At 63.4% G+C, this 56878-nt stretch carries 52 protein-coding genes (2 of these 52 only partly in view); 33 read left to right on the forward strand and 19 right to left on the reverse strand.

The window, feature by feature from the left end; all coding sequences use genetic code 11:
* Together A3AU_RS0109330 and A3AU_RS0109335 are read right to left on the reverse strand one after the other, a co-directional pair.
* Positions 1 to 468, reverse strand: the start of a protein-coding gene (locus tag A3AU_RS0109330; RefSeq protein WP_027052560.1) for a phytoene desaturase family protein. The gene continues 1104 nt to the left of window position 1, outside the view; 468 of the gene's 1572 nt are visible here — the first part of the coding sequence; its start codon is at positions 466 to 468; its stop codon lies off the left edge, out of view.
* Positions 469 to 750: 282 nt separating this feature from the next.
* A complete protein-coding gene (locus tag A3AU_RS0109335; protein WP_027052561.1) occupies positions 751 to 1542 on the reverse strand; it encodes a cyclase family protein in 792 nt (263 codons plus the stop codon).
* A 119-nt stretch (positions 1543 to 1661) separates the two neighbouring features.
* Between A3AU_RS0109335 and A3AU_RS0109340 the strand changes: the two genes are divergently transcribed.
* The 13 genes from A3AU_RS0109340 to A3AU_RS0109400 all read left to right on the forward strand — a co-directional run bounded on the left by A3AU_RS0109340 (position 1662) and on the right by A3AU_RS0109400 (position 15638).
* Positions 1662 to 3236: a phytoene desaturase family protein gene (locus A3AU_RS0109340; RefSeq protein WP_027052562.1), complete on the forward strand. Its 1575-nt coding sequence runs from the start codon at positions 1662 to 1664 to the stop codon at positions 3234 to 3236.
* Positions 3237 to 3343: 107 nt separating this feature from the next.
* Positions 3344 to 4873: an ABC transporter substrate-binding protein gene (locus tag A3AU_RS0109345; RefSeq protein WP_027052563.1), complete on the forward strand. Its 1530-nt coding sequence runs from the start codon at positions 3344 to 3346 to the stop codon at positions 4871 to 4873.
* A 90-nt stretch (positions 4874 to 4963) separates the two neighbouring features.
* A complete protein-coding gene (locus tag A3AU_RS0109350) occupies positions 4964 to 5971 on the forward strand; it encodes an ABC transporter permease (protein ID WP_027052564.1) in 1008 nt (335 codons plus the stop codon).
* Positions 5964 to 6806: an ABC transporter permease gene (locus A3AU_RS0109355; protein ID WP_027052565.1), complete on the forward strand. Its 843-nt coding sequence runs from the start codon at positions 5964 to 5966 to the stop codon at positions 6804 to 6806. Before A3AU_RS0109350 ends, A3AU_RS0109355 begins: the two co-directional genes overlap by 8 nt.
* Entirely contained in the window at positions 6803 to 7681 is an 879-nt protein-coding gene (locus A3AU_RS0109360) for an ABC transporter ATP-binding protein (protein ID WP_027052566.1), read from the forward strand. Before A3AU_RS0109355 ends, A3AU_RS0109360 begins: the two co-directional genes overlap by 4 nt.
* Positions 7674 to 8510 (forward strand): ATP-binding cassette domain-containing protein, encoded by an 837-nt coding sequence (locus tag A3AU_RS0109365; protein WP_027052567.1) that lies wholly within the window; start codon positions 7674 to 7676, stop codon positions 8508 to 8510. The genes A3AU_RS0109360 and A3AU_RS0109365 overlap by 8 nt, the downstream gene beginning before the upstream one ends.
* Before the next feature lie 78 nt (positions 8511 to 8588).
* Positions 8589 to 9188 (forward strand): VOC family protein, encoded by a 600-nt coding sequence (locus A3AU_RS0109370; protein WP_027052568.1) that lies wholly within the window; start codon positions 8589 to 8591, stop codon positions 9186 to 9188.
* 265 nt (positions 9189 to 9453) lie between these two features.
* Complete coding sequence (locus A3AU_RS0109375) at positions 9454 to 11748, forward strand: bifunctional salicylyl-CoA 5-hydroxylase/oxidoreductase (protein ID WP_027052569.1); 2295 nt, start codon at positions 9454 to 9456, stop codon at positions 11746 to 11748.
* Complete coding sequence (locus A3AU_RS0109380) at positions 11745 to 12518, forward strand: SDR family NAD(P)-dependent oxidoreductase (RefSeq protein ID WP_027052570.1); 774 nt, start codon at positions 11745 to 11747, stop codon at positions 12516 to 12518. The genes A3AU_RS0109375 and A3AU_RS0109380 overlap by 4 nt, the downstream gene beginning before the upstream one ends.
* Positions 12512 to 12982, forward strand: a complete 471-nt coding sequence (locus tag A3AU_RS0109385; RefSeq protein WP_027052571.1) for a MarR family winged helix-turn-helix transcriptional regulator — start codon at positions 12512 to 12514, stop codon at positions 12980 to 12982. The genes A3AU_RS0109380 and A3AU_RS0109385 overlap by 7 nt, the downstream gene beginning before the upstream one ends.
* Complete coding sequence (locus tag A3AU_RS0109390; protein ID WP_027052572.1) at positions 12979 to 13791, forward strand: enoyl-CoA hydratase family protein; 813 nt, start codon at positions 12979 to 12981, stop codon at positions 13789 to 13791. The genes A3AU_RS0109385 and A3AU_RS0109390 overlap by 4 nt, the downstream gene beginning before the upstream one ends.
* Before the next feature lie 237 nt (positions 13792 to 14028).
* Positions 14029 to 15177 carry an acyl-CoA dehydrogenase family protein gene (locus tag A3AU_RS0109395; RefSeq protein WP_027052573.1) on the forward strand — a complete coding sequence of 383 codons (1149 nt, stop codon included), beginning with the start codon at positions 14029 to 14031 and terminating at the stop codon, positions 15175 to 15177.
* Positions 15178 to 15242: 65 nt separating this feature from the next.
* Entirely contained in the window at positions 15243 to 15638 is a 396-nt protein-coding gene (locus A3AU_RS0109400; protein ID WP_027052574.1) for a RidA family protein, read from the forward strand.
* Between the two features lie 10 nt (positions 15639 to 15648).
* On the opposite strand, the gene A3AU_RS0109405 is transcribed toward A3AU_RS0109400, so the two are convergent.
* A complete protein-coding gene (locus tag A3AU_RS0109405; protein ID WP_027052575.1) occupies positions 15649 to 16740 on the reverse strand; it encodes an LLM class flavin-dependent oxidoreductase in 1092 nt (363 codons plus the stop codon).
* A 121-nt stretch (positions 16741 to 16861) separates the two neighbouring features.
* Here A3AU_RS0109405 and A3AU_RS0109410 point away from each other — a divergent pair, with 121 nt between their 5' ends.
* From A3AU_RS0109410 to A3AU_RS0109425, 4 genes are all read left to right on the forward strand, one after another.
* Complete coding sequence (locus A3AU_RS0109410) at positions 16862 to 17623, forward strand: HpcH/HpaI aldolase family protein (protein ID WP_027052576.1); 762 nt, start codon at positions 16862 to 16864, stop codon at positions 17621 to 17623.
* Between the two features lie 403 nt (positions 17624 to 18026).
* The gene (locus A3AU_RS0109415) at positions 18027 to 18824 is read left to right on the forward strand and encodes an ABC transporter substrate-binding protein (protein WP_027052577.1); all 798 of its coding nucleotides are present in this window, start codon (positions 18027 to 18029) and stop codon (positions 18822 to 18824) included.
* Positions 18825 to 18986: 162 nt separating this feature from the next.
* Positions 18987 to 19661: an amino acid ABC transporter permease gene (locus tag A3AU_RS0109420; protein ID WP_027052578.1), complete on the forward strand. Its 675-nt coding sequence runs from the start codon at positions 18987 to 18989 to the stop codon at positions 19659 to 19661.
* A 46-nt stretch (positions 19662 to 19707) separates the two neighbouring features.
* Entirely contained in the window at positions 19708 to 20997 is a 1290-nt protein-coding gene (locus tag A3AU_RS0109425) for a cysteine desulfurase-like protein (RefSeq protein WP_027052579.1), read from the forward strand.
* 36 nt (positions 20998 to 21033) lie between these two features.
* Here A3AU_RS0109425 and A3AU_RS0109430 read toward each other — a convergent pair whose 3' ends face one another.
* Genes A3AU_RS0109430 through A3AU_RS0109450 form a run of 5 tightly spaced genes read right to left on the reverse strand, consistent with a single transcriptional unit; the run spans position 21034 to position 26286 of the window.
* The gene (locus tag A3AU_RS0109430; protein ID WP_027052580.1) at positions 21034 to 21861 is read right to left on the reverse strand and encodes a dipeptide ABC transporter ATP-binding protein; all 828 of its coding nucleotides are present in this window, start codon (positions 21859 to 21861) and stop codon (positions 21034 to 21036) included.
* Positions 21858 to 22724 carry an ABC transporter ATP-binding protein gene (locus tag A3AU_RS01000000135220; RefSeq protein ID WP_081709482.1) on the reverse strand — a complete coding sequence of 289 codons (867 nt, stop codon included), beginning with the start codon at positions 22722 to 22724 and terminating at the stop codon, positions 21858 to 21860. The genes A3AU_RS0109430 and A3AU_RS01000000135220 overlap by 4 nt, the downstream gene beginning before the upstream one ends.
* Complete coding sequence (locus tag A3AU_RS0109440; RefSeq protein WP_027052581.1) at positions 22724 to 23635, reverse strand: ABC transporter permease subunit; 912 nt, start codon at positions 23633 to 23635, stop codon at positions 22724 to 22726. The genes A3AU_RS01000000135220 and A3AU_RS0109440 overlap by 1 nt, the downstream gene beginning before the upstream one ends.
* Positions 23635 to 24642: an ABC transporter permease subunit gene (locus tag A3AU_RS0109445; protein ID WP_027052582.1), complete on the reverse strand. Its 1008-nt coding sequence runs from the start codon at positions 24640 to 24642 to the stop codon at positions 23635 to 23637. The genes A3AU_RS0109440 and A3AU_RS0109445 overlap by 1 nt, the downstream gene beginning before the upstream one ends.
* Before the next feature lie 45 nt (positions 24643 to 24687).
* Positions 24688 to 26286: an ABC transporter substrate-binding protein gene (locus tag A3AU_RS0109450; RefSeq protein ID WP_027052583.1), complete on the reverse strand. Its 1599-nt coding sequence runs from the start codon at positions 26284 to 26286 to the stop codon at positions 24688 to 24690.
* A 497-nt stretch (positions 26287 to 26783) separates the two neighbouring features.
* Between A3AU_RS0109450 and A3AU_RS0109455 the strand changes: the two genes are divergently transcribed.
* Together A3AU_RS0109455 and A3AU_RS01000000135225 are read left to right on the forward strand one after the other, a co-directional pair.
* Positions 26784 to 28826 carry a long-chain fatty acid--CoA ligase gene (locus tag A3AU_RS0109455; RefSeq protein WP_027052584.1) on the forward strand — a complete coding sequence of 681 codons (2043 nt, stop codon included), beginning with the start codon at positions 26784 to 26786 and terminating at the stop codon, positions 28824 to 28826.
* Positions 28827 to 28882: 56 nt separating this feature from the next.
* On the forward strand, positions 28883 to 29572 hold the full coding sequence (locus A3AU_RS01000000135225; RefSeq protein ID WP_032917138.1) for a class I SAM-dependent methyltransferase: 690 nt from the start codon (positions 28883 to 28885) through the stop codon (positions 29570 to 29572).
* Here the strand turns inward: A3AU_RS01000000135225 and A3AU_RS0109465 are convergent.
* Positions 29569 to 30291, reverse strand: a complete 723-nt coding sequence (locus A3AU_RS0109465; protein WP_027052585.1) for an HAD family hydrolase — start codon at positions 30289 to 30291, stop codon at positions 29569 to 29571. The two genes, A3AU_RS01000000135225 and A3AU_RS0109465, sit on opposite strands and share 4 nt — an antisense overlap.
* A 5-nt stretch (positions 30292 to 30296) precedes the next feature.
* A complete protein-coding gene (gene pgi / locus A3AU_RS0109470) occupies positions 30297 to 31940 on the reverse strand; it encodes a glucose-6-phosphate isomerase (protein ID WP_027052586.1) in 1644 nt (547 codons plus the stop codon).
* 300 nt (positions 31941 to 32240) lie between these two features.
* Here pgi and pdxR point away from each other — a divergent pair, with 300 nt between their 5' ends.
* Both pdxR and A3AU_RS0109480 read left to right on the forward strand, forming a co-directional pair.
* Positions 32241 to 33734, forward strand: a complete 1494-nt coding sequence (pdxR, locus tag A3AU_RS0109475) for a MocR-like pyridoxine biosynthesis transcription factor PdxR (protein WP_027052587.1) — start codon at positions 32241 to 32243, stop codon at positions 33732 to 33734.
* A gap of 191 nt (positions 33735 to 33925) precedes the next feature.
* Positions 33926 to 35515, forward strand: coding sequence for a trimethylamine methyltransferase family protein (locus tag A3AU_RS0109480; RefSeq protein ID WP_027052588.1), 1590 nt, complete (start codon positions 33926 to 33928; stop codon positions 35513 to 35515).
* Between the two features lie 12 nt (positions 35516 to 35527).
* On the opposite strand, the gene A3AU_RS0109485 is transcribed toward A3AU_RS0109480, so the two are convergent.
* The 4 genes from A3AU_RS0109485 to A3AU_RS0109500 form a co-directional block, all read right to left on the reverse strand.
* Positions 35528 to 35926: a hypothetical protein gene (locus A3AU_RS0109485; protein WP_027052589.1), complete on the reverse strand. Its 399-nt coding sequence runs from the start codon at positions 35924 to 35926 to the stop codon at positions 35528 to 35530.
* Between the two features lie 65 nt (positions 35927 to 35991).
* The gene (gene chrA, locus A3AU_RS0109490) at positions 35992 to 37383 is read right to left on the reverse strand and encodes a chromate efflux transporter (RefSeq protein WP_027052590.1); all 1392 of its coding nucleotides are present in this window, start codon (positions 37381 to 37383) and stop codon (positions 35992 to 35994) included.
* On the reverse strand, positions 37380 to 38198 hold the full coding sequence (locus A3AU_RS0109495; protein WP_027052591.1) for a chromate resistance protein ChrB domain-containing protein: 819 nt from the start codon (positions 38196 to 38198) through the stop codon (positions 37380 to 37382). The genes chrA and A3AU_RS0109495 overlap by 4 nt, the downstream gene beginning before the upstream one ends.
* A gap of 231 nt (positions 38199 to 38429) precedes the next feature.
* Complete coding sequence (locus A3AU_RS0109500; protein ID WP_027052592.1) at positions 38430 to 40235, reverse strand: IlvD/Edd family dehydratase; 1806 nt, start codon at positions 40233 to 40235, stop codon at positions 38430 to 38432.
* A 149-nt stretch (positions 40236 to 40384) separates the two neighbouring features.
* Here A3AU_RS0109500 and A3AU_RS0109505 point away from each other — a divergent pair, with 149 nt between their 5' ends.
* Positions 40385 to 40834 carry an SRPBCC family protein gene (locus A3AU_RS0109505; protein ID WP_027052593.1) on the forward strand — a complete coding sequence of 150 codons (450 nt, stop codon included), beginning with the start codon at positions 40385 to 40387 and terminating at the stop codon, positions 40832 to 40834.
* A gap of 9 nt (positions 40835 to 40843) precedes the next feature.
* Here A3AU_RS0109505 and A3AU_RS0109510 read toward each other — a convergent pair whose 3' ends face one another.
* Entirely contained in the window at positions 40844 to 42013 is a 1170-nt protein-coding gene (locus tag A3AU_RS0109510) for an Mrp/NBP35 family ATP-binding protein (RefSeq protein ID WP_244277738.1), read from the reverse strand.
* 177 nt (positions 42014 to 42190) lie between these two features.
* Between A3AU_RS0109510 and A3AU_RS0109515 the strand changes: the two genes are divergently transcribed.
* A complete protein-coding gene (locus A3AU_RS0109515) occupies positions 42191 to 42568 on the forward strand; it encodes a VOC family protein (protein WP_027052595.1) in 378 nt (125 codons plus the stop codon).
* A gap of 39 nt (positions 42569 to 42607) precedes the next feature.
* On the opposite strand, the gene A3AU_RS0109520 is transcribed toward A3AU_RS0109515, so the two are convergent.
* Together A3AU_RS0109520 and A3AU_RS0109525 are read right to left on the reverse strand one after the other, a co-directional pair.
* On the reverse strand, positions 42608 to 43612 hold the full coding sequence (locus A3AU_RS0109520) for an inorganic phosphate transporter (protein ID WP_027052596.1): 1005 nt from the start codon (positions 43610 to 43612) through the stop codon (positions 42608 to 42610).
* A 3-nt stretch (positions 43613 to 43615) separates the two neighbouring features.
* The gene (locus A3AU_RS0109525) at positions 43616 to 44257 is read right to left on the reverse strand and encodes a DUF47 domain-containing protein (protein WP_027052597.1); all 642 of its coding nucleotides are present in this window, start codon (positions 44255 to 44257) and stop codon (positions 43616 to 43618) included.
* A 169-nt stretch (positions 44258 to 44426) separates the two neighbouring features.
* On the opposite strand from A3AU_RS0109525, the gene A3AU_RS0109530 reads away from it, so the two are divergent.
* The 10 genes from A3AU_RS0109530 to A3AU_RS0109575 all read left to right on the forward strand — a co-directional run bounded on the left by A3AU_RS0109530 (position 44427) and on the right by A3AU_RS0109575 (position 54657).
* Positions 44427 to 45326 (forward strand): LysR family transcriptional regulator, encoded by a 900-nt coding sequence (locus A3AU_RS0109530; protein ID WP_027052598.1) that lies wholly within the window; start codon positions 44427 to 44429, stop codon positions 45324 to 45326.
* Positions 45327 to 45460: 134 nt separating this feature from the next.
* Positions 45461 to 45940, forward strand: a complete 480-nt coding sequence (locus A3AU_RS0109535; protein ID WP_027052599.1) for a formate dehydrogenase subunit gamma — start codon at positions 45461 to 45463, stop codon at positions 45938 to 45940.
* Entirely contained in the window at positions 45937 to 47493 is a 1557-nt protein-coding gene (locus tag A3AU_RS0109540; protein ID WP_027052600.1) for a formate dehydrogenase beta subunit, read from the forward strand. The genes A3AU_RS0109535 and A3AU_RS0109540 overlap by 4 nt, the downstream gene beginning before the upstream one ends.
* Before the next feature lie 10 nt (positions 47494 to 47503).
* Positions 47504 to 50416: a formate dehydrogenase subunit alpha gene (fdhF, locus tag A3AU_RS0109545; RefSeq protein WP_027052601.1), complete on the forward strand. Its 2913-nt coding sequence runs from the start codon at positions 47504 to 47506 to the stop codon at positions 50414 to 50416.
* Positions 50417 to 50418: 2 nt separating this feature from the next.
* On the forward strand, positions 50419 to 51249 hold the full coding sequence (gene fdhD / locus A3AU_RS0109550) for a formate dehydrogenase accessory sulfurtransferase FdhD (RefSeq protein ID WP_027052602.1): 831 nt from the start codon (positions 50419 to 50421) through the stop codon (positions 51247 to 51249).
* A complete protein-coding gene (locus tag A3AU_RS0109555; protein WP_027052603.1) occupies positions 51239 to 51550 on the forward strand; it encodes a formate dehydrogenase subunit delta in 312 nt (103 codons plus the stop codon). The genes fdhD and A3AU_RS0109555 overlap by 11 nt, the downstream gene beginning before the upstream one ends.
* A gap of 112 nt (positions 51551 to 51662) precedes the next feature.
* Positions 51663 to 53216 (forward strand): alpha/beta fold hydrolase, encoded by a 1554-nt coding sequence (locus A3AU_RS0109560; protein ID WP_027052604.1) that lies wholly within the window; start codon positions 51663 to 51665, stop codon positions 53214 to 53216.
* Between the two features lie 109 nt (positions 53217 to 53325).
* On the forward strand, positions 53326 to 53805 hold the full coding sequence (locus A3AU_RS0109565) for a carboxymuconolactone decarboxylase family protein (protein ID WP_027052605.1): 480 nt from the start codon (positions 53326 to 53328) through the stop codon (positions 53803 to 53805).
* 85 nt (positions 53806 to 53890) lie between these two features.
* Complete coding sequence (locus tag A3AU_RS0109570) at positions 53891 to 54253, forward strand: nuclear transport factor 2 family protein (RefSeq protein ID WP_027052606.1); 363 nt, start codon at positions 53891 to 53893, stop codon at positions 54251 to 54253.
* A gap of 89 nt (positions 54254 to 54342) precedes the next feature.
* Positions 54343 to 54657 carry a hypothetical protein gene (locus tag A3AU_RS0109575; protein ID WP_027052607.1) on the forward strand — a complete coding sequence of 105 codons (315 nt, stop codon included), beginning with the start codon at positions 54343 to 54345 and terminating at the stop codon, positions 54655 to 54657.
* A gap of 202 nt (positions 54658 to 54859) precedes the next feature.
* On the opposite strand, the gene A3AU_RS0109580 is transcribed toward A3AU_RS0109575, so the two are convergent.
* Positions 54860 to 56287 carry a gamma-aminobutyraldehyde dehydrogenase gene (locus A3AU_RS0109580; RefSeq protein WP_027052608.1) on the reverse strand — a complete coding sequence of 476 codons (1428 nt, stop codon included), beginning with the start codon at positions 56285 to 56287 and terminating at the stop codon, positions 54860 to 54862.
* A 100-nt stretch (positions 56288 to 56387) separates the two neighbouring features.
* Positions 56388 to 56878, reverse strand: partial view of an ABC transporter permease gene (locus A3AU_RS0109585; protein ID WP_027052609.1) — the 3' portion only. 325 nt of this gene lie beyond the right edge of the window; only the last 491 of its 816 coding nucleotides appear in the window; its start codon lies beyond the right edge, outside the window; it ends in the stop codon at positions 56388 to 56390.

Consider the following 56878-nt stretch of genomic DNA (forward strand, 5'->3'; position numbering starts at 1 on the left):
CAAAAGCTTGGCCGTCGGATAAGACCACAGCGCGCCACCGAGCAGGCCGAACAGCAGGCCTGCATTGCGCTCGATGCCGCCGACATCGTCCGCGTGCCGATCGCCGTCACCCGCCGCTATCCTGTTGAGCGCGGCGATGTTGGCTGCGCGGTCGGTGCTTAGCGTGGCATGGCTGCCGTCCGGCCGCAGCACACCGGTCGGCGTTGCCGTATGGCAAAACTCCAGCCCGTGCCGGGCAAGGTCGCCGCCCAGCGCGGCAAAGGCCGGCGAGGTGATGAACAGCACGAAGGTCGTCGCCATCACATCGTGGATGAAGCCGGGCGCGGTGATCTCCTCGGTGCGCATGCAGCCGCCGATGCGGTCGTTGCGCTCGAGAACGAGCACCCGCGCCCCTTTGCCGCCAAGCATCGCCGCGCAGACCAGCGCGTTGATGCCGCTGCCGACAATGATGTGATCGGGGGCTTTCATTGTGGGCTTCCTGTGGGCAGCGGGTAGGCTTGCGAAGTCAGGGCCCTACGGCGCCCCCCTCTGTCCTGCCGGACATCTCCCCCCCAAGGGGGGAGATTGGCTGTCATCTCGGCTTTCGCCAATTTTCTACGCTGCAAGAAAGGAGCCGTCGCTGAAGCTGCCGATCTCCCCCCAAGTGAGGGAGATGCCCTGCAGGGCCGAGGGGGGCGCCGTAGAGCGCCAGCGCTGCCAACCTGCCTTCCAACCGCCTCATCTGCGCGCATGATCTTCTCCCGAAGATCCTTACTTGCCCACCACCAGCGCCAGCGCGCGGATCGGGCTGCCGGTGCCGTGCTCGATCTTGAGCGGTGCGGCGATCAGGATCGCGCCCTTCGGCGGCAGTTGGTCGAGATTGCAGAGGCTGGCGAGACCGTAGCGGTTGGCCTTGTGCATCAGCGTGTGCGCCGGGAATGGCGGCTCCATCCCTCCTGCTTTGCCGGCATCCGTGCCGATCGTCTCCGAACCCCAGCCCTTGATGTCCTTGCTGATCAGGAACTGGATGGCTTCGGCCGTTGGGCCAGGCGTGTGCGGGCCGGTCTCGTTGGCGTTGAGGAATTCGGCTTCCGAACCATTGCGCTTGTACCAGTCGGTGCGCATCACCACCCATTCGCCGGCATTAATAGCGCCATGCTTGGCTTCCCACGCCTTGATGTGGTCGACGGTAAGCAGGAAGTCGGGATCTGCTGCGGCTTCCTTGGAGCAGTCGATAACGTTGACCGGGCCGACGAAGTTCTGTGCCGGAATGGTGTCGGTGGCGCCGTCCGGATAGTCCTTGCCGCTGATCCAGTGCTGAGGCGCATCGAAATGCGTGCCCGAATGCTCGCCAAGCTTCAGCCAGTTCCACGCCCACCAGGGACCGTTCTTGTCGTAACGGGAGATGTTATGAATCTCGACCTTCGGCGTGTCGACGGCGAGTTCCGGCGGCAGCTTGATCAGCGGTGTGTCGGGCCCAAGCGGAGCCGACAGATCGACCACCTTGATGGCGCCCGAGAGCAGCTGGCCGGCGACCTCGCCGAGGAGTTTTTGGGTGTCCATGGTCTGAAGTTCCCTCTTTCTAGTGATGATCAAGGCTCGTCTCGGCCCTTAATATCCTACTAGACGAAAACATATGCATCTGCAATTATCTTTAAGCATAAAGGAAATGGGAACGGGGCGTGAGCGAGTTCGACGCCATCTTTGTCGGGGCGGGCCACAACAGTCTGGCATGCGCCGCGCATCTGGCGCTCAAAGGCTGGAAAACCGGCATTTTCGAGCGCAATGCAACAATCGGCGGCGCGGTGCAGACCCGCGAATTCACCCTCCCAGGCTTCCGTCACGATTTCGGCGCGATGAATCTGAGCCTGTTTGCCGGCTCGGCCTTCCACCGGAAATATGCAAATGAATTGAAAGCACAGGGGCTGGAGTTCGCGCCGGTGGCCGACTGTTTTGCCAGCGCCTTCCCGGACGGACGCTGGTTCGGGGTCAGCAACGACCTGGAAAAGACGGCGAGCCGCATGGCCGCCTTCTCCCCCGCCGATGCCGCGACATGGCGCCGGCTGGTTGCCGCCTTTCCAGCTGAAGCCGAGCATCTGTTCCGCCTGCTGGGCTCGCCGATGAGTGCCCGCGCGCTTGCCGGCACCGCATGGAACCTGTGGCGCAGGAAGGGCATGTCCGGCGCGCTCGACACCGGCCGGCTGTTGCTGTCATCGCCTCGCGCCTGGCTGGAGGAGACTTTCGAGTCCGCGCATGTCCGGGCGACGCTCGCCACGTGGGGCATGCATCTCGATTTCGCGCCTGACATCGCGGGCGGTGCCGTGTTCCCCTATCTGGAATCGATGGCCAACCAGAGCTTCGGCATGGTGCTGGGCAAGGGCGGCGCCGACACCATCATCAGCGCGCTGGCTGGCATGGTCACATCAGCAGGAGGCAAGATCGCCACCGGGGCCGAAGTGGCCGAAATCACGGTGTCAGGCGGCCGGGCAACCGGCGTGCGGCTTGCTTCCGGGGACTTCCACGTCGCCAGCAAGGCCGTCATCGCCGGCGTTGCGCCGAGCGCGCTGGCCGGCAAGCTGCTGCCCAGTGGTTCCGGCAACGCCGACTTCGACACGGCGATGCGGAAATTCCGCCATGCACCGGGCACGATGATGATCCACCTGGCGCTCGACGACCTGCCGGACTGGCGGGCCGGGGCCGAGTTGCGGCAGTTCGCCTATGTGCATCTGTCGCCCTCGCTCGACGCCATGTCGCGTACCTATCAGCAGGCCATGGCAGGTCTGCTTCCGGACGAGCCGGTGCTGGTCGTCGGCCAGCCGACCGCGGTCGATCCGTCGCGCGCGCCGCAGGGCAAGCATGTGCTGTGGGTGCAGGTCCGCATGCTGCCGGCCGAAATCCTGGGGGATGCCGCAGGCAAGATCACGCCCGCGCATTGGGATCAGGTCAAGGAGGCCTACGCCGAGCGCGTGCTCGACATCATCGAGACCTATGCCCCCGGGTTGCGCGCGAAGATCCTTGGCCGGGCGGTGTTCTCGCCCCACGATCTCGAGCGCGAGAACCCGAACCTGGTCGGCGGCGACCAGGTCTGCGGCAGCCATCATCTGGCGCAGAACTTCTTGTTCCGTCCGGCACGAGGCTATGCCGGCTGGAACACGCCGGTCGCCAATTTGCATCTGACGGGCGCCGCGACATGGCCGGGCGCCGGCACCGGGGCGGCCTCGGGCTTCATGCTCGCGCAACAGCTTGGCGGGAGGTAGGAGCCGAAGATTTGACAGGGCGACGAGAGGCAAGGCGCTGCTGCCCACGAAGCCCGGACCAAAGACCTGACGAAGCGCGAAGACAATAACCAACAAGGGGAACGACCATGACAATCAACAGACGCGAATTGCTCGGATACAGTGCCGCGGCACTCGGCGTGGCGGCCGTTGGCCTGCCTGATATAGCCAAGGCCGCCGCCGGCGAACTGACCATCGCCTACAATGTCAACCTGCCGTCCTGGGATCCGACCACGGGACCTTCCGCCGTCAACCCGACGATCCAGGGTCTCTATCAATCCGTCTTCGACCAGTTCATACCGCAGAAGCCGGACCTGTCCTTCGCACCGGGCCTGCTCACGGAATGGGGCTGGAACGACGACCGCACCAAAGTGATGATGACGGTGCGCGAGGGCGTGAAATGGCACGACGGCTCGCCCTTCACGCCCGAGGACGTCGTCTGGTCGCTGCAGCGGGCCGGCGACGAAAAGACCGGCAACCCGATCCAGTTCGTGTGGAAGAACGTCAACAACTTCAAGATCGACGGCAACAAGATCACCGGCGACGTGGTGCAGTTCGACCCGGTCTATTTCAAATGGATGTCTTTCCTGACCGGCTACATCCTGCCCAAGGCCTATTACGAGAAAGTCGGCGCCGAAGGCTTCGAGAAGGCGCCGATCGGCACCGGTCCGTACATGGTGGAAAAATTCGAGCGCAATGCCTTCCTGCGGCTGAAGGCCAACCCGAACTATTGGGGCGGCAAGCCGGCCTTCGAGAATGTGACGATCAAGTTCGTCACCGATGCCGCCAGCCGCGTTGCCGAAATCGAGTCCGGTTCTTCGCAGGTGACGCTGGAAATTCCGTACGAGGAGTATGACCGGCTGATCGCCAAGGACGGACTGGCCGGCTCGTGCAAGAACGTCTCCGACATCGGCATGATCTTCTTCAACAACAAGGACGCCATGCTGGACAAGAATGTCCGCCAGGCAGCCGTCATGTCGGTCGACAAGGCGCTTCTGGTCAAGCGGCTGCTGCGCGGCTACGGCCAGCCGATCGACACGCTGGAGACGCCGGAATACGCGGCCTTCGATCCATCGATCAAGGTCGAGCACAATCCGGAGAAGGCCAAGGAGTTGCTCAAGGCCTCCGGCTATTCGCCGGAGAAGCCGGCCAAGATCACCATCCAGACCACCAAGGGCTTCAAGCCCAAGGACTATGAGATGGTGCAGGCGATCGTCGGCATGTGGCGCAAGGTCGGCATCGAGGCGACGATCGAGGTCTACGAGATCGCCAAGCACTATGAACTGCGCGCCGCCCACAAGCTGGCGCCCGCGGCGTTCTACAACTGGGGCAACGCCATCGGCGATCCGACCACCTCGACCGGTTTCGCCATGTTCGGCCCGTCGCCGCACTCGTCGTGGAAGACCGACGACCTCGATGCGAAGATCGGTCCGCTGTGGGGCGAGAAGGACGAGGCCAAGCGCATCGCCGGCTGGAAAGCGGTCGACAAGTACATTGCCGAGCAGGCCTATGTGCTGCCGCTGCTGCAGTTCGCGCAACCGATCGTGCATGCCAAGGGCGTCAACGTGGTGCAGCACATTTCCGGCGCGCTGCTGCCGGCCCTGATGACCCCGGCCTGATATCGGCCTGGAATTGCCGCGCGCCGTAGCCAATGACGGCGCGCATTTTCCATCGGGCATACGAGCCCCCGGGCTCCCGCAAAGATTTACATGCTCCTGCAACGATTCCTGATCCGTCTGCTGACGATGCTGATCACGCTGTTCGGCGTGGCCGTCGTCGTCTTCGTCGTGATCCGCGTCGCGCCCGGCGATCCGATCGCCATGATGCTGCCGCCGGGCGCCACGGATGACGACATCGCCCGCCTGCGCGCGCTCTACGGGCTAGACAAGACCATCGTGCAGCAATTCTTCATCTGGCTGTCCGGCGTTGTCAGGGGCGATTTCGGTACCTCGATCTCGCTCAGGCAGGACGTGCTCGGCCTCGTCTTCAACCGGCTGCCGGCGACGCTGGAACTGGCCATCGTGGCCCTCATCATGGCGGTTCTGCTCGGCGGCACGACGGCGATCCTCGGCGCGCGCGAGCGCGGCACGGCGGTCGAGGCCGGCATCGATATCGCCAGCGGTGCGGCGCTGTCCATTCCCGACTTCCTGTGGGGCTTGGTCCTGATCCTGCTGTTCGGCGTGCTGGTGCCGATCTTCGACATTTCCGGCCGGGTGTCGCCGCAGCTCGATTTGCCCTTCGTCACCCAGTTCTATTTCTTCGAAAGCCTGCTTCGGCTGCGCTTCGACCTGACCTGGGACCTGCTGAAGCACATGCTGATGCCGGCCGTGGCGCTGGCGCTGCCCCTGGCGGCGATCATCGCGCAACTGTTGAAACAGTCGCTCAAGGAAGTGCTCGACCTCGACTATGTCGTGCTGGCGCGGGTGAAGGGTTTTTCGGAGACGCAGGTCATCCTGCGCGAAGCGCTGAAGAACGCCGCCTTGCCGACACTGACGCTGGTCGGCGTGCAATTCACCTTCCTCATCGGCGGCACCGTCATCGTCGAGCGGCTGTTTTCCTATGAAGGCCTCGGCAACATGGCGATCGATGCGGTCATCAACCGCGACCTGCCGCTTATCCAGGGCATCGTGCTGGTCTTCGCGCTGCTGTTCGTGCTGATCAACCTTGCCGTCGACATGATGTATGCGCTGCTCAATCCGAGGCTGCGCCATGGATAAGGCCTCGAGGCGTGGGCTGAGCCCAAGGTTGTGGCTCGCCGGCGGCTGGCTGCTGCTGGCGCTGCTGGCGGCGATCTTCGCGCCGCTGGTCGCGCCTCAGGATCCGCTGGCGCAGGATCTGATGCTGGAGCGGCTGCCGCCCTTCTGGCTCAACGGCGCCGAGCCCGGTTATTGGCTGGGCACCGACAGTCTCGGCCGCGACCTGCTCTCGCGGCTGATCTTCGGCGGCCGCATCGCCTTCATGGTCGCCTTTGCGGCAGCCATCGCCGCCTGTCTTGTCGGCTCGACGCTCGGGCTTATCGCGGGCTATTTCGGCGGTTGGGCCGACCGCATCATCTCGCGCATCGTCGACATCTGGATGGCGTTTCCGCCGGTGCTGTTCGCCATCCTGCTGGTGGCCGTACTCGGCACGGGGCTCAGTTCCGTCATCCTTGCGATCGCCATCATCGACTGGACGCGCTTCTGCCGGGTGATCCGCGCGGAAGCGATGGGTCAGTCGCGCATGGACTATGTCGAGAATGCGCGCATCGCCGGCTATGGCCGCATCGGCATCATGCTGCGTGAAGTATTGCCCAACGTGGTGCCATCGATCGTGGCGCTGCTGTCGCTGGAGATGGGCATTGCCGTCATCGTCGAGGCGATCCTGTCCTTCGTCAATCTGTCGATCTCGACCGACGATCCGACCTGGGGCGGCCTCATCGCCGAAGGAAGGCTTTCGATCCATCAGGCCTGGTGGGTGCTGGTGTTCCCGCTCATCACGCTGATCCTCACCGTGCTGTCGTTCAGCCAGTTCGGCGAAGCGCTGAAGACGCGTTTCGATCCGGTGCTGCGATGAACGCCTGTCTCGAAATAAACAATCTTAGCGCCGTGCTGCCGAACGGCCAGCGCGTGCTGCGCTCGGTCTCGCTTTCCGTCCAGCCCGGCGAGGTCCGCGCGCTGGTCGGCGAGAGCGGCGCCGGCAAGACGATGATCGGCAAGGCGGTGCTCGGCGTGCTGCCGTCGAGCGTGCGCATCGTCGAAGGCGATATGAAGCTCGAGGGCGAAGACCTCGGCAAGCTGCAGCCGAAGGCACGGCGCACGCTGATCGGTGCGCGTACGGCGCTCATCCCGCAAGACCCGCTGACCGCGCTCAATCCGTCACGCCGCATCGGTCCGCAAATGACCGACCGGCTTGTGCGTATTCTCGGCTGGGGCGGCGAGAAGGCCGACACCCGCATCCGGCAATTGCTGGACGAGGTGCAGATCCGCGATCCGGACCGTGTGCTGAAAAGCTATCCGCATGAACTCTCCGGCGGCATGCGCCAGCGCGTGCTGATCGCCGCCGCCTTCGCCGCCGAGCCACGCCTGATCGTCGCCGACGAGCCGACCACGGCGCTCGACGTCACCGTTCAGAAGCAGATCCTACGCCTCATCGCCGCGTTGCAGCGCGAGCACGGTACGGCGATCCTGTTCGTCACCCACGATCTCGGCGTCGTCGCCAAGATCAGCCAGAAGGTGTCGGTGCTTTATGCCGGCAAAGTGGTGGAGGAGGCCGACACAGTTGCTCTCTTCGCCGCGCCACAACACCCCTACACACGGGCGCTGATGGCGGCGACGCCGCGCTACACCGATCCGTTCGCCTCGCTGAAGCCGGTGGACGAGGCTGTGCTGGCAGGACTTGCCGCCGAAATCGCCGCAGCCGATCAGGCCTGGAGGCGGCCGCATGGTTGAGCCGCTGTTTTCCGTGCGCGGGCTGAAGGTGGCGTTGCCCGACATGACGCGCAAGCCGCTGATCGGCCGGGCGCCGCTGGCCGAGATTTTGAAAGGCCTGGATTTCGATCTGCCCAGGGGTTCGGTGACTGGCATCGTCGGCGAATCCGGGTCCGGTAAATCGACGCTGGGCCGAGCCTTGGTGCGGCTGCTGGAGCCCAGCGCCGGCAGCATCGCCTTCGACGGCCGAGATATTACCCATCTGCCGGAGGCGGGACTGCGGCCACTGCGCCGCGATCTGCAGATGATCTTCCAGGATCCGATGTCGTCGCTCAACCCGCGCCGCACCATTGGCAGCATCATCGCCGCGCCGCTTAAGCAGAACGGGCTTGGCGACAGGCTCAAGGAACGCATCGCCGAAGCGCTGCAGCGGGTCGGCCTGCCGCAGAGCTTCGCCAGCCGCTACCGCCACGAATTGTCGGGCGGCCAGCGTCAGCGCGTTGGCATTGCGCGCGCGCTGGCCCTGTCGCCGAAATTCGTGCTGGCCGACGAGATCGTTTCGGGTCTCGACGTGTCGACGCAGGCGCAGATCCTGACCCTGCTGGAGAAGCTCGCCGCGGAGATGGGCCTGACCGTCGCCTTCATCAGCCACGATCTTTCGGTCATCCGACGGCTGTGCAAGCAAGTGATCGTCATGCGCGAGGGCAGGATCGTCGAAGCCAGCGCCACCGACGCTTTGTTCGAAAATCCCGCAGAGGCTTACACGCGCGATCTCATCGTAGCCATTCCGCTGCCCGAGATCGATGCCGGCTGGCTGGATGTTCCTGCCGCCGCCAAGGCGCCGACATGAAATACATACGCACGCCGACAAGCGGACCTCGGACGTGTGACGGACAAGACCCAGGTCCCGCCAATGGAGAGGACTGACATGAAGACCATACTTCGAACTGCAGCGCTCGCCGCCGCTGTCCTTGGCAGCGCCGGATTGGCCTCGGCGGATTCGATCCCCGGCATGCGCGGCCATGATCATACCGGCATAACTGTCCCCGACATGAAGCAGGCGGTCGACTTCTTCACCGAGGTGGTCGGCTGCAAGAGGGCGATGTCGTTCGGGCCGTTCGCCGACGACAAGGGCACCTTCATGCAGGATCTCCTGGGCGTTGATCCCAAGGCTGTCATCGAGCAGATCACCATGGTGCGTTGCGGCTATGGATCGAACATCGAGCTGTTCAAATACACCGCGCCCGACCAGAAGGACCTGACGCCGAAGAACAGCGACATTGGCGGTTTTCACATTGCCTTCTATGTCGACGATGTCGCCGCGGCGAAAGCCTATCTCGACGGCAAGGGCGTCAAGACGAGGATGGGGCCGCTACCGGTCAAGGAAGGGCCTGCCGCGGGCCAGACCATTCTCTATTTCCAGGCGCCCTGGGGACTGCAACTGGAAGCGATCAGCTACCCCGACGGCATGGCCTATGAGAAGGGAGCCGAGACCGTCCTGTGGAGCCCGAAGAACCCGGACAAATGACTATAGCAGTCCGCCATTTCACGGAAACGGCGGACTGCTCTAGCTCTTTGTTATGACGCAATTCCCAAGGGGAAGCGCCATGCGTTTCTCCCGGGAAAACCGTTCACACTTTTCCTGGAATTGCTCTAGCGCGCGCTTGCGCGTCGGCACGCAAGCGCGCCACTCCAGTGTCCGCACAATGATTTCGATATAAAACTTTAAGCTTGAAATATCTTGCCGCCGGCGCGATACTCACAAAACAGCAAGCGAAGAGGAGATCGCACGGATGAAGGTTGCGGTTCTCGGCGGCGGACCAGCCGGCCTCTACTTTGCCATTTCGATGAAGCTGAGGGACGCCGCGCACGATGTGACGGTGTTCGAACGCAACCGCGCCGACGATACGTTCGGCTGGGGCGTGGTGCTTTCGGCCGAAACGCTCGATAACCTCGCGAAAAACGATCCGGTCAGCGCCGTATGGATCAAGAAGCATTTTGCCTATTGGGATGACATCGCCGTCATCCATGACGGCGTGCGCACGGTTTCTTCAGGGCATGGTTTCTGCGGCATCGGCCGCAAGCGTTTGCTGATCCTGCTGCAGCGCCGCGCCCGCGAACTCGGCGTCAAGCTGATGTTCGAGACCGACATCGCCGATCCCAAGCCTTATATGGAGACGCATGATCTGGTGGTTGCCGCCGACGGGCTGAATTCGCGGGCGCGCAACACCTTCGTCGATATCTTCAAGCCCGACATCGACACGCGCAAATGCAAGTTCGTCTGGCTCGGCACCAACCAGAAATTCGACGACGCCTTCACCTTCATCTTCGAGAAGACCGAGCATGGCTGGGTGTGGGCGCACGCCTACCAGTTCGACAGCGAGACCGCGACGTTTATCGTCGAGTGCAGCGAGCGGACATGGCAGGCTTTCGGCTTCGGCTCGATGTCGCAGCAGGAATCGATCGCCACCTGCGAGCGCATCTTCGCCAAGCATCTTGGCGGCCACGCGCTGATGACCAATGCCAACCACATCCGCGGCTCGGCCTGGATCAATTTTCCGCGCGTGCTGTGCGAGCGCTGGTCGTACAAGAACCTGGCGCTGATGGGCGACGCGGCGGCATCGGCGCATTTCTCGATCGGCTCAGGCACCAAACTCGCCCTGGAAAGTGCCGTCGCGCTGGCCGAGTACGTCGAAACCGAGCCGGACCTCGATGCCGCCTTCCGCAAATATGAGGATGCGCGCCGCACCGAGGTGTTGAAGCTGCAATCGGCGGCGCGCAATTCGCTGGAATGGTTCGAGGAGGTCGAGCGCTATCTCGGCCTCGATCCGGTGCAGTTCAACTATTCGCTGCTGACTCGCTCGCAGCGCATCAGCCACGAGAATCTGCGGCTGCGCGACGCCCAATGGCTTGAAAGCGCAGAAGAATGGTTTCAGCGCCAGGCCGGCGCCGGCGGCAACAGGCTGCGCCGGGCGCCGATGTTCGCGCCGTTCAAGTTGCGCGACCTCAGGCTCAACAATCGCGTCGTCGTCTCACCGATGGCGCAGTACAAGGCCGTCGACGGCTGTCCGACCGACTGGCACTTCACCCACTACGCCGAGCGGGCCAAGGGCGGCGCCGGCCTCGTCTATATCGAGATGACCTGCGTCAGTCCCGAAGGGCGAATCACGCCTGGCTGTCCCGGCTTCTACGCGCCCGAGCACGAGGTGGCGTGGAAGCGACTGGTCGGCTTCGTCCACGCCGAGACCGAGGCCAAGATCTGCGCGCAGATCGGCCATTCCGGCGCCAAGGGCTCGACCCGGCTCGGCTGGGAAGGCACCGACGTGCCGCTTGCCTCGGGCAACTGGCCTGTCATGGCGGCATCGGCCGTCGCATGGTCACCGCAGAATCAGGTGCCGAAGGCGATGGACCGCGCCGATATGGATCGGGTACGCGACCAGTTTGTCGCTTCGGCCGAGATGGCCGATCGCTGCGGCTTCGACATGCTGGAAATCCACGCGGCACACGGCTATCTGCTGTCGTCCTTCATCACCCCGGTCACCAACCAGCGCACGGACGACTATGGCGGTTCGCTTGAGAATCGCATGCGCTATCCCCTTGAAATCTTCCACGCGGTGCGTGCGGCCTGGCCGGCGCACAAACCGATCTCGGTGCGCATTTCGGCCAATGACTGGGTCGGCATCGAAGGCGTGACGCCCGCCGACGCGGTTGAGATCGCGCGGCTGCTGCATGAGGCGGGAGTCGATATATGCGACGTCTCGGCCGGCCAGACTTCGACATTGGCAAAGCCGGTCTATGGCCGAATGTTCCAGACGCCGTTTTCCGACCGCATCCGCAACGAGGTCGGCATGGCGACAATGGCGGTCGGCAACATCTACGAGCCGGACCATGTCAATTCGATCCTGATGGCCGGCCGCGCCGACCTGGTGGCGCTGGCGCGGCCGCATCTCGCCGACCCGTACTGGACGTTGCATGCGGCGGTGACACTTGGCGACCGCGGCGTCAAATGGCCGGATCCCTACCTGCCCGGACGCGACCAGCTCTACAGGCTTGCCGAGCGTGATGCCGCCGCGGGGCTGAAAGTATGACGGCCGCAACGGCGATCTCCGGCAAGCATGCGCTGGTCACCGGCGGCGGCTCCGGTGTCGGCCGGGCCATCGCGCTGGCGCTGGCTGGCGCTGGCGTCAATGTGACCATCTGCGGCCGACGCGAAGCGGGACTTGCCAAGGTGACCAGCGAAAGTGACCGCATCCATGGCATCGCCGCCGACGTCACCGATGAGGCGGCGATGGCGTCACTTTACGAAACAGCAGAGAAAGCGCGCGGAGCCTTCGACATCGTCGTCGCCAATGCCGGCAAGGCCGGCAGCTCGCCGGCGCACAAGACCGCGCTGGCCGATTGGCAGGAGACGCTCGACGTCAACCTGACCGGCGCCTTCCTGACGGTGAAGCCGGCGCTGGCCGGCATGGCTGCGCGGAAATCAGGGCGGATTGTCTTCATCGCCTCCACAGCCGGGTTGAAAGGCTACGCCTATGTCGCGCCTTACGTGGCGGCCAAGCATGGCGTCGTCGGGTTGATGCGGGCACTGGCGGCGGAGACGGCGAAGTCCGGGGTGACCGTCAATGCGGTGTGTCCGGGGTTTGTAGAAACCGACATGCTGGAAGAGTCCATCCAGCGCATTGTCGAGAAGACCGGGCGTTCGGCCGACGAGGCGCGGGCGAGCCTTGCCTCGACCAATCCGCAAGGCCGCTTCATCCAGCCACAGGAGGTCGCCGCCGCCGTGCTGTGGCTGTGCGGCGATGCGGCGGCATCGATCACCGGACAGGCAATTTCCATCTCAGGAGGCGAGACATGGTAGCCGGCCCCCTGCCCGTGCCGTCGGGACCCGGCAAGGACCGGCTGCGCCTGTGGATCAGGCTGCTGCGGGCCTCGCGCACGATCGAGGCCGAGTTGCGCGAGCGCTTGAAGAAGGAATTCGATACGACGCTGCCGCGCTTCGACGTGATGGCGGCGCTCTACCGCGCGCCGGAAGGCATGCTGATGAGCGACCTGTCGCGCTTCCTTTTGGTCTCCAACGGCAATGTCACCGGAATTGTCGACCGGCTGGTTTCGGAAGGGCTGGTGGCGCGTGCGCGCCGCAATGGCGACCGCCGCACGTCAATGGTGCGGCTCACCGACGAAGGTAGCAAATCCTTTGCCACCATCGCCGCCGCGCATGAGGGCTGGATCGGCGAATTGCTGGGCAAGGTCAGCGAGGAGGACGCGCGCCGGCTGACCGGCATGCTGACCTCATTCCGCAGCAACTGGGAGGGACGGGAATGACCGGGATGGCCGGCCGCAAGCCGAAGCATTTCCTCTGGGAGGTAGAGGGCAGGATCGCCAAGGTCCGGCTCGACCGGCCGGAGCGCAAGAACCCGCTGACCTTCGACAGCTACGCGGAACTGCGCGACACTTTCCGCGACCTCGTCTATGCCGATGATGTCGACGCGGTGGTGTTCCTCTCCAATGGCGGCAATTTCTGCTCGGGCGGCGATGTCCACGACATTATCGGCCCGCTGGTCAAGATGGACATGAAAGAGCTCCTGGCTTTCACCCGCATGACCGGCGATTTCGTCAAGGCGATGCTGAACTGCGGCAAGCCGATCATTGCAGCCGTCGACGGTGTCGCGGTCGGCGCCGGCGCCATCATCGCCATGAGCTCGGACATCCGCATCGCCACGCCGGAAGCCAAGACCGCCTTCCTGTTCACCCGCGTCGGCCTCGCCGGCTGCGACATGGGTGCCTGCGCGATCCTGCCGCGCATCATCGGCCAGGGCCGCGCCGCCGAACTGCTCTATACCGGCCGCACCATGACGGCCGCCGAGGGCGAGCGCTGGGGGTTCTACAACAGGCTGGTCGATGCTGCTTCGCTCGAAGCCGACGCGCTCGACATGGCGGCTCGCATCGTCTCCGGCCCGACCTTCGCCCACGGCATCACCAAGACGCAGCTCAACCAGGAATGGTCGATGGGCCTCGACCAGGCCATCGAGGCCGAAGCGCAGGCGCAAGCGATCTGCATGCAGACGCGCGATTTCGAGCGTGCCTACAAGGCGTTCGTGGCCAAGGAAAAGCCAGTGTTCGAGGGAAATTGAGGATGTTTTCTTCGATGAAAACAGACATGTCGGCGGGACAGCGCCCCCCTCTGTCCTGCCGGACATCTCCCCCACTAGGGGGGAGATTGGCAGCTTGGACGCCGGCGCCCCTCCTGAGACGGTGGCGATCGGCGAAGGCGCCGACGACATCCGATCTCCCCCCTCGTGGGGGAGATGTCCGGCAGGACAGAGGGGGGCGTCGTAGAGCGCTGCCTCCGAAGCACTGCGGAGACAAGCATGCCTGACCGTTCCTTCCTCTCCTGGCCGTTCTTAGAGGACCGTCATCGCGAACTGGCCGAGCGGCTGGAGGCATGGTGCGCGACAAATCTCCCCGTCGATCACCATGACGTCGATTCCGCCTGCCGCGCGCTCGTGCAAAAACTCGGCCGGGACGGTTGGCTGAAGCCGACAGCGGTGGATACCGACAATCCCGGCCCGCTCGATGTGCGCACTCTGTGCATCACCCGCGAGACGCTGGCGCGGCATGACGGGCTCGCCGATTTCGCCTTCGCCATGCAAGGGCTGGGCACGGGGGCCATCTCGCTATTCGGCACGCCGGAACAGCAACACTGGCTGGCTAGGACGCGGGCCGGCGAGACGATTTCCGCCTTTGCGCTCTCCGAACCTCGTTCGGGTTCGGACGTCGCCAATATGGAAATGACGGCGACCCGCGACGGCGATAGCTATGTGCTTTCCGGCGAGAAGACCTGGATCTCCAATGGTGGCATTGCCGATCTCTACATCGTCTTTGCCCGCACCGGCGCGGCGCCAGGCGCCAAGGGCCTTTCCGCCTTCATCGTGCCGGCCGAGACGAAGGGCCTCGGCATCGCGGAACGGCTTGAGGTGATCGCGCCGCACCCACTGGCGCGGCTGTCCTTCGACAATGTCCGCGTTCCGGCTGCCGCCTTGATAGGCAAGCCGGGCGACGGCTTCCGCATAGCCATGTCGGTGCTCGACGTGTTCCGCTCGACCGTCGGGGCGGCGGCGCTTGGCTTTGCCCGCCGCGCCCTGGACGAAAGCCTCAAAAGGGTGGCCGAGCGAAACCTGTTCGGCGCGCCGATGGGCGAGTTGCAGATGGTCCAGGGCCATATCGCCGACATGGCGCTCGACGTCGACGCCGCCGCCCTTTTGGTCTATCGCGCGGCATGGACCAAGGACATGGGTGCCGCCCGGGTAACACGCGAAGCGGCGATGGCCAAACTGTTTGCCACGGACAAGGCGCAGGAGGTGATCGACAAGGCGGTGCAACTGCACGGCGGCGACGGTGTGCGCAAGGGCCATATCGTCGAAAGCCTCTATCGCGAGATCCGCGCGCTGCGCATCTACGAGGGCGCTTCCGACGTGCAGAAAGTGGTCATCGCGCGGCAAATGATGGGCGCGGCCTGACGGCTAGACATTGACGAGCATTACGATTTCGAGAGTTGGTTTTCAGGAATACCGGGAGGCTAGACATGCACGAGATTCTGCAGCCGGAAGGCTGGGTCAAGCCGGTCGGCTACGCCAATGGCGTCGCGGCGCGTGGGCAGCTCATCTTCGTCGGCGGACAGGTCGGCTGGAACGGGCAATGCCAGTTCGAGACCGACGAGTTTGTCGGCCAGGTGCGGCAGACGCTGCAAAACATCGTCGCGGTGCTGACCGAGGCCGGCGCCGAGCCGAAGCACATCACCTCGATGACCTGGTATTTCACCGACAAAACCGAATATCTCGCCAACCTCAGGGGCATCGGCGAAGCCTATCGTGAGGTGATCGGCCGGCATTTTCCTGCGATGGCCGCCATGCAGGTGGTGGCGCTGGTCGAGGACCGCGCCAAGGTGGAGATTCAGGCGACGGCCGTCATTCCGGATTGATCTGTCGTCATTACCCGCGAAGGCCTGCCTGCCTCAGCAGCGGCAACACTTGATCGCAGAAATAGGGCAATTCCCTGGTGTAGTTGACGAAGGAGAGCGCGATGCCCTGGTAGCCATGCCCCGATATGGCGGCCATGTCGGCAGCGATCGTTTCCGGTGTGCCAATTAACGGATAGGTGCCGGCGCCGCCGGCGAAGCGCTGGCGGTAACGGTCATAGGCGTGCGGGTCGTGCGACTGCGAGAATTCCTTCTTGCCAGCCATATGGGCGTCGACCGCCTCGTGGTCGGCCATTTCGACGGCATACCTGTTGTAATAGGCCTGCGCCTCTTCCATCGTCGGGCGGCAGACAACGTGCGCCACCGTATAGACACCGACGTCGCGGCCGACCTTGTCGGCCCGTTCGCGGATGTCGGCGACATGCTTGCCGGCATCGTTCAGTTCGGAAAAGGTCGTGAACAGGTAATCGCATTTGGCGGCGGCGAAATCGCGGCCCGGGCCGCCGAAAGCGGCGTTCATGGTCACCGGGCGTGGAAGCTGCAGGCTCGCCGGCCGGCTGACGGCTTCCTTGAGGCGATAATAGGTGCCTTCGTAGTCCAGAGGCTCCGTCGACGCGTAAAGCTTCTCGAGAATCTCGATCCATTCCGCGGCCTGCTCATATCCCTTCTCGACCAGCGGCGTGCCGAACATACCGAATTCCTTCGGGTTCCAGCCACAGACGATGTTGAGGCCGGCGCGGCCCTTACTGATGTGATCGACCGTCGCCAGCGCCTTGGCGGCGTAGAGCGGATGCACCAGCGGCACGTGCACGGTCATGAACAGCCCGATCCGGTCAGTGGCGACGCCAAGCGCCGCTGCCCAGGTGAAGGTCTCGAACGACCATTCGCGAACCTTGTTGCGGCCGCCAAAACCGCGCCAGCGCGCGATCGGCAGCATGAACTCCAGCCCGGCGCGGTCGGCTATTTGCGCCGCCGTCAGATTGTCCTGCCAGCTCGCCGTCCAGCGCTCCGGCACATCGGTGATGGCAAGGCCGCCATCGGCATTGCTCGAGAAGACGCCGAGCTTCAGTTTGTTCGGGCCGTGCAGGGGATGCGCTTTGATCATCTCGGGAACTCGCGGCGGGAGGCCACACGCTAGGCCCGCGCCAGAATATTTCAAGCCTGAAATAGCTTCGCCTGGGTGTCGTTTGCGGATATGACTTTGGGCCAGACGAAAAGGGACCGGCATGAACGAATTCCGCCAGAAATGCATCGGCAAGGCAAACCTCGTCGGCTCCTTTGCCGCCATTCCCCATCCCGTCGCGGTCGAAGTGATGGCGCTGGCCGGCCTCGACTTCCTCTGCATCGACTGGGAGCATGCCCAGATCTCGCGCGACATGATCGAGACCATGGTGCGCGCGGCGGACGTCCATCGCGTGCCGGCGATGGTGCGCGTTCCCGGCCATGCGGCGGAAGCCATCCAGGCGGCACTCGACAGCGGAGCGCAAGGCGTGCTGGTGCCGCGCGTGTCAACCGCCGCGCAAGCCGCGACGGCCGTCAAAGCCTCGCGTTATCCGCCACTGGGCGAGCGCGGCGTCGGGCCTGGCCGGGCCGCCGGCTATGGCTATCGCATTCCCGAGTATCTTGCCGGCGCCAATGACAGAACCGTCGTCGCGGTCCAGGTCGAGACAGCCGAGGGGCTCGCCAACATTGACGCGATCGCGGCCGTCGATGGCGTCGACGTGATCTTCGTCGGCCCCGGCGACCTTTCGGTGTCGATCGACGCGATCGGACCGCAAGGCGTCGACAGGCTGAACGCGGCGATCAGGACGATCATCGGCGCGACGGTCGCGCATGGCAAAGCCGCCGGCATATTTTGCGCCAGCCCACAGACCGTCAGCCGCTGGGCAGCCATCGGCGCCAGTTTCTTCGTGCTGGCCAGCGACACGATGTTTCTGGGCGCCGGCGCCGCGGCCAACGCTGCAGCCGCACGCGACGAATTGGCATAGACGGGCGCGGCCTGGCAAAAAAGACGTATCGCCGGAGCAACAGACCCGCCAATCTTTTTAAGCTTAAAACTTTCGCCTTGAAAAGCGTCCCACTTTGGATAAGCATTCAAAAACGATAGTGACTGCCGTGCCGGCGGGGCTTGCCGTGCAGTCCATCGTAGTGCTTCGGGTGGGAGGGGTTCAGTCCTTGTCGTTCATGCTGCCCCAGTCGTCGTCCAGCGTGCGCCCTGCTCTCGATGGCGTGCGCGGCCAAATCCATGACCTGCATACAGGGACCTTCGCCAAGCGCGGATGGTCGCTGCCATGAATTGACGCCCCGCTGGGAGGTGGGGCGGCAAGAAACCGTGCGGGGACAGCCCCGTCCGATCAACAACCAGAGGGAACACCCCAGAGGGAACACCAAATGAAGCTCAACCGTCGCAACCTCATCCTTTTCGCCGCCGCCATCGGCATCGCCGCCGGCCCGGCCACGTCTCACGCCGCCGATGTGCTTAATGTCGGCGCCTATCCGACCAATCCGCCCTTCGAATACAAGAACGAGAGCGGCACCTTCGAGGGCTTTGAAGTCGACATCGTCAATGAGGCGGCCAAGCGCATCAGCATGACCACCGACATCGCCGACCTCGGCTTCCAGGCGCTGTTCGCGGCTACCACCTCGAAGCGTATCGACGTCGCCATCTCCTCGATCACCATCACCCCGGAGCGCCTGAAGTCGCAGTCCTTTACCCAGCCCTACTATGATTCCGACATGGGCATCGCCACCAAGACCGACAGCGCTATCAACGCCGAGGCCGACCTCAAGGGCAAGATCGTAGGCGTGTTGTCCGGCTCGACCGGCGAGACCTGGGTCAAGGCGCATCAGGAAGCCGACGGCTTCAGCGACGTGAAGGGCTATGATACCCAGCAGAACCTGCTGCTCGACCTCAGCGCCGGCCGCGTCGACGCCGCCGTCAGCGACATTCCGGGCATGGAATACTCCTTCACCAAGATGAAGGACCTGAAGGTCAAGCAGCGCATCAAGACGGGCGAGCAGTACGGCCTGATGATGACCAAGGACCATCCGCTGCTTGGCAAGCTCAACGACGCGCTGACCGCGATGAAGAAGGACGGCACACTGGCCGCGATCCACAAGAAGTGGTTCGGCAGCGACGCTCCGGCCGATTCCTCGACGGTCAAGGAAATGCCGCTGCCGAAGGCCTGAGCGGCAACTGAGAACAGGGGCGTGCCGGCTCAAAGGCCGGCACGCCTCGTTTTCACTGATGATCCTTCCCCGGAACCACAGGTCAGCGCGGCAAAACCGCTTTCGGTGTTTCCGGGCCCTGCTCCAGCGTCACGGGACGCAAAACGGTTCGGGAACGCTCCCATGTCGCTGATCGACACTTTCTTCAATCCCGATGTTATCATGTCCAGCCTGCCGGCGCTGCTGCGCGGTTTCCTGAACACGCTGCTGCTCGGCATCCTGAGCATCAGCATCGGCATTCCCATCGGTCTGGTGATCAGCCTGCTGCGGCTCTATGCGCCGAAGCCGGTACGCTGGCTGGCGGTCGGCTACACCGATATTTTTCGCGCGCTGCCGGTGCTGGTGGTGCTGATCCTGATCTACTACGCGCTGCCCTTCCTCGGCATACGCCTGTCGTCCTGGGCGTCCGCTGTGACGGCGTTCGCCTTCATCATGTCGGCCTATTCGGCGGAAGTGTTCCGCTCCGGCATCGAAAGCATTCCGCGCGGCCAGTTCGAGGCGTCGCAGGCGCTGGGCCTGCCGTTCCTTTTGACGTTGCGCAAGGTGGTGCTGCCGCAGGCGATCCGCGTGGTCATTCCGCCGATGACCAGCAATTGCGTGTCGATGTTCAAGGACACCTCGCTGGCCTCCACCGTGGCGCTGCCGGAACTCTTGAAGGAAGCGACCAACGCGCAGTCGCTCTACGCCAACCCGTCGCCGCTGATCGGCGCGGCGCTGGTCTATCTCATCTTCCTCTGGCCGATGGTGCGCCTCGTCAGCCTGCTTGAAGACCGCTTCAAGACCGAGAAGACGCGCTGACATTCCCAACCGATCCACCCGCCAAATTCTTCGCAGGAGCGTATCCGTGAACAAGCATCAAACCGGCAATGCGAACGCCGCAGCGTTCCCCGTCGACACCATCCGCGACATGTTTCCCGCCCTGCAGCGGGCCGGCGACTTCATTTTCATGGACAATGCCGCCGGCGCGCAGATCCCGCAGAGCGTGCTCGACGCGGTGACCAACCACCTTGTCTCGCACAATGTGCAGCGCGGCGGCCGCTATGGCCGCAGCGTCACCGTCGACCAGTCGGTCGCCGATGCGCGGACAAGCGTAGCACTGCTGATCAATGCCTATAGCCCGGCCGAAATCTGCTTCGGCATGAACGCCACCTCTTTCATCCGCCTCGTCAGCCTCGGCATTGGCCAGATGCTCGCCAGGGATTCAGAGGGAGAACGCGACGAGATCATCATCACCGACATGGACCATGACGCCAACATCGCTACCTGGCTGGCGCTGGAATCGGCCGGGGCGAAATTCAAATGGTGGCGCATGCGCGAGGACGGCAACCTGCATGTCGACGATTTGCGCCCGCTTGTCTCCGATCGCACCCGTCTCGTCGCCTGCACAGTGACCGCGCATTCGATCGGCTCGATCGTCGATGTCGCTTCGGTGGCTGAGATCGCGCACGCGGCCGGCGCGGAAGTGTTCCTCGATTGCGTGCACTTTGGGCCGCACGGGCTGATCGACGTCCAGGCCTGGGATTGCGACTACCTCGTCTGTTCCGGCTACAAGAACTTCTCGCCGCATATGGGCTTCCTGTGGGGCCGCTTCGACACGCTGAAGCGGCTGCCGACTTTTCGAGAGGATTTCATCCCCGACGAGCCGCCCTACAAGGTCGAGGCCGGCACCTTCATCTACGAGAATGTCTCCGGCATGGACGCCGCTGTGCAGTACCTGGAGCTGATCGGCCGCAATCTGGCGCCCTCCAACAACCGCTCGCGTCGCGAAAACATCGTGGCCGGCATGGGCGCCATTCGCGACTACGAGCTGCTTTTAGCACGCGAGATGATGAAGGTGCTGAAGGATTGCGGTGCGACGATCTACGGCGTCGCCGACGAGGCCCGCCTCAACGAGCGCGTGCCGACTTTCTGCTTCAACATCGGCAAACTGTCGCCGCAACGCATCGTCGAGGAAATGGCCGAGATGCAGATCGGCATCCGCGACGGCCACATGTACGCGCCACGGCTGATGAAACGCCTGAACCTGTCGATGGACAGCGGCGCCATCCGCGCCTCGCTCGTGCACTACAACACGGTCGAGGAAATCCACAAATTCGGAGAAGCGCTGCGCGCGATCATCGCCAAGCTGTCCTGATGGACGAAGGGTGCCTGACGGTTGCCGCTTGCAGCCTCAGGCGGCCGCCTTCTTCGCCAACCGCGCTTTGATCGAAGCGCCGTCGGCGCGCGGCGTCGCGGCGAACAGCGTCTTGGTGTAGCTGTGCTTGGGGTTTGAGAAGACCTCGTCGCGCGAGCCATATTCGACCGCCTCGCCGAAATACATCACCATCACATCGTCGGCGATGTAGCGCACCACGGACAGATCGTGGCTGATGAAGACATAGGTCAGCTGGAATTCGTCCTGCAGGTCGGCGAGCAGGTTGAGCACCTGCGCCTGCACCGACAGGTCGAGCGCGGACACCGGTTCGTCGAGCACCAACAGGCTCGGGTTCAGCATCAGCGCGCGGGCGATGGCGATGCGCTGGCGCTGGCCGCCCGAGAACATGTGCGGGTAGCGGTTGTAGTGCTCGGGTCCGAGGCCGACCTTCTTCAGCATCTTCATGGCGAGGTCGCGCCGTTCCTCGGCCGGCTTGTCGGTGTTGATGAGCAGCGGTTCGCCAAGTACGTCGCCGATCTTCTGGCGCGGATTGAGCGACCCGTATGGATTCTGGAAGACGATCTGCACCTTGCGGCGCATCTCCCTGGTCAAGCCGCCCCTGGCGATGTCGACCTTGTTGCCGTCGATGAACAGTTCGCCCGAAGTCGCTGGATCGATCAGCGTGATGATGCGGGCGAGCGTCGACTTGCCGCAGCCCGATTCGCCGACGATGGCCAGCGTCTTGCCCTTCTCGACGCTGAAGGAAACGCCCTTCACGGCATGCACGGTGCGCGCGCCGCGAAACAGCCCGCCACCGACATGGTAGTCGCGCTTGATGTCCTTGCCTTCGACGACCTTGGTCATGCGCTGGCTCCAGTCGTACTAACGTCCTGGGGCGCCGGCTCGAACAGCATGTCGGAGACGGTCGGCAGGCGGTTGCCCACCGCGTTGTCGGGTAGCGCCGAGAGCAGCGCGCGCGTATAGTTGCTCTTCGGGCTTTCGAACAGCGACAGCACGTCGGCCTCTTCCATCTTGCGGCCCTTGTACTGGACGATGACGCGGTCGGCGGTTTCCGCCACCACGCCCATATTGTGGGTGATCATGATCAGGCCCATGCCGTATTTGGCCTGCAGCGAGACCAGAAGATCAAGGATCTGCTTCTGGATGGTGACGTCCAATGCCGTCGTCGGCTCGTCGGCGATCAAGAGCTTCGGATTGCAGGCAATAGCGATGGCGATCATCACGCGCTGGCACTGGCCGCCCGACATCTGGTGCGGGAACGAGTTCAGCCGTTCCGCCGGTTCCGGAATGCCGACCTGCTTCAACAATTCGATGGCGCGCGCCCGGCGCTGGGTCTTGTCCATGCCCATATGGAAGCGCAGCACTTCCTCGATCTGGAAGCCAACCGTGAAGCACGGATTGAGGCTGGCCATCGGCTCCTGGAAGATCATCGACATGTCCTTGCCGACGATCTTGCGCCGCTCGGCAGGGCCCAGTTTCAGAAGATCGCGGCCGCCAAAGCTCATCCTGTCGGCGGTGACCTTGGCCGTCCACGGCAACAGGCCCATCACGGCCAGCATCGATACCGACTTGCCGGAGCCGGATTCGCCGACGATGGCGAGCACTTCGCGTTCGTCGACATGCAGCGAAACGCCATCGACGGCGCGGAAGGAACCGGATGCGGTCTGGAATTCCACGACGAGGTTCTGGATGTCGAGCAACGCCATCACGACCTCCTGAGCTTGGGATCGAGCGCGTCGCGCAGGCCGTCGCCGACAAGGTTGATGGCGAGCACGGTGATCAGGATGGCAAGGCCGGGGAAAGTCACCACCCACCAGGCGCGCAGGATGAATTCACGCGCCGTGGCGAGCATGGTACCCCATTCGGGTGTCGGCGGCTGCGCGCCGAGGCCGAGGAAGCCAAGGGCTGCCGCTTCGAGGATGGCATTGGAGAACGACAAGGTCGCCTGGACGATGAGCGGTGCCAGGCAATTGGGCAATATCGTGCGAAGCATCAGTCTGGTATGGCCCGCGCCCGCGACCTTTGCGGCCACGACATATTCGCGGCTCTTCTCCGCCATGACGGCCGCGCGCACCAGCCGGGCAAAATGCGGCTGCAGGACGAGCGCGATGGCCAGCATCGCATTGAACAGGCCGGGGCCGAGGATGGTGACCATCACCAGTGCCAGAAGAAGCGACGGGAAAGCCAGGATGAGGTCCATGACGCGCATGATCGCCACGTCGACCCAGCCGCGAAAATAGCCGGCCAGCAGGCCGAGCGTGATGCCGCCGGTGAGCGCAAGCGAGACCACGACCGCGCCAATGAGCAGCGAGAAGCGCGCGCCATAGAGAAGGCGCGAGAGGATGTCGCGCCCGACCGGATCGGTGCCGAGCAGATATTGTGTCGAGCCTCCGTCCTGCCAGGCCGGAGGCCGCAGGAACGCGGTCTTGTCCTGGACGTCGGGTGCATAGGGAGCCAGCAGCGGCGCAAACAGCGCCGCCAGCACGAGCAGGATGAATACGAACAGGCCGATGACGGCGCCGCGGTTCACCGAGAAATAATACCAGAAGGTCCTGAGACCAGTGAGGCGATCCGGGTTGCCGGCGGCCATCGGGGCGATTTCGGTCGACTGGCTCATCACGCCGCCCTTATGCGCGGGTTGATAACGGCATAGAGTACATCGACGATCAGGTTCACGGCCATGACGATAAGGGCGATCAAGAGCAGGCCCGACTGCACGACGACATAGTCGCGCTTGGATATGGATTCGACCATCCACCTGCCGATGCCAGGCCAGGAGAAGATCGTTTCGGTAAGGATGGCACCGGCGAGCAGCGTACTAACCTGCAGGCCGATGGTGGTGACCACCGGGATGAGTGCGTTGCGCAGAGCGTGCACGCCGATGACTCGGGCCGACGAAAGCCCCTTGGCTCGGGCCGTCCGCACGTAGTCCTCGCCCAGCACCTCAAGCATCGCGGAGCGCGTCTGGCGCGCTATCACAGCCAGCGGAATGGTACCGAGCACAATTGTCGGCAGCACCAGATGGCGCAATACCGAACGAAATGCATCGAATTTGCCGTAGAGCAAGGTGTCGATGGTCATGAAGCCGGTGATCGGCTTGAAGAAGTACTGCAGGTCGATACGCCCGTTGACCGGTGTCCAGCCGAGATAGCCGGAGAAAAAGATGATCAGCAGCAGGCCCCACCAGAAGATCGGCATGGAGTAGCCGACGAGCGCCGTGCCCATCAGCGACTGGTCGAACCAGGAGCCGCGCTTGATGGCCGCGAAGATGCCGGCCGGAATGCCGAGCACCATGGCGAAGATCATGGCGAAGAATGACAGCTCCAGCGTCGCCGGGAAGAGCGTCTTGAACTCTTCAAGCACCGGGCGCTTGGACGAAATCGAAACGCCGAAATCGCCGGTCACGACCTCGCCGACATAGCGCGTATATTGCTGCCAGATCGGCAGATTGTAGCCGAACTGCTCCTTGAGCTCTTCGTAACGCGCCGGCGCCACGCCGTGTTCGCCGGCCATGGCAAGGATCGGATCGCCGGGCAGCAACCTGACGAACGCAAAGGCGCAGATCGTGATGCCGACAAGCGTCGGGATCAAAAGTGCAATTCGGTGGAGGATATATTTTAGCATGATGTAGGGGGGCGGCGCTTCATTGCGCCGCCCCGCTCTATAGTCTTATTCGGCCTTGTCAACGCCGTCGAAGCGGTGAATGCCGAGCGGGTCCATCATGAAACCGCTGACATTCTTGCGCACGACCGCGTAGACTTGGCTATGCGCCAGCAGGAAGGCCGGAGCCTGCTTCTGGAAGACGACCTGCGCCTCCCCATAGAGCTTGGCGCGCTCGGCCTGGTCGCTGGTCTTCTTGGCCTTCTGGATCAGGTCTTCGAAGTCCTTGTCGCACCAGCTGGAGTAGTTCGAGACGCCGATGGCGGAGCAGGCGAACAGGGTGGCGAAGAAGTTGTCCGGATCGCCATTGTCGCCGGTCCAGCCAATCTGGAAGGCGCCTGGGCGGTCCTTCTTCTTGCCCTCCGAGCGATACTTGGTCCACTCGTAGTTGACGATCTCTGCCTTGACGCCGACCTTGGCCCAGTCGGCCTGGATCAGTTCGGCGGCGCGCTGGAAGTTCGGGTTGTACGGGCGAACACGGTCGGAAGCCCAGAGCTGGATTTCGGTCAGCCCGGCAGCGGACAGAACTTTCTTGGCCGCATCCGGATCGTAGGCGTCGGTTTTCACGTCCTTGTTCCACGACCACATGGTCGGCGGGATCAGGTTTTCGGCAGGCGTGGCGCCGGCATCCTGGAACAGCGACTTGATCAGAGCTTCCCGGTCGATCGCCTGGTTGAGCGCGTGGCGCACCTCAGGCTTGTCGAGCGGCGGGATGGTGGTGTTGTAGCTCATATAGCCGATGTTCAGGCCGGCCTGATCCATCAGGGTCACGTCCTTGTTGGCCTTGATCGTGCCGATGTCGGCCGGGTTCGGATAGGGCGCGATGTCGCATTCGCCGGCAAGCACCTTCTGGATGCGGGCGGTGGCGTCAGGCGTGATGGCGAAGACGAGATCGTCGATCTTTTCCTTGCCCTTGAAATAGTCCGGGTTGGCCGCATAACGGATGACCGAATCCAGCTGGTAGTCGACGAACTGGAACGGGCCGGTGCCGATCGGCTTGGTCGAGAAATCGGCCATCTTGCCGTCCTTCGCCAACTGGTCGGCATATTCCTTCGAGACGATCGACGCGAAGTCCATGCCGAGATTGGCCAGCATCGGCGCGTTCGGCTCGGTCAGCGTCAGCTTGACCGTCAGATCATCGACCTTTTCCCACTTGGCGACGTATTTCGGCATGTCCATGCCGGTGTAATAGTCCCAGGTCAGGTTCGGCAGATACTTGTCGCCGTTCCAGGGGTTTTGCTTGTTGAACTGGCGATCGAAGGAGAATACGACGTCGTCCGCATTGAGATCACGCGTCGGCTTGAAATAGTCCGTGGTCTGGAACTTCACGCCCGGATGCAGGTGGAACGTATAGACCAGGCCGTCGTCGGAGATTTCCCACTTGTCGGCGAGGCCGGGCTCAACCTCGGTGCCACCATGCTTGAACTCGACCAGACGCGAATAGACGGTGCGCGACGAGGCATCGAAATCGTTGCCACCGGTCGTCGTACCCGGGTCGAAATTGGCCGGCGACGCTTCCGAGCAATAGACAAGCGTCTTGGCGTTGGCCACGCCGCCCAGGACGCTTGCAGCCAACAACGCGGCCGCAAAAGCGAGTTTCTTTTTCATTGAGCACTCCCTGATGTTCTTCCAAGCCCCTCTATCAGGCTCGCGAAGCGCGCATATAAGCACCGTTTTTCTGGCTTTGGAACACCCCGTTTGCTTACCCCTCGGGAAGCAGGAAAAAAATCCGCAATTTTGCTAAATGGCAGAAAAAATTAGCAGTTTTTTCCATTCACGAGATTGTTAACGACCTCATTTTTTTATTGATCCGGCATCTGGCGACAGCGATGCCGCGTCGTGCCCTCATCGGGCCACGGATGCGAAAAGATACCGGTTGGAAGTGCCGCCGACGGGGAAGATTCTCGACGGCAAATCTTTCGGCGCCTTGCCGCAAGGGCAAGACTTGCACCGCCGCCGATAGAGGCAATACATAGATGGATATGCTGGCGGCAGCGGAGGACGTCTCTGTCATCTGGAGGCGGTCGCGGCACAAGCGACCAGAAATGGGCGACCAGAAATGGGCGACCAGAAATGGGCGAACAAGAATTGCTAGGGAGGAACGGGTGGCAAAAGCATCGAAGACGCCGGTGAAGGAGCCGGCAAAGGCAGTCTCGAAACCAGCCGCCGCCGGCGGGCAACGCAAGGCTGCCGCCAAGGCCCTGACCGCCAAGGCAGACGCCAAGCCTGCCAGCAAGGCACCCGCGACAAAGCCTGTGGCCACCCCCAAGGCTGTCACGAAACCGGCCGCGAAGGCCGCCCCGGCAAAGACCTCGCCAACCAGGACTTCGCCGGCAAAGGCGCCTCCGGCAAAGGCTGGCGCAAACAAGGCCGCGACTGCCAAGGCTGCATCACCAACGAAGGCAACGGCGGCACCAAAACCGGCACCGTCGACAGGCCAGCGGCTGCCAAAGGCGCTCACCGAACTCGCCGCCGGCCTGCCGCAAAAACCATGGCTGAAAAGCTATCCGAAGAACATGCCGGCCGAGATCGGGCCCCTTCCCTACAGTTCCATCGGCGACTTCCTCGTCGCCGCCTGCAAGCAGTTTGCCGGTCAGCCGGCCTTCACCTGCATGGGCAAGTCGATCACCTATGCGGAGCTCGAGCGGCTCTCGGCGGCTTTCGGCGCCTATCTGCAATCGACGGGACTGCAGAAGGGCGCGCGCGTCGCGCTGATGATGCCGAATGTGCTGCAGTACCCGGTGGCCATGATGGCGGTGGCCCGCGCCGGCTATACGGTGGTCAATATCAATCCGCTCTACACGCCGCGCGAACTGGAACATCAGCTCAAGGATTCCGGCGCGCAGGCCATCGTCATCCTCGAAAATTTCGCCGGCACACTGCAAGCCGTGATCGCCAGGACTTCGGTCAAGCATGTGGTGGTCGCCGCCATGGGCGACATGCTCGGCCGACTGAAAGGCACGATCGTCAATCTGGTCGTGCGGCGCGTCAAGAAGATGGTGCCGGCCTGGTCATTGCCTGGCCATGTCAAGTTCAACGCGGCGCTGAAGGCCGGCAGCGGCATGAATTTCAAGCCGGCCACGGTGGCCGCCAATGATGTCGCCTTCCTGCAATATACCGGCGGCACGACGGGAATTTCGAAGGGAGCGACCCTGTTGCACAGCAATGTGCTGGCCAATGTCGCGCAGAACTCGCTGTGGGTCGAGGATGCCTACACGGTCAAGCCGAAGCCCGCGCATCTCAACTTCGTCTGCGCGCTGCCGCTCTACCATATTTTCGCACTGACGGTGAACGCGCTGATGGGCATGCAGCAAGGCGCCCAGAATATCCTCATTCCCAACCCGCGCGACATTCCAGGCTTCGCCAAGGAGCTCGCGAAATATCCGGTCCACATCTTTCCCGGTCTCAACACGCTGTTCAATGCGCTGCTCAACAACGAGGATTTCCGCAAGCTCGACTTCAAGCCGCTGATCCTGACGCTGGGCGGCGGCATGGCGGTGCAGAAGGGCGTTGCCGAGCGCTGGAAGGCGCTGACCGGCTGCCCGGTCTCGGAAGGCTATGGCCTGTCGGAGACCTCGCCGGTGGCGACCGCCAACAAGTTTACTTCCGGCGACTTCACCGGCACGATCGGCCTGCCGCTGCCGTCGACCGAAATCGCCATCCGCGACGATGACGGCAACAATTTGCCGCTGGGCGAGGTCGGCGAAATCTGCATCCGGGGGCCGCAGGTGATGGCCGGCTACTGGAACCGGCCGGACGAGACCGCCAAGGTGATGACCAAGGACGGCTTCTTCAAGTCGGGCGACATGGGCTTCATGGACGAGCGCGGCTACACTAAGATCGTCGACCGCAAGAAGGACATGATCCTGGTCTCCGGTTTCAACGTCTATCCGACCGAACTCGAAGAGGTCGTGGCCATGCATCCCGGTGTGCTCGAAGTGGCGGCGATCGGCGTGCCTGACGAGCATTCCGGCGAAGTGCCGAAGCTGTTCATCGTCAAGAAGGATCCGGCGCTGACCGCCGAGGCCATCACCGCTTTTTGCCGCGATAACCTGACCGGCTACAAGCGGCCCAAATACATCGAGTTCAGGACCGAGTTGCCGAAGACGCCGGTCGGCAAGATCCTGCGGCGGGCGCTGCGCGCCTAGTGGCAGAGGATTGCGCCGGCGACAACGCGCCATGCAATGACTTGCCGGGCAACGTTATGCCGGATCGGCAGCGGCGCATCGACTCGGCGGAATTCATCAAGGCGAACATGCGCCTTGTCCCGGTGCCCGCGCTTGCCGAAATCCGGTTCTACACCGCCCATCCTGGCAGTGGGTTGAGTCGGCTCATCGATCCGGAAGACGATGCCGACGAGGCGGCTGCGGAACCGCAGCCGCCCTACTGGGCCTATGCCTGGGCCGGGGGCGCGGTGCTGGCGCGTTACATCCTCGACCATCCGATGACCGTGGCGGGCCGCCGCGTGCTCGACCTCGGGGCGGGTTCAGGCATTGTCGGCATCGCCGCCGCGAAGGCCGGCGCGCGCCAGGTGATCGCCGCCGAGATCGACCGCAACGGCGTTGTCGCGATCGGCCTCAATGCGGCGGCCAACGGCGTCGCGATCGCCGTGGTAAATGACGATATCACCAAGGGTTCGCCGCCCTCGGTCGATCTCGTACTCGCCGGTGACGTGTTCTACGGGCAAGACGTTGCCGAGCGCGTCATGCCTTTCCTCGACCGCTGCTTCGCCGCCGGCATCGAGATCCTGGTTGGCGATCCGGGCAGGGTCCATCTGCCCCGGTCGCGGTTGCGCCTGCTTGCCGAATATGATGTGCCGGATTTCGGCGACGCGAAAGACGCAGCCGCAAGGCCAAGCGGCGTCTTTCGTCTCGAAACCGAACCAGGCGGCTAGACTGTCTCCTTGACCCGCGCCGAGAGGAAATCCGGCAGGTCGGCAACCGAATCCAGGATGACGTCGGCAATCTCGGCCAGAGATTCACGCGTACCGGTGCCGGAAAGCACGCCCACCGCCAGCCCACAGCCACCGGCGCGCGCCATTTCGAGATCATGGCGGTTGTCGCCAACCATGGCGATCTCCGACGGCTTCAGGCCGGTGAGGTCGCAAAAGGCTTGGATGGTGTCCGGCGCGGGTTTGGGATTGGCGACAGCGTCATATCCGTAAGCGGCGTCGAACAGTTGCGCGACGCCGAGCGTGACCAGGGTCTTTTCCGCGCCGCTGGTGGAATCGTTCGTGGCGACGCCAAGCCGGTAGGACCTCTTGTGCAGCACCCCCAAGGTGTCGACGATATCAGGCAGCGCCACCGCCATTGCCGAGCCCTGCACCGAGGTGATCTCGTTGAAGCGGGCGACGGCCAGCATCTGATCTTCGTTCGACAGGCGCGGAAACCACAGTTCGACAACGTCAAGATTGGTGCCGGAGGCAAAGATGGAGTCGGGCTTGAAGCGCCGGTTGGCGAAATCGAAGCCGGCCGCGGCGAGCAGCCGGTCGGCCTTCCAGCGATCGCCATCGGCGGCATCCATGGCCATGAAATCAGCAACGCCGAGCCAGGTCGCGTTGAAGTCGACAAGCGTCCCGTCCTTGTCGAACAATATCCCCTTGATGTCTGTCAAACTTTTTACTCCGAACCACGCAATTCATGGATGCGTTCCACAAGGCCCCTGGTCGAGGCGTCCCGATTTGCGGCGCTTTCCTTGCCTTCCACGACAGGCAGCAGGCCGGTCGCCAGTTCCTTGCCGAGCTCGACACCCCACTGGTCGAAGGAATTGATGTTGAACAGCGTGCCCTCGACGAAGACGCGGTGCTCGTAGAGCGCGATCAGCCGGCCGAAGGTGCGCGGGTCGAGTTTGCGGTAGAGGATTGTCAGCGAAGGCCGGTTGCCGGAGAAAACGCGGTGCGGTGCAATCTTGTCGACATCGGCCGGCTTCATGCCCTTGGCCAGCATCTGCCCGCGCGCCTCGTCCAGCGTACGGCCCTTCATCAGCGCCTCCGATTGCGCCAGGCAATTGGCGAGCAGCAGATCATGCTGGTGCTTGAGATCGGGCTCGTGGCCGACGGCCGCGGCAAGGAATTCGACCGGGATGAAGTCCGTGCCCTGGTGCAAGAGCTGGAAGAAGGCATGCTGGCCATTGGTGCCCGGCTCGCCCCAGACCAGCGGCCCGGTCGGTGTCGTCACGGGGGTGCCGTCGAGAGTGACGCCCTTGCCGTTCGATTCCATATCGAGCTGCTGCAGATAGGCCGGCAGCCGGGACAGGCGCTGGTCATAGGGGATGACCGCGCGCGCCGGATATTGGCAGATGACACGATGCCACCAGCCGACAAGCCCCAGCAGCGCTGGCAGGTTCTTCTCCAGCGGGGCCGTGCGGCAATGCTCGTCCATTTCGTGGGCGCCATCGAGGAAGGCGCGAAAGTTCCTCGGGCCGACTGCGATCATGACGGGAAGGCCAATCGCGCCCCAGACCGAATAGCGACCCCCGACCCAGTCCCAGAAGCCGAAGACGCGATCCTGCTCGATGCCGAACTTGGCGACTAGGTCGAGCGCCGTCGATACCGCGGCGAAATGCTTGCCGACCGCCTGCTTGCCGAGAGCCTTCTGCACCCAGTCGCGCGCGGTCTGCGCATTGGTCATCGTCTCGACGGTGGTGAAGGTCTTGGAAGCGATGATGAACAGCGTGGTTTCGGCTGAGAGGCCCTTGAGCGTGTCATGGATATGGGCGCCGTCAATGTTGGAGACATAATGCGCGCGCGGCCCGTCATGATAGGGGGCGAGCGCCAGCGTCGCCATGGCCGGGCCGAGGTCGGAGCCGCCAATGCCGATGTTGACGATGTCGGTGATCTTCTTGCCGGTGGCGCCCACCGCCTTGCCGGAGCGGATGGCATCGGCGAAAGCGCCCATCGCGTCGAGCACGGAAAGGACATCGGCCTTGACGTCCTGGCCATCGACGATGACGCCCTTGCCGCTCAGATTGCGAAGCGCCGTGTGCAGTACGGCGCGGTCCTCGGTGATGTTGATCTTCTTGCCGGCGAACATCGCGGCACGGCGGCCTTCGAGATCGGCGGCGCTGGCCAGCTCTTGCAGCAAGTCCATGGTGATGGCATCGACCGCGCATTTCGACCAGTCGAGCAACAGGTCGCCGTCGGTGGCGGAGAATGTCTGGAATCGCTGTGGATCGGCGGCAAAGGCCTGGCGCATGCTGGCAGGTGCCGCGGCGCGATGATCGCGCAAGGCGGCGAGCTGTTTCTGGAAGGCTGATTTATCCACTGGCGGGACTCCTGGCTTTTTCGACGTACTTTATCAGACCGGATGTTTCCGTCGCGTGTCGTCGCGACAAACCTATTGAGCCGAATTCCGTGCGGTCAATACGCGGTGATGCCGCATCGCATCACGATGCCATGACACAATACATCCCACGGCAAGGCGGGAACCGACTGATTTCGTCGGAAGGATCACTGGCATAAATCCCAAAGATCAGAAAAATTGATTGGCGCAACCCCTTGTGCCACCGTTACATTCGACTGGTCCAGCCAAGCGAAAAAAGCTGGCCATCGAGGAACATCTCCCATGCCACAGAGAAACGACACGGCGATATGGTCCGGCCTGTTCCGGATTTCGGCTGAATCCGGCCAGACCCTGCAGGCGCAGATCCGCCAAGCCATCGTGGCCGCCATCCTCGACCGCCAGATTGCCGCTTCGATGCCGCTTCCCTCCTGCCGGATCCTGGCCGAAAAACTCGGCGTGGCGCGCGGCACCGTGGTGCTGGCGTTCCAGCAGCTCGTCGACCAGGGTTTCCTGGTAGCGCGCGAGCGGCGTGGCCATTTCGTCAATCCCGACGTGCTGGCGACACCGGCCAAGCCGCACCAGAAGGCGCCCGACCAGGCCAACGAGATCGACTGGAAGGCGCGCCGGCAGATCGCCGCCAGCGACATGCCGCCGCCGGCCAAGCACGAGAACTGGATCAAGTCGTCCTACCCCTTCGTCTACGGCCAGTTCGACCCGGCGCTGTTCCCGACCGCCGAGTGGCGCGAGTGCAACCGCATGGCGCTGGCCGTGCTCGAAATCCGCAACTGGGCGTCCGACATGGTCGACCGTGACGATCCGCTGTTGATCGAGCAGATCCAGGCGCGGCTGTTGCCGCGGCGCGGCATCTTCGCCAATCCCGACGAGATCATCGTCACGCTGGGCGCACAGAACGCGCTTTACATGCTGGCATCACTGTTGATGACCAAGGGCTCGAAGGTGGCGATGGAAGACCCCGGCTACCCCGATGCACGCTCGATCTTTCGCCTTGCCGGCGCAGACATCCAGCCGGTGCCGGTCGACCAGTCGGGCATCGTAACCTCTTCTATCCCCAATGATTCCGGCTTCGTCTTCGTCACGCCCAGCCATCATTGCCCGACCATGGTGCCGTTGTCGGCCGAGCGGCGGCAGGATCTGCTTGCACGCGCCAACCGGCACAATCAGATCATCATCGAAGACGGCTATGACAGCCAGCTTCTCGACGAGGCGCCGCAGCAGTCGCTGAAGAGTCTCGATCGCTCCGGCCGCGTCATCTATGTCGGCTCGATGTCGAAGACGCTGGCTCCCGGCCTGCGGCTTGGCTACATCGTGGCCTCTGCTGGACTAATCTCCGAGCTCAGGGCGCTACGCCGTTTCATGTTGCGCCATCCGCCGGCGAACAATCAGCGCGCCGTGGCACTGTTCCTGTCGCTCGGCCATCACGAGGCCCTGGTACGGCGGCTGTCGAGTGCCTTCGACGAACGGCGCAAGCGCCTGGTCCATGCGATTTCCGCTTTCCTGCCGGAATGGCGCTCGACCGATTCGGCCGGCGGCACCTCGCTGTGGCTGGAAGGGCCGCGTGGCACCGATTCCCGCAGCTTGGCCGAGGCCGCGGCCTCGCGCAGCGTCATCATCGAGCCGGGAGACCGCTTCTTCGACCGCACCGAAAAGCCTTCGCGTTTCATGCGGTTGGGCATCTCCTCGATCGCGCTGCAGCATATCGAGCCCGGCATCCGCGAACTCGCCACCGCGGCAGGCCGCCGACCGGCGGCCGCCTGATCCACTCACTCCACTCCTGACCGGAGCCGCCCATGTGCGGCTCCGACTCCTTTAGCTCTGGCATATGCAACCGGATCGCCTGGCTCATAGGCTGCACCAATGCCGGCAGCATAGTCGGAGCATAAAGGGGAAGAAGCAGCCGATGGTGGACCAACCGCCGCCCTGTTTCCGAGAGAAAGTGGAGTGTCTCCATGTCAGTGGTTCTTGAAAAGCAGGATACGGCGACGGATCAACGCTCGCGCCGCTCCGGTGGACGCGAAGCGCGCCGTGCGATGCGGGCAGCGCCCTTGGCCGACGACATCAGGCCGGTGCGCGCCGGCCTCGAGGGCGGCAGCTACGGACCGTTGCGCGGCAACGACCAGGAACGCATCCACGAGGCGGTTCTGACGCTGCTGGAGACGGTCGGCTTCGCCAATGCCATCCCCTCCTGCATCGAGGCGCTGACCAAGGCCGGCGCAACCCATGGCGATGACGGCCGCATCCGTTTTCCGCGCGCGCTGGTGCTCGACACCATCAGAAAAGCGGCGCGCAATTTCACCTTGCACGGCCAGGACCCGAAACACGACATGGTGATCCAGGGCAAGCGCGTGCATTACGGCACGGCCGGAGCCGCCGTGCATCTGGTCGATGTCGAGAAGCGCGAATATCGCGAATCACTGCTGCAGGACATCTACGATGCCGCCCGCATCGTCGATGGGCTCGACAACATCCATTTCTTCCAGCGGCCGATGGTGCCGCGCGACATTCCCGATCCGCTCGAGATGGACTTCAACACGCTCTACGCCTGCGTAATGGGTACGTCCAAGCATGTCGGAACCTCGTTCACGGTGCGTGAGAACGTGCAGCCGGCGCTCGAAATGCTCTATGCCATTGCCGGCGGCGAGGAGAATTTCCGCGCCAGGCCGTTCGTATCGAACTCCAACTGCTTCGTCGTACCGCCAATGAAATTCGCCGAGGATGCCTGCGGCGTGCTCGAAGCCTGCGTCGAGGGCGGCATCCCGATCCTGCTGTTGTCGGCCGGACAGGCCGGCGCGACCGCACCGGCGGCGATTGCCGGTGCGGTGGTGCAGGCGGTGGCCGAAGTGCTGGCTGGCCTTGTCTATGTCAACGCCATCAAGCCGGGACATCCGGCGATTTTCGGCACCTGGCCGTTCGTGTCGGACCTCAGGACCGGCGCCATGTCTGGCGGCTCGGCCGAGCAGGCGGTGTTGACCGCGGCCTGCGCGCAGATGGCGCAATTCTACGATCTGCCGGGCGGTTCGGCCGCCGGCATGACGGATTCGAAACTTCCCGACATCCAGTCCGGCTACGAAAAGGGCATCACCGACGTGATGGCCGGCCTTGCCGGGCTCAATCTCGTCTATGAATCGGCCGGCATGCATGCCTCCCTGCTCGGCTTCTGCCTGGAGAGCCTGATCATCGACAATGACATGCTCGGCCACTGCCTGCGCTGCGTGCGCGGCATCGAGGTGACCGACGAAGCGCTGTCGATCGACACCATCGCCGATGTCTGCCTGAAGGGGCCGGGCCACTATCTCGGCAACGAGCAGACGCTGCGGCTGATGCAGACCGAATATTTCTATCCGGCCGTCGGCGACCGGTTTTCGCCGAAGGAATGGAACGAGAAGGGACGGCCCGACATATTGCAGCGGGCAATCATCGAGAAGAAGCGCGTGCTTGCCGAGCGTTTCCCGCGCCACGTGCCGAAACTGCTCGACGACAAACTGCGCACCCGCTTTGGTGATATGATCAAACTGCCGCGCGCCAATATGGGTGGGTAGGTTCGCTTCCCGTCAACCCGCGCTCAGTCCGTAACGCTCGACGACCTCGGGGTTGATCAGCTTGGCATGCAGCGTCATCAGCACGATTTGCGCATCGAAGCTGTCGCTCGCTTCGACAGCGTCCTCGATACGGCGCTCCATCTCCTGCCGCTGCTGCGGGCCATGCGAGCGCTCGAAAATGTCCGACCCGGCGATGCAGTAGCCGACCAATTGCGCCACGGCGGTATAGGCCTGTGGCGGCGGCTCGTCGGGCCATCGATCCTTCATCAGATTGACGATGGTGAGTTTAACGCCCTCCGGCACGAGCGCGGGGTGCAGGTCGGCGCCACGCAAAGCGATGTCGAGCTGCCGCAGGTCGCCCGAGCGGCCGAACATGCCGAGGAAGCCGAGGGAAGAGCGTCGTTGCGCCATGATGTTCCGATCCGTTTTCGACCACTTAGGTGGTCGGCGAGCGGAATACAAAGGCAGGCGAGTCTCTATCCCCTCGCTGCCAACAGCAAGACACCGGCAAGGGCTGATCCGGCGAGCGTCGGCAGCACGCCGATCTTCAGCCTCAGAATGGCGACCATCGCGACACAGGAAAGCAGCGCCGCCCGCCAGTCGATCGACGAAATCACCGGCAGGGTCATACCGAAGCTCATTGCGTGCACGTGGCGGAAAACGACGTGCAAGGCAAACCACAGAGCGAGGTTCATGATCACGCCGACAATCGCGGCGGTGACAGCACCGAGCGCGGCTGACAATGCCTTGTTGCCGCGCAGGGCCTCGATGTAGGGCGCGCCGAGGAATATCCAGAAGAAGCACGGCGTGAACGTCACCCACAAGGTCAGCAGCGCGCCGAGCGATCCGCCAAGCAACGGGTTCAGTGATCCGGAGTGGCGGAACGCGGCGATGAAGCCGACAAACTGCAACACCAGGATGAGCGGACCCGGCGTGGTTTCGGCAAGCCCGAGGCCGTCGACCATTTCACCAGGCGCAAGCCAGCCGAAGGACTGCACAGCGGCCTGTGCGACATAGGCAAGCACGGCATAGGCGCCGCCGAAGGTGACGACCGCCATCAGACTGAAGAACCGGCCTATCTCCGTCCACACACTGGCGGACCCTGTGAACCACCAGATGAGCAGAACGGGCCCGAGCCAGATCGGCAGCCAGATCGCGATCGTGCGCGGCGCATGCCATCTGGTCGGTTCGACATGGGTCAGTTCGCCGCGCTCGAACATCAGGTCGACCGCACCCTTGCTGTCGGCAGTGTCGCCACTGCCATGCGCGGAGCTGGAAAACAAGCCCGGCGCAACGCGGTCTCCCAGCCATCCCGTCAGGCCAGCGAGCAGGATGATGAGCGGGAACGGCACATTCAACGCATAGATGGCGATGAAGGCCGCGACCGCGATCCACACCATGGCCCGGTTTTTCAGGGCGCGCCGTCCGATGCGGATCACCGCCTCGACGACGATGGCAAGCACCGCCGCCTTCACCCCGAAAAACAGCGCCTCGACGAGCGGTACGTCACCATAGAGTACGTAGAGGCTGCTCAAGACCAGCATGACCAGCGCGCCCGGCACGACGAACAGGATGCCGGCGACAAGGCCGCCGAGCGTCCTGTGCAGCAGCCAGCCGATGTAGATGGCGAGTTGCTGGGCTTCCGGGCCCGGCAGCAGCATGCAGTAATTCAGCGCATGGAGGAAACGCTGTTCCCCGATCCAGCGCCGCTCCTCGACCAATTCCCTGTGCATCAGGGCAATCTGCCCGGCCGGCCCGCCGAAGCTGAGCAGTCCGATTTTCGCCCACAGCTTCAAGGCTTCGCCAAAGCTCGGCGCAACTGGAGCCTCGACGTTCCCCGACCTATGTGCAGGCGCAACGGCGCTCATGATGGTTTACCTGCGCTCGGCCAGTTGTGCGTCTCTTCGGTGGCATCGCGGCACCAGCGGAAGAAAGCATCGTAGAGCAGCATGCCCGCTTCCAACTGCTCCAGATCATCGCGAAACATCCGCGACAGGCCAAGCGAGGCAGCCAGAAAGCCGGCGGCCTGGGGCACCAGGTCGAGGTTTGCGGTGTCGGCCGCGCGCACAATCCCGGCAAGGCGATCGAGCGCCGCGGATTCCAGCCCGAACTCCTCGATCATCGTGTCGAAGGTGCAGCGATCGCCACGATGGCTCCAGAACACATTGTCGATGTCGAACGGCACGGCCTGAAAACGGTCGGCTACGGCCGACACTTCACCGGGTTCGACAAACAGGAAGACCGCGTGAGGATCGACGAAACGCCGGATCAACCAAGGGCAGGCGATGCGGTCGACTTTCGGGCGGGATCGCGTCACCCATACGGTGCGGCCCTTTTCATCGCGCGTCGGCAAATTGTCGGTGCGGACCAGAATCCCCCCCGCGCCGCGCCAGGCCTCGAAGCCGCCTTCGAGGGATTCGGCGGGAATGCCGTCGTGCCGCAGCCAGGCGGCGACACCTTGCGACAGTTTCTGCCCTCGCTGGCAGACGACCGAAACGTGACTGCCGGCAAATTCGGCGGCCCAGCTCGAAACGGTTTTGAAATCACGCCGGCTCGAGGTCGGCAGCAGACGCGGATCGGCATCGAAATCCTCATCGATGCGAACATCGATGATTACCGGGGCACCCGGCAAACCGACCAGACGGGACAGTTGCGATACGGTGATAGCGGTTGTTGACGGCATGGCGTCCACCTCCTGACAGAGAAGCTTGGACGCGAACGTTAGGCTGACGCCTCACGGGGTCGTCGCGATGCACCCCTTGGTCGCGATGGTGAATTTGTTGGCCGCGCTTGTCAAGGATCGCGAGCGGCGACTTGATTCGGGTTAAGCCGCCGTCTGTCGTTGATGTCGACACCTCGCAAGCAGGCGCTCAGCGGTTGTCCCCTGAGCAATCAATGATTGTCCCCGGAGCAATCAGTGATTGTCCCTGGGGACGCCCCTGGTGTGAGCGACATCCTGGTATTTCACCGCCGGCTTCAGCACCATTCCCTGGTCGAACTGATCGACCATGCCGCGCTGGATTTCCTGCCATGGCGTCTGGTGCTGCGGATAGTGGTAGCCGCCATTGCCCTGCAGCGCCGCACGCCGCTTGGCGATCTCGTCGTCGCTGACCAGGATGTTGGCGGTGCCCTTGTTCAGGTCGATGCGAACGCGGTCGCCAGTCTTGAGCAGCGCCAGTCCGCCGCCAACGGCGGCTTCCGGCGAGGCGTTCAGGATCGAAGGCGAGCCCGACGTGCCCGATTGGCGGCCGTCGCCGATGCAGGCCAGCGAATGGATGCCCTTCTTGATGAGGTAAGCCGGCGGCTGCATGTTGACGACCTCGGCACCGCCGGGATAGCCGACCGGGCCGGCGCCGCGCATGAACAGGATCGTATGCTCGTCGATGCCTTGCGCCGGATCGTCGATGCGGGCGTGGTAATCCTCGGGACCGTCGAAGACCATGGCGTTGCCTTCGAATGCTTCCGGGTCCTTCGGGTTGGAGAGATAGCGCTCGCGGAATTCCGGCGAGATGCCGCTCATCTTCATGATCGCCGAATCGAAAAGGTTGCCCTTGAAGTTGATGAAGCCGGCATTGGCCTTCAGCGGCTTGTCGACACTGCGGATGACGTCGGCGTTTTCGACGACCGCCGCCTTGCAATTGTCGCCAATCGCCTTGCCGTTGACCGTCAGGGCATCGGGATGCGGCAGCAGCCCGCCCTTCATCAGTTCGGCCACCACCGCCGGCACGCCGCCGGCATGATGGTAATCCTCGCCGAGATACTCGCCGGTCGGCTGCAGATTGACGATCAGCGGCACTTTGAGGCCGATCTCCTGCCAGTCGTCATTGTCGAGCGGCACGCCGAGATGGCGGGCAATGGCATTGAGATGGATCGGCGCGTTGGTGGAGCCGCCGATCGCCGAATTGACGACGATGGCGTTCTCGAAGGCCTTGCGCGTCATGATGTCGGAGGGCTTCAGATCCTCATGCACCATGTCGACGATGCGCTTGCCGGTCTCGTAGGCGATCTGGCCGCGCTCGCGGTATGGCGCTGGGATGGCGGCCGAACCGGGCAACTGCATGCCGAGCGCCTCGGCCAGCGAATTCATCGTGGTGGCGGTGCCCATGGTATTGCAGTAGCCGGTGGAGGGCGCCGAGGATGCGACGATATCCATGAACTCGTCATAGTCGATCTCGCCGGCCGAGAGACGCTGGCGCGATTCCCAGACGATGGTGCCGGACCCTGTACGCTTGCCCTTGTGCCAGCCGTTCAGCATTGGACCGACCGACAGCGCGATAGCCGGAATGTTGACGGTCGCCGCCGCCATCAGCAGCGCCGGCGTGGTCTTGTCGCAGCCGATGGTCAGCACGACGCCGTCGAGCGGATAGCCGTAGAGCACCTCGACCAGGCTGAGATAGGCAAGGTTGCGGTCGAGTGCTGCGGTCGGGCGCTTGCCGGTCTCCTGGATCGGATGACAAGGGAATTCGAAGGGGATGCCGCCCATCGAGACGATGCCCTCGCGCACGCGCTTGGCGAGCTCGATGTGGTGCCGGTTGCAAGGCGACAGGTCCGAGCCGGTCTGGGCGATGCCGATCAGCGGCTTGCCCGACATCAGTTCGGCGCGCGTCAGCCCGTAATTCAGGTAGCGCTCCAGATAGAGCGCCGTCATTCCCGGATTGTCGGGGTTGTCGAACCACTCCTGCGAGCGGAATTTTTTCTTCTTGGTGGGGGCGCCGGCCATCACGGTCTCCGTATTTGTATGACAAATCGATATGACAACGCGTCAATGCAAGCAAGGGGCACGCGCGTTCCTAACCCGCACTTTGGTGCGATAGACACAACAGCGGCCCTGCGCTAGGGCTTCGAACCATTGTTTCTGGGAGGTTCTTGATGGCTTTGGTGATCGAAGGCGAGGAACGCATTGCCGCACCCCTGCAAAAAGTCTGGGAAGCGCTGAACGACCCGGTCATCCTGAAAGACGCCATTCCCGGCTGCCAGAGCCTGGAGATGAAGTCGCCGACTGAGATGGCGGCGACGGTCGTGCTGAAGATCGGGCCGATCAAGGCGACCTTCAACGGCGAAGTGACGCTGAAGAACCTCAAGCCGCCGCATTCCTACACCATCCAGGGCGAAGGCAAGGGCGGCATCGCCGGCTTCGCCAAAGGCGGCGCCGACGTGACGCTGACGGCGGATGGACCGGACGCCACGGTGCTCAAATATGCCGCCAAGGCCGAAGTTGGCGGCAAGATCGCCCAGCTTGGCAGCCGGCTGATCGAGTCGACGTCGAAGAAACTGGCGGGGCAGTTCTTTTCCAAATTTGGCGAGAAGGTCGGCGGCTGACGCTCACGGTCACTCGAAGACGATGCTTGGCACCGCCGCTTCCGCCGCGCCGCGCTCTTCATTGACCCTGTCCCAGACCTTGGCGGCGATGTCGCGATAGATTTTCGCCTCGGCGCTGTCGGGCTTCGAGGCCACCACCGGCGCGCCTTCATCCGAGCTTTCGCGGATGCCCATTTCGAGCGGCACTTCGCCAAGGAAGGTGACGCCGAGGCGCTCTGCCTCGCGGCGCGCACCGCCATGGCCGAAAATGTCGTAACGCTTGCCGGTATCAGGCGCGATGAAGTAGCTCATGTTCTCGACGATGCCGAGCAGCGGCACGTCGACTTTCTTGAACATGTTGAGCCCCTTGCGGGCGTCGATCAACGCCAGGTCCTGCGGCGTCGAGACGATGACGGCGCCGGCCAGCGGCACCTGCTGCGCCATGGTCAGCTGCGCGTCGCCGGTGCCGGGCGGCATGTCGACGACCAGCACGTCGAGCCGGCCCCATTCGACCTCGCGCAGCATCTGCGTCAGCGCCGACATCACCATCGGCCCGCGCCAGATCATCGGCGTCTCCTCATCGACGAGGAAGCCCATCGACATCACCTTGAGGCCGTAATTCTCCATCGGCTTCAGGATCTTGCCGTCGACCGTCTGCGGCCGGCCGTGGATGTCGAGCAGCTTCGGCATTGACGGGCCATAAATGTCGGCATCAAGCACGCCGACCCGCAAGCCGTTGGCGGCAAGGCCAAGCGCGAGGTTGACGGCGGTGGTCGACTTGCCGACTCCGCCCTTGCCGGAAGCAACCGCGATGATCGCCTCGATGCCGGGCACGCCACGCTTGCCTTGACTGTGCGACGCCGGGGCATGCGGCGCCGGTCGCGGCGCGGCGGGCGGAGCCGGCCTGGGTGCCGGACGCGCCGGAACCGGGGCCTCCATGCCGCCGCCCTTCTTTTCCGCCGTGAGCGCGACAACCGCACCGGCAACACCGGGGATAGCCTTGACGACACGCTCGGCGGCGGCGCGCAGCGGCTCCATCTCCTGCGCACGGGCGGCGGGGACGGTGATCGAGAAGAAGACCTTCGAATCGGCGATGAAAATCTCGGAAACCATGCCGAGGTCGACGATATTGCCGGTGAAGTCCGGCCCGTTGACCGTCTTCAGACGCTCGGTGACGATTTCTTTGGTGACGGACATGATCTTTTCCTCAGCGTTCGGCACTTCAGATAATGCAGTTCTGGGAGAGAACCAAGCAGCCGACTCGACGCACCCTTGGTTCCGCGAGCGAGAACCTCGTTGGATAGCCGTCGCCAAACACGGCACGCGACCTATTTCAGTGGGCAGCATGAGGGAAGACAATCAAGGAAGGATACGGTCATGCTCGCGAACAGCAACGCAACGGCCAATGTGGCGGTGAAAGACCTGGCGAGAGCAAAGGCGTTTTATGAAGGGACGCTGGGCCTCAAGCAGGTAGACGATATAGGTGGCGAGTTGATCGTCTACAAAAGCGGCGACACCTTCATCAATGTCTATCATTCCGAGTTTGCCGGGACCAACAAGGCGACGGCGGTCACATGGACGGTCGGCGACCAGATCGAGACTGTCGTCAAATCGTTGAAATCGAAAGGCGTCGCCTTTGAGCATTACGCAATGCCCGGACTGAAAATCGAGGGCGATGTCCATGTCGGCCAGGGCATGAAGGTCGCATGGTTCAAGGACCCGGACGGCAACATCCTCAATCTTGTCAACGGATAGGCCATATCGCGATTGCCGGCGCGCCGGGTGCCGCCCACCTCACCCCGCGAGGTTGACGGCTAGGTAGGTGAGAGCCGAAATCGCCGCCGTCGTGGGCAAGGTCACGATCCAGGCGATGACGATGTTGCCGGCGATGCCCCAGCGCACCGCCGAGACGCGGCGGGCGGCGCCGACGCCGATGATGGCGCCGGTGATCGTATGGGTGGTCGATACGGGAACGCCAAGCCAGGTGGCGGCGAACAACGTGATGGCGCCGCCGGTTTCGGCGCAAAAGCCCTGCATCGGATTGAGGCGGGTGATCTTCGAACCCATTGTATGGACGATCCGCCAGCCGCCGAACAGCGTACCAAGCGCCAGCGCCGACTGGCAGGTCAGGACGACCCAGAGCGGCACGTAGAAGGTGGTGCCGAGCATGCCTTGCGAATACAGCAGCACGGCGATGATGCCCATGGTCTTCTGCGCATCGTTGCCGCCATGACCGAGCGAGTAGAGCGAAGCGGAAAAGAACTGCAGCACGCGAAAGGCGCTGTCGACAGCGAACGGCGTCTGGCGCACGAACAGCCACGAAACCACCAGGATCAGGACGAGCGCCAGGACAAAGCCGGTCGCCGGCGACAGCACGATCGCGGCAACCGTCTTGCCAAGTCCCGACCAGACGATTGCGCCGATGCCCGCCTTTGCGATGCCGGCGCCGACCAGTCCGCCGATCAGTGCGTGCGAACTGCTCGAGGGAATCCCGGCAATCCAGGTGACGATGTTCCAGACGATGGCGCCGACGAGAGCTGAAAAGATCACTGCCGGCGTGACAATAGTGACGTCGACAATGCCCTTTCCCACGGTCTCGGCAACATGAAGACCAAAGAACATGAAGGCGATGAAATTGAAGAATGCCGCCCATAAAACCGCATATTGCGGCCTCAGCACGCGCGTTGAGACGATGGTGGCAATGGAATTTGCCGCATCATGCAGGCCGTTCAGAAAATCGAAGAACAGCGCGACGACAACGAGGCTGGCCAGCACGGGAAAGGCGATGGTGGCTTCCATTGCCTAAACGTTCTCGATGACGATGCCGCTGATCTCGTTGGCGACGTCCTCGAAGCGGTCGACCACCTTCTCCAGCTGACCATAGATCTCCGAACCGATCAGATAGGCCATCGCGTCACCGCGCCCATGCCGCCTGAACAGATCCTTCAAGCCCTGCTCATGCAGATCGTCGGCGCGGCCTTCGGCACGCATCACCTCCTCGGCGAGGGCATTGAGACGTGCGCTGTTGGCGCCGACCTTGGCAAGCAGCGGGATCGCCTCCGCGACCAGTCGGGCGGCGTCGACGATGACGGCGCCCATTTCCTGCATTAGCGGGTCGAACTCACGCTTCTCGAACAGCCTTACCGTCTTGACGGTCTTGTGCATCATGTCGATGGCATCATCCATCGACTGGATCAGATCCTTGATATCGCCGCGATCGAAAGGCGTTATGAACGAGCGCCGCACCGCAAGCAGGACTTCCGCCGTGATATGATCGGCCTCGTCCTCAAGATCGACGATTTTCTGGCACCAGCGCTCGATATCGTTGCCCTGGAGAAGCTGTTGCAGCGCCTCCGCGCCGCCGACCACGGTGCGGGAATGGCGCTCGAACAGATCGAAGAAACGATCTTCGCGCGGCAATAGCTTGCGGAACCAGCCCAGCATGTCAGTCTCCCATCGTGCCTAGTTCACGACCGTTTCATTGACATAGCGCCGCGTGATGCAGTGGGAAACAGTAAGCCGGCTGAAAGATGTGGATGCGGAGCAATTGCGTATGCCGCTTGCGGCAAAGGACAAATTCCCCGAGCCTGTACGTGACGACCGGATGGATGGCATGATCGACAAACTCGAATTCTTCATTGCGCTGGCCAAGGAGGAGCATTTCGGCCGTGCGGCGGAAGTGTGCGGCGTCACCCAGCCGACCTTGTCTGCCGGCATCAAGCAGTTGGAGGGCCAGCTCGGCGTCATGCTGGTCAACCGCGGATCGCGTTTCCAGGGGCTGACGCCGGAAGGCAAGCAGGTGCTGGAGTGGGCGCGCCGCATCGTCGGCGATTCGAGGACCATGCGCGAGGAAATGCGCGCGGCGCGCCACGGCCTGTCCGGCCGCATCCGCATTGCCGCCATTCCGACGGCACTGGCCATGGTGGCGCGGCTGACGACGCCGTTTCGCGACAAGCATCCGGGCGTCACCTTCTCGATCCTGTCGCGGACCTCGATCGAGGTGCTGTCGCTGCTCGGTAATTTCGATGTCGACGCCGGCATTACCTATCTCGACAACGAACCGCTCGGGCGCGTGACCAGCGTGCCGCTCTATGATGAGCGCTATCAATTGATCACCGCCATCGGAAACCCCTATTCCGACCGCGACAAAGTGACATGGGCCGAGATCAGCCAGTTGCCGCTTTGCCTTTTGACGCCGGACATGCAGAACCGCCGCATCATCGACCAGCACCTGGCGGAGGCTGGCGTGCAAGTGCGGCCGACGCTCGAATCCAACTCGATGATCGTGCTGTTCTCGCATATCCGGACCGGCAAATGGTCATCGATCATGCCGCTTAACCTTGCGGAAACATTCGGCTTTTCCGAGCCAATCCGGGCCATCCCGATCGTCGAGCCCGACGCCAGCCACACGGTCGGCCTGGTCGCGGCGCCACGCGAGCCGCATACGCCGCTGGTGCAGGCGCTGCTGGACGAGGCAATGGCGCTGGCAGACGATTTCCGTACCCACCGCTAGCGCTACACAGGGTAGCTGACGGCGCTTGATAGAAGATTCCTATCAAGCAACGGAACAGCTTTATTGATTTCAGAGGTTTCCTCTGATTTCTTAAGCACTTAGCGCCAGACGCAACGACCCAGGGAGGGCACTGCATGACGATGCAGGCCGCAAGTACCGAAATCGCATCGCGCACCGCCGCGATTGTTCAAGAGATGAAGGGCCTTGAAGGCCCGCTATTGCCGATCCTGCACGGCATCCAGGAAGAATTCGGCCACGTACCACAGGACGCCGTGCCCGTCATCGCCGATGGGCTGAACCTGTCCAGGGCCGAGGTGCACGGTGTCGTCACCTTCTACCATGATTTCCGGGCTCGCCCGGCCGGCCGCCATGTGCTCAAGCTCTGCCAGGCGGAGGCCTGCCAGTCGATGGGTTCGGATGCGGTCGCCGCCAAGGTCAAGCAATTGCTCGGCATCGATTTTCACGAGACCACCCGCGACGGATCGGTTACACTCGAGCCGGTCTATTGCCTGGGGCTCTGCGCCTGTTCGCCGTCGGCAATGCTCGATGGCGAGGTGATCGGGCGGCTCGATGACGAAAAGATCGATGAGATCGTCGCGGAGGTACGCTCATGATCCCGCGCATCTACATTCCCGGCGATTCCGGCGCGCTGGCGCTGGGTGCGGAAAAGGTCGCCAAGGCTGTTCGCGCCGAGCTCGCCGAGCGTGGCATCGAGGCCAAGATCGTCCGTAATGGCTCGCGCGGCGCCTATTTCCTCGAACCGATGGTCGAGGTGGCGACCGCCAACGGCCGCGTCGCCTACGGGCCGGTCAAGCCGTCGGACGTCAAGAGCCTGTTCGACAGCGGCTTCCTCACCGGCGGCCATCACAAGCGCTGGCTGGGCGCGCCCGACAAGATCCCGTTCCTGGCCAAGCAGACGCGGCTGACTTTCGCGCGCTGCGGCATCAACGACCCGTTGTCGCTCGACGCGTACAAATCGCTCGGCGGCCTCAAGGGCCTGCAGAACGCGGTGGCCATGGCGCCGGCCGAGATCGTCAAGCAGGTGACCGAGTCCGGCCTGCGCGGTCGTGGTGGCGCGGGTTTCCCGACCGGCATCAAATGGAAGACGGTGCTGGATACGACGTCCGAGCGCAAATACATCGTCTGCAACGCCGACGAGGGCGACAGCGCCACCTTCGCCGACCGCATGATCATGGAAGGCGACCCCTTCGTGCTGATCGAAGGCATGGCGATCGCCGGCGTCGCCACCGGCGCGACCAAGGGTTTCGTCTACATCCGCTCGGAATATCCGCATGCGGTGGCCGTCATGAACAAGGCCGTCGAAATCGCCCGCAAGGCTGGCGTGCTCGGCGTCAACGTGCTGGGTTCGCCCAATGCCTTCGACATGGAAATCCGCGTCGGCGCCGGGGCCTATGTCTGTGGTGAGGAGACCTCGCTGTTGAACAGCCTGGAAGGCAAGCGGGGCGTGGTTCGTGCCAAGCCGCCGCTGCCGGCCATCCAGGGGCTGTTCGGCAAGCCGACGGTGATCAACAACGTCATCTCGCTCGCGTCCGTTCCGATCATCATGGACAAGGGTGCCACCTTCTACAAGGATTTCGGCATGGGTCGCTCGCGCGGCACGATCCCGATCCAGATCGCCGGCAACGTCAAGCAAGGCGGCCTGTTCGAAACGGCTTTCGGTCTGACGCTGGGCGAGATTGTCGACGATATCGGCGGCGGCACGGCAACGGGCCGGGCGGTCAAGGCGGTGCAGGTCGGCGGGCCACTTGGCGCCTATTTCCCGCGCGCGCTGTTCGACACGCCGTTCGACTACGAGGAGTTCGCCAAGCGTGACGGGCTGATCGGCCATGCCGGCATCACCGTGTTCGACGACACCGCCGACATGTTGAAGCAGGCGCGCTTTGCCATGGAATTCTGCGCCATCGAGAGCTGTGGCAAGTGCACACCCTGCCGCATCGGCTCGACGCGCGGGGTCGAGACCATCGACAGGCTCGCCGCTGGTATCGAACCGGAAAAAAACCTCGCGCTGGTCACCGACCTCTGCAACACGATGAAGTTCGGGTCGCTGTGCGCGCTGGGCGGCTTCACCCCCTACCCGGTGATGAGTTCGATCACGCATTTCCCCGAGGATTTCAAGCCCGCGCCAGCGCGTGTGGCTGCTGAATAGGAGCTGGCAGATGAACATCAAGGCCGACTTCCCGACACTCGTCGAAGAACTCGACTACGGAACCCCGGAATCGAAGGCGCAAAAGCAGATCACGCTGATCGTCGACGGCCGCAGCATCAGCGTGCCGGAAGGCACGTCGATCATGCGCGCGGCGATGGAAGGTGGGGTCGAGATCCCCAAGCTTTGCGCCACCGACATGCTGGATTCGTTCGGCTCCTGCCGTGTCTGCCTGGTCGAGATCGAAGGGCGCGGCGGCACGCCGGCCTCCTGCACGACGCCGGTCGGCGAAGGCATGGTGGTTCGCACGCAGTCGGACCGGCTCGACGCCATCCGCCGCGGCGTCATGGAACTTTACGTTTCCGACCATCCGACCGGCTGGAACGAAAAGGCCGGGACCGGCGCGAGCGAGTTCGACGCGGTGGCGAAGTCGGTCGGCCTCTCCGAGAACCGCTACGGTGTCGAAGGCCGCAACCACGTCAAGGAAGAGAACGGCGTCGCGCCGGGCCATGGTTCGCTGGCGGTGGACTACATCGCCCGCGATGAAACCAACCCCTATTTCACTTATGATCCGGCGCAATGCATCGTCTGCTCGCGCTGCGTGCGGGCCTGCGAGGAAGTGCAGGGCACGTTCGCGCTGACCATCGAGGGCCGCGGTTTCGAATCGCGCATGGTTGCCGGCATGCATGAGGATTTCATCGCCTCGGAATGCGTCTCCTGCGGCGCCTGCGTGCAGGCCTGCCCGACCGATGCGCTGCGCGAAAAGACCGTGCTCGAAAAGGGCATGCCGGAGCGCTCGGCCGTGACCACCTGCGCCTATTGCGGCGTTGGCTGCTCGTTCAAGGCCGAAGTGAAGGGCGACGAGGTCATTCGCATGATGCCCTACAAGGACGGCATGGCGAACCACGGCCATTCCTGCGTGAAGGGCCGCTTCGCCTATGGCTACGCCACCCACAAGGACCGCATCTTGTCGCCGATGATCCGCGAGAAGGTCAGCGACCCCTGGCGGGAAGTGAGCTGGGAAGAGGCGATCGCCCACACGGCCAAGGAATTCCGCCGGATCCAGTATCAATACGGCCGCACCTCGATCGGCGGCATCACCTCCTCGCGCTGCACCAACGAGGAAACCTATCTCGTCCAGAAGCTGGTGCGGCAGGGTTTCCGCAACAACAATGTCGATACCTGCGCCCGCGTCTGCCACTCGCCGACCGGCTACGGCCTCGGCCAGACTTATGGCACCTCTGCCGGCACCCAGGATTTCGACTCCGTCGAGTTCACCGACGTCGCCGTCATCATCGGCGCCAATCCCGCATCCGCCCATCCAGTGTTCGCCTCGCGGCTCAAGAAGCGGCTGCGTCAGGGCGCCAAGCTGATCGTGCTCGATCCGCGCCGCACCGAGATGGTCAAGTCGGCGCATATCGAGGCCGACTATCACCTGCCGCTGAAGCCCGGCACCAACGTGGCGGTGCTGACGTCGCTGGCGCATGTCATCGTCACCGAAGGGCTGTTCGACGAAGCCTTCATCCGCGAACGCTGCGACTGGACGGAGTTCCAGGATTGGGCTTCCTTCGTCGCCTTGCCGGAGAACAGCCCGGAAACCGTAGGCAAGCTTTCCGGCGTTGACCCGGAGCTGATCCGGGGTGCTGCGCGGCTCTATGCCAAGGGCGGCAACGGCGCGATCTATTACGGCCTCGGCGTCACCGAGCACAGCCAGGGCTCAACCACGGTGATGGCGATCGCCAACCTCGCCATGGCTACCGGCAATATCGGCCGGCCTGGTGTCGGCGTGAATCCGCTGCGCGGCCAGAACAACGTGCAGGGCTCGTGCGACATGGGCTCCTTTCCGCACGAACTGCCCGGCTATCGCCACATCTCGGGCGAGGCAGTGCGCGACATCTATGAAAGCCTGTGGGGCGTGAAGCTGGACGATGAGCCCGGCCTGCGCATCCCCAACATGCTGGATGCCGCTGTCGACGGCTCGTTCAAGGGCATCTACATCCAGGGCGAGGACATATTGCAATCCGACCCCGACACCAAGCATGTCGCCGCCGGCCTCGCCGCCATGGAATGCGTCGTCGTGCACGACCTCTTCCTCAACGAGACGGCGAACTACGCGCATGTCTTCCTGCCGGGCTCGACCTTCCTCGAGAAGGACGGCACCTTCACCAATGCCGAGCGCCGCATCAACATGGTGCGCAAGGTGCTGGAGCCAAAGGCGCGCTATGCCGACTGGGAAGCGACGCAGGAGCTTGCCCGTGCGATCGGGCTGGACTGGAACTACCAGCATCCTTCCGAGATCATGGACGAGATCGCCAAGACGACGCCAAGCTTCGCCAGCGTCTCCTTCGATCTGCTCGACCGTGTCGGATCGGTGCAATGGCCCTGCAACGAAAAGGCGCCGCTCGGCACGCCGATCATGCATATTGACGGTTTCGTGCGCGGCAAAGGCAAGTTCATCCGCACCGAATATGTGGCGACCGACGAGAAGACCGGGCCACGCTTCCCACTGCTTTTGACCACCGGCCGTATCCTCAGCCAGTACAATGTCGGCGCGCAGACGCGGCGCACCGACAATGTCATGTGGCATTCGGAAGACAGGCTTGAGATCCATCCACATGACGCCGAAAACCGCGGGCTCAGGGATGGCGACTGGGTCCGGCTGACCAGCCGCTCCGGCGAGACGACGTTGCGGGCGCTGATCACCGACCGTGTGTCGCCTGGCGTGGTCTACACAACCTTCCACCATCCGGACACGCAGGCCAACGTCATCACCACCGACTTCTCCGACTGGGCAACCAACTGTCCGGAGTACAAGGTGACGGCGGTACAGGTCGGCGCCTCGAACGGCCCGTCGGACTGGCAGCGCGATTACAACGAGCAGGCCGAGCACAGCCGGCGCATCGCCCCGCTGCAGGCGGCGGAGTAGTCTTGGCAGCGCGCCGCAAAGCAACGACTGAGACATCGCGGCTGGCGCACCGCGCCAGCGGCACGGCTGCGGGCAACCGCATGGTGCCCGAGGAGACGCCGGTGGCGTTTTCCTTCGCCGGCACGACGCATGCGGTGATGATGGCGAGCCCGGCCGATTTTGAGGATTTCGCGCTCGGTTTCTCTTTGACCGAAGGCATCATCGCCGACAGCCAGGAAATCGAGGCGATCGAGGTCGAGGATCACGGTGCCGGCATCGATATCCAGATCCGGCTGAAGGATCTCGCCAATACGCGCTTCGAGGCGCGGCGGCGCAGGCTTGCCGGACCTGTCGGCTGCGGGCTGTGCGGCATCGAGTCCATCGAGGAAGCGATGCGCTCCGTCGATGCCGTTGGTGCGTCAAAACTTACGCTTGATGCCGAAGATATCACCCGTTCGGTGAAGCTGTTGTCGAAGGTGCAGCCGCTGCATCAGGAAACCGGCGCGGTGCATGCCGCGGGTTTCTATATCCCCGGCAAGGGCGTCGTCATGGCGCGCGAGGACGTTGGCCGCCACAATGCGCTGGACAAGCTGGCCGGCGCTTTGGCCAAGGCCGGCATCGACGGCGCATCGGGGGCTGTCGTGGTGACGTCGCGCGTCTCGGTCGAAATGGTGCAGAAGACGGCGGCGATAGGCTCGGCCTTCATTATCGCCGTCTCGGCGCCGACCGCGCTTGCCATCCGCACCGCTGATGAAGCCGGCATGACGCTGGTGGCGCTGGTGCGCGGTGATGATTTCGATGTTTTCACCCACCCCGACCGGGTGGTCTTGGGAGTTGCCAAGCATGTCGCATGACGAAGACCACATCACGAGCACCAGCGAAAAACTGGTGCGCATGGCCAATCAGATCGCCGCCTTTTTCCACTCCCGGCCGCGCGAGGAGGGCGTTGCCGGCGTCGCCGAGCACATCAACAAGTTCTGGGAACCCAGGATGCGTCGGCAGTTTTTCGAGATGCTGGACAATGGCACCGACGGCTTCGACGAACTCGTCGTGGTCGCCTCCGCCAGGATCAAACGGCCGATCACGCCAGCCGAGGCTGATTTGAAACTTGGAATCAAGGTCCCTCCGGGCGACCTTGCTGGCGCGCAGAAATAGCCGCAGGCGGCGCTGGCTTATATTTCTTCCTGCTAAAGTTTAAGCTGCCGCTATCGACGCGGCTCTGCTATGGTTGGCGATCAGAAATCGTCAGGCCGGGCGCAAGAAACTCGTGAGGCCGATCGAGACCCGATATGCCCTCAGTGGCGAGGTGCGGATCGCCTATCAGGTGGTCGGCCAGGGCTCGTTTGATCTCGTCTTCGTCCCGGGCTTCATTTCCAATCTCGACCTGCATTGGGAAGACGAGGGCTATACCAGGCTCTTGAGGCGGCTTTCGGCATTCTCACGGCTGATCCTGTTCGACAAGCGCGGCACCGGTCTTTCCGACCGTGTCGATGTCCATAACCTGCCCAGCCTGGAGACCCGCGTGGACGATGTGCGCGCGGTGATGGATGCGGCCGGCAGCAGCCGGGCCGCCTTGCTCGGCGCTTCCGAGGGCGCACCGATGGCAATGCTGTTCGCCGCCACCTATCCGGAGCGGACGCGGGCGCTGGCGCTCTATGGCGGCTATGCGCATTTCCACAAATGGGTGATGCCGCCCGAACGCCTCAACGCCTTCATCGCCAACGCCGACACCGCCTGGGGAACCGGAGCCACCTTGCCCAATTTCGCGCCGGGCCGGGTTGATGACGCGCATTTCACCCAGTGGTGGGCGCGTTTCGAGCGGCTGTCGGCGAGCCCGACAGCAGCAGCGGCGCTGGCGCGGATGAACGCGGAAATCGACGTGCGCGGTGTGCTGGCGGCGATCGGCGCGCCAACGCTGCTGATCCATCGCCGCAACGATGCACGCGTCGATCCCGACGCCAGCCGCTTCCTGGCCAAGAAAATCCCGAATGCGCGGCTGGTCGAGATTCCCGGGCGCGACCATCCGATCTGGACCGGCGACGTCGACCGGGTCGCCGACCTGATCGAGGAGTTCCTGACTGGTGAGCCTGCGGTGGCCGAGGTGGATCGCGTGCTGGCGGCACTTCTGGTGACGCGCATCTACGATACGACGCGGATGGGCGACCGAATGTGGAGCGAACGCAGCGAGCGGTTCCAGGAAACCTGGCGGTCGCTGGTTGGGCGCCATGGCGGCCGCGCGCTGGGGACGCAGGGCGAAATGATGATTTCGCGCTTCGAGGGGCCGGCGCGCGCCATACGCTGTGCGGCGGCACTGCGCGAAGCGGCGCAAGGCATCGGCGTGGCCAGCGCGCAGGGCGCCCATGTCGGTGAGATCGAACTGCGGGGGCCGCCTGTGGGGTTGACGGCCCGTGTAACGATGCAGCTTGCCGCGCACGCCAGCCGAGGCGACATCATCGCTTCGCGGCTGGTCGCGGAACTCGCAACCGGCTCAGGCCTGCATTTCGAGGATGCCGGCCGGATCGCGCTGGACGATCTGGACGAACCGATGGCGCTGGTACGGGCAATGACCGAACAGCACCTGGAGCCCGACTGTCGTGCCAGGACCAAAACGGCCGAACCGGCCGTGCTGACGGTGAGGGAGAGCGAGGTGGTGAGCCTGGTTGCCGACGGCAAGAGCAATGCCGCGATCGCCGCCGAACTCAGGCTGAGCGAGCACACGGTCAAGCGCCACGTCGCCAACATATTGCTCAAGCTGGATTTGCCGTCGCGGGCGGCAGCAGCGGCATTCTCGGTCAGGCACACTGGCCCGGACGGGCCATGAGAGCCATGGCGCTTTCGGGCGAAGCGGGCACACCAATGTAAGCGCTATCAATTCCCCCATGCAGGCCAAGGCGGATATCGCCGTTGGGGCGCTGCGAACGGAGGATGAAATGCTCAAACCGAAACTGAATGTCGGATCATTCGTGATCGCCGCAAGTATCGGGGCGCTGATCACGATCACTCCCGCAAAGGCCGAGGATGCGTCGGCAACGGCCGCCTACAAGGACATCCAGGCAACGCTCGGCTCGGTGCCGGACATGTTCAAGACATTGCCTGATGTGGCGATCGCCGGCGCCTGGGCCGAAATCAAGGGCGTCCAGCTGAATCCGAAAACCGCGCTTGATGGCAAGACCAAGGAACTGATGGGCCTTGCGGTCGCCTCGCAGATCCCCTGCCAATATTGCATCTACTTCCATACCGAGGCGGCCAAGCTCAACGGCGCCAGTGACGAGGAGATCAAGGAAACGATCGCGATGGCGGCGATCGTGCGCCACTGGTCGACAATCCTCAACGGCAGCCAGGTCGATCTCGCGACCTTCAAGAAGCAGACAGACGACGTCTTCGCCGCGGTGAAGGCGAAATCGCAGTGAAAATCCCTGTCCGGCGGTGAGCGCCGGGCGACGCCTACTGAACATAGAACCGCCCGATCGTGAAGACGGGCACATGGAGGATGAAATGCTGACCAAGACACAAGTCGTAGATGGCGCGGCGATCAAGAAGGCGATCGAAACCCGCGACGGAAAGATGCTGTCGAGCTTCTATACCGACGACGCGCTGGTGCGCGTGATCGACCGCAACAACCCGCCGAGCAAGCCGCGCGAAGTTCGCGGCCGCGCGGCGATCGCCACCTTCTGGGACGACATCTGCAGCCGGGCGATGACCCACAAGGTCGACACGACGATCGCCGACGGCGACAGCCTCGCCTTCACCCAGGCCTGCGCCTATCCCGACGGCACGAAAGTGTTCGCCGCGGCGATGCTGGAGCTGAAGAACGGCCGGATCGCGCGGCAGACGGTCGTGCAGGCCTGGGACGAATAGATCAACCGCGAAACAGTACTTGTTTCACGCAATCCCTGACGGAAAACCGCCGGGCACTTTTCCTGGAATTGCTCAAGAGGAGAACCGACATGTTCAGCGCCAGATGGCAGATCGACGCCAAGTTCGGGCACAAGCAGGCCGTGCTCGAACTGTTGAAGAAATGGGAACGCGAGATCGGCTCGCAGGTCGGCCTCGCCGACCTCAAGTTCCAGATCATGACCGGATCGATCGGCGCGCGGGAGGCGACCGTCGAGTCGCATCACCAGGTCGAGAGCCTGGCCCAGCTGGAACAGTTCTTCGCCAAGATCGGCAAGATCGACGCGCACGCCAAATGGGGAAAGGAGATGGAGCCCTATGTCGTGTCAGGCACCAGCCTGTGGAACATCTATCGCATTGTGGAATAGCAGGCAGATGAGGGGCAGAGCCAGCTTCTGTAAGGCTTGCGCCGCCCCTCATCCGGCCCTTCGGGCCACCTTTTCCCCGTGAACGGGGAGAAGGGAAAACTAATGCATGTCGCCCAGAAGTGACCTCGGTTCTGGGAGAACGACATGCATAAAAACAAGGACCTAAAGCGCGTCGCATGAATCCGTTTCGACGCGACGCGCTTTAAGCGTGCGCCACCATCACATGGCGCACGGCGGTATAATCCTCGAGCGCGTAGAGCGACATATCCTTGCCGTAACCGGACTGCTTCAGCCCGCCATGCGGCATCTCGTTGGTCAGCATGAAATGGGTGTTGATCCAGGTACAGCCATATTGCAGGCGGGCCGCGGTCGCCATGGCGCGCGAAACATCCTTGGTCCACACCGATGACGCCAGGCCGTAGTCGCTGTCATTGGCCCAGCTTACCGCTTCGTCGGCTTCGGCAAAGCGGGTGATGGAGACAACCGGCCCGAACACTTCGCGGCGCACGATCTCGTCCTCCTGCAAGGCGCCGGCAACGACGGTCGGCTGATAGTAGAAGCCGGTGCCTTCGCCCGGCTTGCCGCCGGTGGTGATCTCGATATGCTTCAACTCCGAGGCGCGCTCGACGAAGCTCGACACGCGATCACGCTGGCGGCGCGAGATCAGCGGGCCGATCTCGTTCTCGGTGTCGTCCGATAGATCGTACTTGATGGTCGAGACGGCCGAGGACAGATCGGCGACGAGCTTGTCGTAGATCTTCTTGCCGGCATAGATGCGGCAGGCCGCGGTGCAATCCTGGCCGGCATTGTAATAGCCGAAGGCGCGCAGGCCGTTGACCACCGCACCCAGATCGGCGTCGTCGAAGACGATGACCGGCGCCTTGCCGCCGAGTTCGAGATGCGTGCGCTTGACCGACTTGGCGGCGGCCTGCAACACCTTCTTGCCGGTGGCGACGTCACCGGTGATCGAGATCATATTGACCTTCGGATGGTTGATCAGCGTGTTGCCGACGCTGTCGCCGCGGCCAAGCACGACATTCACGACACCTTCGGGCAGGACATCGGCCAGGATCGTCGCCAGCTTCAGCGCCGTCAGCGGCGTCTGTTCCGACGGCTTGAAGATGACCGTGTTGCCGCCGGCGATTGCCGGTGCCAGCTTCCAGGCCATCATCATCAGCGGATAGTTCCAGGGCGCGATCGAAGCGACGATGCCGATCGGGTCACGTCGCACCATCGAGGTGTGGCCGGGCAGGTATTCGCCGGCGACCACGCCCGGCATCGAACGCACCGCCCCTGCGAAGAAGCGGTAGCAGTCGACGATGGCCGGGATCTCGTCATTGAGCACGGCATTGATCGGCTTGCCGCAGTTCAGTGCTTCGAGAGCGGCGAACTCTTTCGCTTCGGCCTCGATGCGGTCGGCGATCTTGAGCAGGTAGCCGGAGCGCTGCGCCGGCGTGGTGCGCGACCACAAGACGAACGCTTGTTCGGCTGCACCGACAGCCGCCTCGATCTGCGCCTGGCTCGCCTCTGGCAGGTTGAGAATCGTCGCCCCTGTCTTCGGATTGAGGATCGGCTCCTCGGTTTCCGTGCCCTTCTCGAATTTCGAGCCGATCAGCATCTGGGTGTCCATGGGCGTCTCTCCTTGGTCAGGAGCGAGTAGCGAATTAGCTGATAGCGAATGGGGCTGCGTCTCCCTTGTTCGCTATTGGCTACTCCCTATTCGCTGTTCTTCATTTACCCGAACCAGCGATCTGGTCACCGTCGCGGGTCAGGTAATAGGCAAACAGGATGGGCAACAGCGTCACCAGCACGACGACCATGGCCACGACATTGGTGACCGGACGCTGGCGCGGGCGGATCAGTTCCTCCAGCATCCAGATCGGCACGGTCTGCTGCTGGCCGGCGGTGAAGGTGGTGACGATGACCTCATCGAACGAAAGGGCGAAAGCCAGCATGCCGCCGGCAAGCAGTGCGGTGGCGATGTTGGGCAGCACGATATGCCTGAAGGTCTGGAAGCCGTCGGCGCCGAGATCCATCGAGGCCTCGATCATCGAGCCGGAGGTGCGGCGAAAACGGGCGACCGCGTTGTTATAGACGACGACCACGCAGAAGGTGGCGTGGCCAAGCACGATCGTCCAGAACGAGAAGGGGATGTCGGCGAGCGCAAAGGCCGAGCGGAGCGCGATGCCGGTGATGATGCCGGGCAGCGCGATCGGCAGGA

Source organism: Mesorhizobium erdmanii USDA 3471 (assembly GCF_000472705.1).
GTDB lineage: Bacteria > Pseudomonadota > Alphaproteobacteria > Rhizobiales > Rhizobiaceae > Mesorhizobium > Mesorhizobium erdmanii.

Bases quoted from the DNA above. Each gene is read 5' to 3' on its own strand.
- A3AU_RS0109335 (WP_027052561.1), bottom strand. From the start codon at position 1,542: ATGGACACCCAAAAACTCCTCGGCGAGGTCGCCGGCCAGCTGCTCTCG.
- A3AU_RS0109345 (WP_027052563.1), top strand. From the start codon at position 3,344: ATGACAATCAACAGACGCGAATTGCTCGGATACAGTGCCGCGGCACTC.
- A3AU_RS0109350 (WP_027052564.1), top strand. From the start codon at position 4,964: ATGCTCCTGCAACGATTCCTGATCCGTCTGCTGACGATGCTGATCACG.
- A3AU_RS0109355 (WP_027052565.1), top strand. From the start codon at position 5,964: ATGGATAAGGCCTCGAGGCGTGGGCTGAGCCCAAGGTTGTGGCTCGCC.
- A3AU_RS0109360 (WP_027052566.1), top strand. From the start codon at position 6,803: ATGAACGCCTGTCTCGAAATAAACAATCTTAGCGCCGTGCTGCCGAAC.
- A3AU_RS0109365 (WP_027052567.1), top strand. From the start codon at position 7,674: ATGGTTGAGCCGCTGTTTTCCGTGCGCGGGCTGAAGGTGGCGTTGCCC.
- A3AU_RS0109370 (WP_027052568.1), top strand. From the start codon at position 8,589: ATGAAGACCATACTTCGAACTGCAGCGCTCGCCGCCGCTGTCCTTGGC.
- A3AU_RS0109375 (WP_027052569.1), top strand. From the start codon at position 9,454: ATGAAGGTTGCGGTTCTCGGCGGCGGACCAGCCGGCCTCTACTTTGCC.
- A3AU_RS0109380 (WP_027052570.1), top strand. From the start codon at position 11,745: ATGACGGCCGCAACGGCGATCTCCGGCAAGCATGCGCTGGTCACCGGC.
- A3AU_RS0109385 (WP_027052571.1), top strand. From the start codon at position 12,512: ATGGTAGCCGGCCCCCTGCCCGTGCCGTCGGGACCCGGCAAGGACCGG.
- A3AU_RS0109390 (WP_027052572.1), top strand. From the start codon at position 12,979: ATGACCGGGATGGCCGGCCGCAAGCCGAAGCATTTCCTCTGGGAGGTA.
- A3AU_RS0109395 (WP_027052573.1), top strand. From the start codon at position 14,029: ATGCCTGACCGTTCCTTCCTCTCCTGGCCGTTCTTAGAGGACCGTCAT.
- A3AU_RS0109400 (WP_027052574.1), top strand. From the start codon at position 15,243: ATGCACGAGATTCTGCAGCCGGAAGGCTGGGTCAAGCCGGTCGGCTAC.
- A3AU_RS0109405 (WP_027052575.1), bottom strand. From the start codon at position 16,740: ATGATCAAAGCGCATCCCCTGCACGGCCCGAACAAACTGAAGCTCGGC.
- A3AU_RS0109410 (WP_027052576.1), top strand. From the start codon at position 16,862: ATGAACGAATTCCGCCAGAAATGCATCGGCAAGGCAAACCTCGTCGGC.
- A3AU_RS0109415 (WP_027052577.1), top strand. From the start codon at position 18,027: ATGAAGCTCAACCGTCGCAACCTCATCCTTTTCGCCGCCGCCATCGGC.
- A3AU_RS0109420 (WP_027052578.1), top strand. From the start codon at position 18,987: ATGTCGCTGATCGACACTTTCTTCAATCCCGATGTTATCATGTCCAGC.
- A3AU_RS0109430 (WP_027052580.1), bottom strand. From the start codon at position 21,861: ATGACCAAGGTCGTCGAAGGCAAGGACATCAAGCGCGACTACCATGTC.
- A3AU_RS01000000135220 (WP_081709482.1), bottom strand. From the start codon at position 22,724: ATGGCGTTGCTCGACATCCAGAACCTCGTCGTGGAATTCCAGACCGCA.
- A3AU_RS0109440 (WP_027052581.1), bottom strand. From the start codon at position 23,635: ATGAGCCAGTCGACCGAAATCGCCCCGATGGCCGCCGGCAACCCGGAT.
- A3AU_RS0109445 (WP_027052582.1), bottom strand. From the start codon at position 24,642: ATGCTAAAATATATCCTCCACCGAATTGCACTTTTGATCCCGACGCTT.
- A3AU_RS0109450 (WP_027052583.1), bottom strand. From the start codon at position 26,286: ATGAAAAAGAAACTCGCTTTTGCGGCCGCGTTGTTGGCTGCAAGCGTC.
- A3AU_RS01000000135225 (WP_032917138.1), top strand. From the start codon at position 28,883: ATGCCGGATCGGCAGCGGCGCATCGACTCGGCGGAATTCATCAAGGCG.
- pdxR (WP_027052587.1), top strand. From the start codon at position 32,241: ATGCCACAGAGAAACGACACGGCGATATGGTCCGGCCTGTTCCGGATT.
- A3AU_RS0109480 (WP_027052588.1), top strand. From the start codon at position 33,926: ATGTCAGTGGTTCTTGAAAAGCAGGATACGGCGACGGATCAACGCTCG.
- A3AU_RS0109485 (WP_027052589.1), bottom strand. From the start codon at position 35,926: ATGGCGCAACGACGCTCTTCCCTCGGCTTCCTCGGCATGTTCGGCCGC.
- chrA (WP_027052590.1), bottom strand. From the start codon at position 37,383: ATGAGCGCCGTTGCGCCTGCACATAGGTCGGGGAACGTCGAGGCTCCA.
- A3AU_RS0109495 (WP_027052591.1), bottom strand. From the start codon at position 38,198: ATGCCGTCAACAACCGCTATCACCGTATCGCAACTGTCCCGTCTGGTC.
- A3AU_RS0109500 (WP_027052592.1), bottom strand. From the start codon at position 40,235: ATGGCCGGCGCCCCCACCAAGAAGAAAAAATTCCGCTCGCAGGAGTGG.
- A3AU_RS0109505 (WP_027052593.1), top strand. From the start codon at position 40,385: ATGGCTTTGGTGATCGAAGGCGAGGAACGCATTGCCGCACCCCTGCAA.
- A3AU_RS0109515 (WP_027052595.1), top strand. From the start codon at position 42,191: ATGCTCGCGAACAGCAACGCAACGGCCAATGTGGCGGTGAAAGACCTG.
- A3AU_RS0109520 (WP_027052596.1), bottom strand. From the start codon at position 43,612: ATGGAAGCCACCATCGCCTTTCCCGTGCTGGCCAGCCTCGTTGTCGTC.
- A3AU_RS0109525 (WP_027052597.1), bottom strand. From the start codon at position 44,257: ATGCTGGGCTGGTTCCGCAAGCTATTGCCGCGCGAAGATCGTTTCTTC.
- A3AU_RS0109530 (WP_027052598.1), top strand. From the start codon at position 44,427: ATGATCGACAAACTCGAATTCTTCATTGCGCTGGCCAAGGAGGAGCAT.
- A3AU_RS0109535 (WP_027052599.1), top strand. From the start codon at position 45,461: ATGACGATGCAGGCCGCAAGTACCGAAATCGCATCGCGCACCGCCGCG.
- A3AU_RS0109540 (WP_027052600.1), top strand. From the start codon at position 45,937: ATGATCCCGCGCATCTACATTCCCGGCGATTCCGGCGCGCTGGCGCTG.
- fdhF (WP_027052601.1), top strand. From the start codon at position 47,504: ATGAACATCAAGGCCGACTTCCCGACACTCGTCGAAGAACTCGACTAC.
- A3AU_RS0109555 (WP_027052603.1), top strand. From the start codon at position 51,239: ATGTCGCATGACGAAGACCACATCACGAGCACCAGCGAAAAACTGGTG.
- A3AU_RS0109565 (WP_027052605.1), top strand. From the start codon at position 53,326: ATGCTCAAACCGAAACTGAATGTCGGATCATTCGTGATCGCCGCAAGT.
- A3AU_RS0109570 (WP_027052606.1), top strand. From the start codon at position 53,891: ATGCTGACCAAGACACAAGTCGTAGATGGCGCGGCGATCAAGAAGGCG.
- A3AU_RS0109575 (WP_027052607.1), top strand. From the start codon at position 54,343: ATGTTCAGCGCCAGATGGCAGATCGACGCCAAGTTCGGGCACAAGCAG.
- A3AU_RS0109580 (WP_027052608.1), bottom strand. From the start codon at position 56,287: ATGGACACCCAGATGCTGATCGGCTCGAAATTCGAGAAGGGCACGGAA.